General features: G+C 70.4%; 39 protein-coding genes and 6 pseudogenes (2 of these 45 cut by a window edge). 32 read left to right on the forward strand and 13 right to left on the reverse strand.

Features of this window, described 5'->3' with window-relative positions:
- Positions 1-16197, forward strand: the 3' portion of a protein-coding gene (locus PH203_RS40260) for a hypothetical protein (protein WP_289926907.1). Its footprint begins 2412 nt before the window's first position; only the last 16197 of its 18609 coding nucleotides appear in the window; its start codon lies beyond the left edge, outside the window; it ends in the stop codon at positions 16195-16197.
- Positions 16198-17540: 1343 nt separating this feature from the next.
- Here the strand turns inward: PH203_RS40260 and PH203_RS40270 are convergent.
- Together PH203_RS40270 and PH203_RS40275 are read right to left on the reverse strand one after the other, a co-directional pair.
- Positions 17541-17716, reverse strand: a pseudogene (locus PH203_RS40270) (NADP oxidoreductase); the annotation flags it as partial.
- A gap of 72 nt (positions 17717-17788) precedes the next feature.
- The gene (locus PH203_RS40275) at positions 17789-19273 is read right to left on the reverse strand and encodes an alpha/beta hydrolase (protein ID WP_289926909.1); all 1485 of its coding nucleotides are present in this window, start codon (positions 19271-19273) and stop codon (positions 17789-17791) included.
- Between the two features lie 201 nt (positions 19274-19474).
- Here PH203_RS40275 and PH203_RS40280 point away from each other — a divergent pair.
- Both PH203_RS40280 and PH203_RS40285 read left to right on the forward strand, forming a co-directional pair.
- Positions 19475-19660: pseudogene (locus PH203_RS40280) on the forward strand (hypothetical protein); the annotation flags it as partial.
- A 90-nt stretch (positions 19661-19750) separates the two neighbouring features.
- Positions 19751-19884, forward strand: a pseudogene (locus PH203_RS40285) (IS5/IS1182 family transposase); the annotation flags it as partial.
- Between the two features lie 190 nt (positions 19885-20074).
- On the opposite strand, the pseudogene PH203_RS49790 reads toward PH203_RS40285, so the two are convergent.
- Positions 20075-20380 (reverse strand): annotated as a pseudogene (locus PH203_RS49790) (helix-turn-helix domain-containing protein); the annotation flags it as partial.
- 291 nt (positions 20381-20671) lie between these two features.
- Here PH203_RS49790 and PH203_RS40290 point away from each other — a divergent pair.
- The 3 genes from PH203_RS40290 to PH203_RS40300 all read left to right on the forward strand — a co-directional run bounded on the left by PH203_RS40290 (position 20672) and on the right by PH203_RS40300 (position 23561).
- Complete coding sequence (locus PH203_RS40290; protein WP_289926913.1) at positions 20672-21787, forward strand: DUF5937 family protein; 1116 nt, start codon at positions 20672-20674, stop codon at positions 21785-21787.
- Between the two features lie 52 nt (positions 21788-21839).
- The gene (locus PH203_RS40295) at positions 21840-23108 is read left to right on the forward strand and encodes an MFS transporter (protein ID WP_289926916.1); all 1269 of its coding nucleotides are present in this window, start codon (positions 21840-21842) and stop codon (positions 23106-23108) included.
- A gap of 234 nt (positions 23109-23342) precedes the next feature.
- Positions 23343-23561 (forward strand): hypothetical protein, encoded by a 219-nt coding sequence (locus PH203_RS40300; RefSeq protein ID WP_289926917.1) that lies wholly within the window; start codon positions 23343-23345, stop codon positions 23559-23561.
- Positions 23562-23640: 79 nt separating this feature from the next.
- Here PH203_RS40300 and PH203_RS40305 read toward each other — a convergent pair whose 3' ends face one another.
- Positions 23641-23973, reverse strand: coding sequence for a hypothetical protein (locus tag PH203_RS40305; protein WP_289927022.1), 333 nt, complete (start codon positions 23971-23973; stop codon positions 23641-23643).
- Between PH203_RS40305 and PH203_RS40310 the strand changes: the two genes are divergently transcribed.
- From PH203_RS40310 to PH203_RS40345, 8 genes are all read left to right on the forward strand, one after another.
- Positions 23857-24162 carry a hypothetical protein gene (locus tag PH203_RS40310; protein WP_289926918.1) on the forward strand — a complete coding sequence of 102 codons (306 nt, stop codon included), beginning with the start codon at positions 23857-23859 and terminating at the stop codon, positions 24160-24162. The two genes, PH203_RS40305 and PH203_RS40310, sit on opposite strands and share 117 nt — an antisense overlap.
- A gap of 416 nt (positions 24163-24578) precedes the next feature.
- Positions 24579-25577 (forward strand): LacI family DNA-binding transcriptional regulator, encoded by a 999-nt coding sequence (locus PH203_RS40315; protein WP_289926920.1) that lies wholly within the window; start codon positions 24579-24581, stop codon positions 25575-25577.
- A gap of 301 nt (positions 25578-25878) precedes the next feature.
- Complete coding sequence (locus tag PH203_RS40320) at positions 25879-27180, forward strand: extracellular solute-binding protein (protein ID WP_289926922.1); 1302 nt, start codon at positions 25879-25881, stop codon at positions 27178-27180.
- Positions 27181-27229: 49 nt separating this feature from the next.
- Positions 27230-28114, forward strand: coding sequence for a sugar ABC transporter permease (locus tag PH203_RS40325; protein ID WP_289926924.1), 885 nt, complete (start codon positions 27230-27232; stop codon positions 28112-28114).
- A 6-nt stretch (positions 28115-28120) separates the two neighbouring features.
- Positions 28121-29017 carry a carbohydrate ABC transporter permease gene (locus PH203_RS40330; RefSeq protein ID WP_289926926.1) on the forward strand — a complete coding sequence of 299 codons (897 nt, stop codon included), beginning with the start codon at positions 28121-28123 and terminating at the stop codon, positions 29015-29017.
- Positions 29014-31623, forward strand: coding sequence for an alpha-L-rhamnosidase (locus tag PH203_RS40335; RefSeq protein ID WP_289926927.1), 2610 nt, complete (start codon positions 29014-29016; stop codon positions 31621-31623). Before PH203_RS40330 ends, PH203_RS40335 begins: the two co-directional genes overlap by 4 nt.
- Before the next feature lie 215 nt (positions 31624-31838).
- Positions 31839-33185, forward strand: coding sequence for a family 43 glycosylhydrolase (locus PH203_RS40340; protein WP_289926929.1), 1347 nt, complete (start codon positions 31839-31841; stop codon positions 33183-33185).
- Between the two features lie 51 nt (positions 33186-33236).
- A complete protein-coding gene (locus tag PH203_RS40345) occupies positions 33237-33443 on the forward strand; it encodes a hypothetical protein (protein ID WP_289926930.1) in 207 nt (68 codons plus the stop codon).
- Positions 33444-33482: 39 nt separating this feature from the next.
- Here the strand turns inward: PH203_RS40345 and PH203_RS40350 are convergent, their stop codons facing one another.
- Positions 33483-34466, reverse strand: coding sequence for an expansin EXLX1 family cellulose-binding protein (locus PH203_RS40350; RefSeq protein ID WP_289926932.1), 984 nt, complete (start codon positions 34464-34466; stop codon positions 33483-33485).
- A 194-nt stretch (positions 34467-34660) separates the two neighbouring features.
- Positions 34661-35270 (reverse strand): annotated as a pseudogene (locus tag PH203_RS40355) (substrate-binding domain-containing protein); the annotation flags it as partial.
- 12 nt (positions 35271-35282) lie between these two features.
- On the opposite strand from PH203_RS40355, the pseudogene PH203_RS40360 reads away from it, so the two are divergent.
- A pseudogene (locus PH203_RS40360) lies at positions 35283-36495 on the forward strand (transposase); the annotation flags it as partial.
- Positions 36496-36513: 18 nt separating this feature from the next.
- On the opposite strand, the gene PH203_RS40365 reads toward PH203_RS40360, so the two are convergent.
- Both PH203_RS40365 and PH203_RS40370 read right to left on the reverse strand, forming a co-directional pair.
- The gene (locus PH203_RS40365) at positions 36514-37686 is read right to left on the reverse strand and encodes a 4-hydroxybenzoate 3-monooxygenase (RefSeq protein ID WP_289926935.1); all 1173 of its coding nucleotides are present in this window, start codon (positions 37684-37686) and stop codon (positions 36514-36516) included.
- A gap of 225 nt (positions 37687-37911) precedes the next feature.
- Positions 37912-38697 carry an AraC family transcriptional regulator gene (locus PH203_RS40370; protein ID WP_289926937.1) on the reverse strand — a complete coding sequence of 262 codons (786 nt, stop codon included), beginning with the start codon at positions 38695-38697 and terminating at the stop codon, positions 37912-37914.
- Between the two features lie 98 nt (positions 38698-38795).
- Between PH203_RS40370 and PH203_RS40375 the strand changes: the two genes are divergently transcribed.
- From PH203_RS40375 to PH203_RS40405, 8 genes are all read left to right on the forward strand, one after another.
- A complete protein-coding gene (locus tag PH203_RS40375) occupies positions 38796-39614 on the forward strand; it encodes a siderophore-interacting protein (RefSeq protein WP_289926939.1) in 819 nt (272 codons plus the stop codon).
- A gap of 197 nt (positions 39615-39811) precedes the next feature.
- A complete protein-coding gene (locus PH203_RS40380) occupies positions 39812-40729 on the forward strand; it encodes a recombinase family protein (protein ID WP_289926942.1) in 918 nt (305 codons plus the stop codon).
- 312 nt (positions 40730-41041) lie between these two features.
- A complete protein-coding gene (locus PH203_RS49795; RefSeq protein WP_354671300.1) occupies positions 41042-41209 on the forward strand; it encodes a hypothetical protein in 168 nt (55 codons plus the stop codon).
- A 26-nt stretch (positions 41210-41235) separates the two neighbouring features.
- On the forward strand, positions 41236-41427 hold the full coding sequence (locus PH203_RS49800) for an ATP-binding protein (RefSeq protein WP_354671301.1): 192 nt from the start codon (positions 41236-41238) through the stop codon (positions 41425-41427).
- 264 nt (positions 41428-41691) lie between these two features.
- Positions 41692-42876, forward strand: coding sequence for a cytochrome P450 (locus PH203_RS40390; protein WP_289926943.1), 1185 nt, complete (start codon positions 41692-41694; stop codon positions 42874-42876).
- A 42-nt stretch (positions 42877-42918) separates the two neighbouring features.
- Entirely contained in the window at positions 42919-43116 is a 198-nt protein-coding gene (locus PH203_RS40395; RefSeq protein WP_289926944.1) for a ferredoxin, read from the forward strand.
- Complete coding sequence (locus PH203_RS40400; protein ID WP_289926945.1) at positions 43113-44270, forward strand: FAD-dependent oxidoreductase; 1158 nt, start codon at positions 43113-43115, stop codon at positions 44268-44270. The genes PH203_RS40395 and PH203_RS40400 overlap by 4 nt, the downstream gene beginning before the upstream one ends.
- Entirely contained in the window at positions 44267-44575 is a 309-nt protein-coding gene (locus PH203_RS40405) for a hypothetical protein (protein ID WP_289926946.1), read from the forward strand. Before PH203_RS40400 ends, PH203_RS40405 begins: the two co-directional genes overlap by 4 nt.
- A 406-nt stretch (positions 44576-44981) precedes the next feature.
- Here PH203_RS40405 and PH203_RS40410 read toward each other — a convergent pair whose 3' ends face one another.
- Positions 44982-45107, reverse strand: a complete 126-nt coding sequence (locus PH203_RS40410) for a hypothetical protein (protein ID WP_289926947.1) — start codon at positions 45105-45107, stop codon at positions 44982-44984.
- A 34-nt stretch (positions 45108-45141) separates the two neighbouring features.
- On the opposite strand from PH203_RS40410, the gene PH203_RS40415 reads away from it, so the two are divergent.
- Positions 45142-45486 carry a carotenoid oxygenase family protein gene (locus PH203_RS40415; RefSeq protein ID WP_289926948.1) on the forward strand — a complete coding sequence of 115 codons (345 nt, stop codon included), beginning with the start codon at positions 45142-45144 and terminating at the stop codon, positions 45484-45486.
- Positions 45487-45724: 238 nt separating this feature from the next.
- Here the strand turns inward: PH203_RS40415 and npdG are convergent, their stop codons facing one another.
- From npdG to PH203_RS40435, 4 genes are all read right to left on the reverse strand, one after another.
- Positions 45725-46453: an NADPH-dependent F420 reductase gene (gene npdG, locus PH203_RS40420; RefSeq protein ID WP_289926949.1), complete on the reverse strand. Its 729-nt coding sequence runs from the start codon at positions 46451-46453 to the stop codon at positions 45725-45727.
- A gap of 100 nt (positions 46454-46553) precedes the next feature.
- Entirely contained in the window at positions 46554-47492 is a 939-nt protein-coding gene (locus tag PH203_RS40425; protein ID WP_289926950.1) for a TIGR03619 family F420-dependent LLM class oxidoreductase, read from the reverse strand.
- Between the two features lie 116 nt (positions 47493-47608).
- Positions 47609-48931 carry a cytochrome P450 gene (locus PH203_RS40430; protein ID WP_289926951.1) on the reverse strand — a complete coding sequence of 441 codons (1323 nt, stop codon included), beginning with the start codon at positions 48929-48931 and terminating at the stop codon, positions 47609-47611.
- A 35-nt stretch (positions 48932-48966) separates the two neighbouring features.
- A complete protein-coding gene (locus PH203_RS40435) occupies positions 48967-50322 on the reverse strand; it encodes a glutamine synthetase family protein (RefSeq protein WP_289926952.1) in 1356 nt (451 codons plus the stop codon).
- 356 nt (positions 50323-50678) lie between these two features.
- Between PH203_RS40435 and PH203_RS40440 the strand changes: the two genes are divergently transcribed.
- From PH203_RS40440 to PH203_RS40475, 8 genes are all read left to right on the forward strand, one after another.
- Positions 50679-50867, forward strand: a complete 189-nt coding sequence (locus PH203_RS40440; RefSeq protein ID WP_289926953.1) for a ferredoxin — start codon at positions 50679-50681, stop codon at positions 50865-50867.
- A gap of 5 nt (positions 50868-50872) precedes the next feature.
- Complete coding sequence (locus PH203_RS40445; protein ID WP_289926954.1) at positions 50873-52081, forward strand: FAD-dependent oxidoreductase; 1209 nt, start codon at positions 50873-50875, stop codon at positions 52079-52081.
- Positions 52082-52103: 22 nt separating this feature from the next.
- Positions 52104-52910, forward strand: coding sequence for an acetoacetate decarboxylase family protein (locus PH203_RS40450; protein WP_289926956.1), 807 nt, complete (start codon positions 52104-52106; stop codon positions 52908-52910).
- 31 nt (positions 52911-52941) lie between these two features.
- On the forward strand, positions 52942-54405 hold the full coding sequence (locus PH203_RS40455) for an aldehyde dehydrogenase (protein ID WP_289926958.1): 1464 nt from the start codon (positions 52942-52944) through the stop codon (positions 54403-54405).
- Positions 54398-55324 carry a 3,4-dihydroxyphenylacetate 2,3-dioxygenase gene (locus PH203_RS40460; RefSeq protein WP_289926959.1) on the forward strand — a complete coding sequence of 309 codons (927 nt, stop codon included), beginning with the start codon at positions 54398-54400 and terminating at the stop codon, positions 55322-55324. The genes PH203_RS40455 and PH203_RS40460 overlap by 8 nt, the downstream gene beginning before the upstream one ends.
- Positions 55325-55342: 18 nt before the next feature.
- Positions 55343-56188: a fumarylacetoacetate hydrolase family protein gene (locus PH203_RS40465; protein WP_289926961.1), complete on the forward strand. Its 846-nt coding sequence runs from the start codon at positions 55343-55345 to the stop codon at positions 56186-56188.
- Positions 56189-56331: 143 nt separating this feature from the next.
- Complete coding sequence (locus tag PH203_RS40470) at positions 56332-56970, forward strand: TetR family transcriptional regulator (protein ID WP_289926963.1); 639 nt, start codon at positions 56332-56334, stop codon at positions 56968-56970.
- Positions 56971-57254: 284 nt separating this feature from the next.
- Positions 57255-57671, forward strand: the start of a protein-coding gene (locus tag PH203_RS40475; RefSeq protein WP_289926964.1) for an APC family permease. 1044 nt of this gene lie beyond the right edge of the window; the window shows 417 of its 1461 coding nt (coding positions 1-417); it begins with the start codon at positions 57255-57257; its stop codon lies beyond the right edge, outside the window.

Here is a 57671-nt window from a genome sequence, read left to right on the forward strand (position 1 = left end):
CTGGACCGGGCCGGCACTGACCGGGCCGTCATACTGGGCCCGGCGGTCACGTCGGACGGGGCGGGGCGGCCGGTTCGCGCCGCCGTCGAGCTGACGCGGGAGGGACCGGGCGCGCCGATCCGCGTACGTCCGCTCACGGGCCCCGCGCCGACGCCGGACCACACCACGACGACCACGGTCACCACCGAGACGGCCGCCTTCCCCGGCGCGGACATCCTGCTGCCGCTCGCCGACGCTCTCGGCCCGGCACCCCGCCTGGCCACCCAGAGCACCACGACGACCGACGGCGACCCGGTGAGCACCACCACCGCTCCGCCGCCCGAGAAGGTGCTCACCGAATCCTCAACACCCGTGCGCGGCAATGGAATCGCCCTGGATTCCACGGTCCCCGCCGCGGCCAAGCTCGCCACCCTGTCCCGCCCCTGGACCGAGACGGCCACCGACCTGCACCTGGAGTCGGAACACACCGGCGGCACCGGCGGCAACGCGCCCGGCACCAGCGGCGGTCGCGGACCCGGCGACGACGGCACCCCGCCACCGCCGTCGCCCGAGACGCCGGACACCCGCACGCCCGCGCACCCCGTGGCCGCCCCGCCGCAGGGCCGCATCATCGTGCGGCCGGCGGACAGCGCGGACAACGAAGCCACCTCCGACGACGGCAACACCCCCACCCGTGAGCCCGCGGTCACCACTGTGGACGGCCACACGGTCCCGCTCACACAGCTGCGGCGCTGGGTGCCGGGGTCCGCCGTGAAACCGCGGCCGGGGCGGGCCGTCCAGACGCTGACCATCTCGCAGAGCGCCGCCGAGGACGGCACGTGGCGTGACGCGGGCCGTCGGGCGCTGCTCGGCCAGGACACCTTCCGCGGGGTACGCACCACTTCGGGCCCGACCCCGTCGGCACCGCCCCGCACGGTGTTCACCGGCCCGCCGACCGCCCTCCCCGGCGCCGGCTCCGACCAGGGCGCCGACTACTTCGTGGGGCACGGCACCCCCCGTACCGTCACGCTCGGCACCGACGACGCGGCACACCCCGCCGTCAAGGTCAGCGGTGTGCAGCTCGGCGAGGTGCTCAAGTCCTGGGCGCAGGACGGCGACCAGCAGCGGCCGCTCGTGCTGTTCTCCTGCGAGACCGGGCAGCAGCCGCTGGTGGCGGGGCTGCCGGTCGCCCAGCACGTGGCGAACCGCACCGGACGGTCCGTGTACGCCCCGACCACCGAGGTCGGCACGGCCCGGGACGGGGACGGAGATGTCCGCGCGGTACTCACCGAGGGCACGGACGGGCCGGGACGGTGGCGGCTGTTCACCCCGGAGCCCGGCGGCGCCGACCTGGACGCGCTTGCCCGCGACGCGGGTCTGCACACGGGTCCGGAGCCGGCCGACGCCTTCGCCCGGGCCCGTACCCTCCAGCAGATCCGCACCCTGCGCGACGCCCTCGGCCCGGACGCCGAACAGAAGCCGGAGAACCGGGAGTTGCTCGCCGGACTGGCGTACGTGGACGGGCTGCGCTGGCTCAGCCCGGACACCGCGGCCCGCTACGGCGACGGCCGGATGACGCCGGACCTGCTGCGCCGGATGGTCACCGACCGGCCCGGCGTCACGGTCGACCCGGCGACCGGACCGACGACGGAGCAGTACACCGAATTCCTGCGCGCCGCGGCCGAGCTGCGCTCCACCGCCGGACCCGGCACCACACTCGACGCCCTGCTGCCCCCGCCGCCGCCCGCGCTCCCGCCGGGCACCCTGGTCTCGCCGCAGGACGTGCGCGGGCTCACCTTCGCGCCGTCGGCGCAGATCACCTGGTCGCTCTCCAGTACCCCGCTGCCGCTGTCCGAGCTGGGTCTGAACGCCGAGGACACCGCCGAACTCGCCCGGCGCAGGCCCGATCTGGCGCCCGCGCCGAGCCGCCCGGAGAGCCTCGCCGAAGACCTGACACTGTTCAGCAAGGACGCCACTACCGCGGACAGCGTGCGGGCGGACGGCCGGGACTTCAGGCGGCTGGACACGCCCGGCGGCGGGAACTGCCTGTTCCGGGCGCTGCTCGACAGCGCGCGCAGCCAGGACGTACCGCCGGACTGGGCCACGCGCACCGTCGCCGGGCTGCGCGCACTGCTGCGTGATCGGATCACCGGATCCGAACTGGCCGCCGCGGCGGCCGAAGCCACCCCGGACCCGGTGCTCGCGGTGGTGGACGACCTGCGGATGACCGCGCTCGCAGGAGTGCGGAACGCCGACGCGCAGCGCAGGATCACCCAGCGCTGGAACGGCATCGCGCAGGCCGTCGTCAACGACGGCGACGCCCGGCGGTGGCGCCGCATCCTCCGCGACAGCGGCTATCCGCAACTCGCCGAGATCGCGCCCACCCCCATCGACGCACGACGGCTCGGCACCGACGGACTCATCGCCGCAGCGGCCGAACACGCCGGGCTGTGGGCCTCCCCGTTCGCCGACCTGCTGCCGCAGGCGCTGGCCCACACCCTCGACCTCGATCTGCGCCTCGTCCAGGCAGACCCGCACGCACCGGCCGGCACCCTCGTCACCCCCCTCCACCCCGGCGGCCGCGGCGGCACCCTGCACCTGGCCTACAACGGCACCGACCACTACGACGCCCTGGTCCCGGCCACCGCCCCGCTCACCCCCGTACCGGCCACGGTCACGGCCGGCGCGGACCCGGCGACCGACGAGCCGGAGGGCGACGACCCCTTCGGCGAGTGGCTGCGCGGCATGGGCGGGGTCACCGACCTGGACAGCCCCGACACCGAGACCCCCGACCGGGGCGACCCGGTCCCGCTGGAGACACAGCTCGAACGGTACCGCCCGGCCCGCCTGCTGACCGGGCCGGACGCCCGGCCACCGGGCTCGGCACCGCGCACCGTGACCTTCGAGGACGGCAGCCGGCTGCCCACCGTCCTCATCGACCCGGGCGCCGGTCCGGATCCGGACGGCGGCCCCGAGTCCCGCACCGACGGCACCCGCCGGAGCCGGCCGTCCGGTCTCTTCGCCGGCCCCGGCGTCCTCACCCTGCGCTCGCCCGAGCAGGTCGCCGCGGAGATCCTCGGGCAGCTGCCGAAGAAGCTGCGCGACCAGTTCGACGAGGCGGAACTGCTGCGCCTGCTGACCGACCAGCCCGGCGCCTTCACCGCCCCGCGCGGCGCACGCTTCGTGGGCCGGGAGAAGTCCGGCGTCGGCCACGAGATGACCGTCGAGGCCATCCCGTACCACCGCTGGGAGCGCTTCTCCGAACCGAACGGCGGCACCACCCGCCTGGACACCATGCGGCGCGGCCAGGCCGGCACGGGCGGCGGGCGCAGTGTCGGATCCGGACGCCGGATCGCCGCCGCGCTGGGCATGGGCCCACCGCTCAACTGGCTGCTGAAGATCGGCGTCTCGCTGGGCTGGACCCGCCGCACCGACTACTCCCTTGGTTCCCAGGCGTACCACCAGACCGAACATCGCGCCCACGAGGGCTCGCACCTGCACCTGGACGACGTCCACTACCGGGTGCGGGTGGAGCGCGTCACCGAGGCGCCGAAGACGACGGGCGCCGGCACCACGCCCGCCACGGGACCGAGTTGGCGGCGCAACCAGGTGCACACCGCGCAGTTCGCCATGCGGGACGGCCTGAGCTGGCGGCTGCCCGACGACCTCACCGTGCCGTTCACCGGACCCCGCCGGGCACCGCAGACCCTCACCTTCCCCAACGGGATCGAGCCGCGGATGACCGACACCACCGGACTGCACCTGGTCGACCCGCCGGAGGACATCGCCCTCGCCATCTCCGGCGCCCGGCCCGGCAGTTCGGCGCACCGCACACTGATCTCGTTCGTGCGTCCCGGGCGGCTGCTCGCCCTGTTCGGGCGGTTCTCCGGGCCGGTCAGCGGGCCCGAGCTGACGCGGGGGAGCGGACAGCATCCGCTGGGGCACCTCGTCGTGGAGCGGTCGATCCCGCACCGGGCCACCCTGGTCGCCGAGTCGGTCAAGGCGGAGCTGCGCGACCTCACGCAGACCACCTACCAGAACGAGCGCGGCCACGTCCGCGACACCCGCTTCGGCGTCCAGATCACCGCCGGGCCCAACCACACCCTCGTCGGCCCGGAGACCGACGTACGCCTCCAGGGCGGGCCGCTCGTCCGTGCGGACCTCAGCTCCGGGCGCGGCCACTACCTCGGCACCGACGCGGCCCGCAAGACCACCGGCCGACTGCGCAACCACCCGGTCGCGCTGTACCGGGTGGAGCGCACCCTCATGGTGCGCAAGGCGGGCGAACCGGCGTCCGCGGCCCGCCCGGTGCGGGTGGTCAGCCTGGACTGGATCTCCACCCAGGACGCGCGCCGACTGGCCGGCTGGGACAGCCGTACGCCCGGACGGACGGGCCCGAACCCGGACGCCGAGCCGCCGGTGCCGTGGTATCTCACCCGGGAGGACCCGGTACACCTCAGCGGCCAGGTGCGCGCCGAGGGCTTCCGGCCCGACCGCCCGCAGAACGCCGTACCGAGCGACGGACAGACCCAGCAGCCTGGTCCGCCTCAGAACCAGGACGGGCAACCCGCTCCCCAGGACCCCCTGCGCGCCTTCGCCGACTCCGTACTGGACACGCTGCACCGCTCGTACCCGTCGCTGTTCGTGCCGCCGCTGATGCTGCGCCACCCCCGGCTGGCGCGGTTCTGGTACGGCGACGGCCGGATGCGGACCGCGCTGCACAACGACCGTCAGGTCCGCGAGGCGCTCAACCGGCCCAGCCTGGCGCAGAGTCTGGACGACCTGACCACCACCGGCGTGCCGGTCACCCTCACCGAGGACGGCAAGGTGCGCCGCGGCCACCACACGCTGATCCTGCGGGCGAGGCTCACCGACCGCCGGTTCGAGACCACCATGAGCGAACGCTCCCTGCGCAACGCGGTGATCGGCACCGAGGTCTCCGGCCAGGGGCAGCAGGCGTCCATCACCCTGTCCGGCGGTGTCGAGCTGGGCGTCTCTCCGCGCGACCACGACAAGGTGCCCGAGGCAGGGGTACCGCGCCAGACCGGCAACGTGTCCGTGGGCGCCCGGTACGCCAGGACCGACCAGAAGGCCACCCGCAGCACGGCCACGGTCACCCACGACCACCTGATGTTCCAGAACGGCGCCGACCTCTACAGCTACCAGGTGGAACTGGGCGCCTCGTTCGAGGGACACCGCCGCCCGCGCGGCTGGGCCCGGCTCGCCTCGGTCGGCCTCCTCGGCGCCGGCGTCTTCGTCAGCAAGGTCGAGGAGCGGCCGCTGTTCAACCGGGGCAGCGAGACCGTGGGCCGCGTGGAGCTGGCCGTGCCCGCGGCGCACGGCTCCGACCGGCACGCCCCCGCCGATCCGCCGCCCACCGGACCGGCACCGGCCCCCGCACCGGTGCGCCTCTCCGCCGTCGAGGCGGACCAACTCCTCGACGGCACCCGGCCGTTGCCGAGGACGGACTCGGCCAGTCAGCGTCTCGTCCGCCGGCTGCTGCGCGCCCCGCACGTGGTGCTCAGCACCGAGGGCGGCGCGCAGCGACAGCAGCTGGTGCAGGACACCGCCGACCGCGCCTCCGGCACCTCCTGGCACGTCAGCGCGCCCGGCGCCCCGGTGCGCAGCGCACTGCGCCGGGCGATGGCCAACCTCCACGTGGCCGGTCAACTCGGGCAGTACCTGGGCCCGTTCGGCTCCCGCATCACTGGACTCAACGGCGCCGGACCGCTCCAGACCCACTACCTGAAGGCCGCGGTCCGCGGCGAGCTGGACAACCTGCGGGTCAAGAGCGACCCGAAGGCGGCCAGCCTCGAAGCGACCATCGGTAACGAGCATCGCGTCGCCGGCAGCGCGAGCACCGTGTCGCGCACCACCCTCGGCGTCCAGGGCGCCGACATGCCGCTCCAGCAGGCCCCCGGCGGACCGGCGGTGGTGGGCTCCTACTCGACCGCCCTCCAGTACGCCTGGGGCAAGGGCCGCAGCGTCGCGCAGACCCTCACCCGGGGACGCAACACGACCCTCACCTACGCCGGCCGGATGTACCTGGTGGTCGCCGACGCCGCCGAGACCGTCGCCGTACGGGACCGCTGGACGGCTGCCATGGGCACCGTGGGCACCCGCGTCGGCTCCGGGATCAGCTCCGCCGCCGGACGGCTGTCCGAGGGCCTCGGCCGCGCACTCGCCCCGCGCCGGGCGGCCGCTGCGCTCCAACGGGTCCGCGACGCGGTGATGTTCCACCTGCCCATGCAGGACGTCATCGAGGCCGGGCTCGCCCCCGACGGCCTCGGTACCGACACCCCGCGCAACCTTGGCCGCGGCTACCGCGTGCCGCCCTTCCTGCGTGGCCGCCGCTTCCCGAGCCACCCGAGCGGCCAGCTCGACGCGAGCCATGCCGCCCAGCAGCTCATGGAGCAGATGACGAAGATCGGCGTGCCCTCGCACGACCGGGAACAGGTCCTCCAGCGGCTCTCCCCGGACTTCCTGCGCGCCCATCTGCACGAGCTGACGACCGACGGAATGACCCTGCCGGTGCGCTACCGCACCTGGCGCAGCCCGAGCCGGCTGCCGGTCGGCGGCAGCCCCGGACAGGTCCGGTTCAAACTGACCCCGGTCTCCACCACCGTGGAACGGCTGCGCACCGGCTTCGAGTTGGAGGACTACCGCACCACCGCCCGCGACAACTCCGGCAGTTCCTCCCAGGACCGCGGCGCCGACGTCACGCTCGCGACCGGTCAGCGTGCGGCGGAGAGCGGAATCCTCCTCGCCAACCCCTCGCTCCAGGGCACCGCTGCCAAGCAGCGTTCCAGCACCCGGACCGAGACCACCGGCAACACCTCGATGCCGAACATCGCCACCACCCAGGCGCACGCGGAGATCGCCACCAGCTACCGCCTGACCGTCACCATGACCGACGCCTCGGGCGAAGCGTTGTCTCCCCGGGCCGGGACGTCGGTCGGCACCCTCAACGAGATCGTTCCGGCCGGCCTGCTCACCCCGACCCGTGACGGCACCGACGGCATGCTCACCGAGGAGGACGTGCCCGAACCGGAGCGCGCGGTGCAGATGCTGACCGCCGACCAGGCACGCCCGCAGGGCATCGCCGCCTGGCGGAGCGGTGACGACGGCACCGGCAACGCCGACCCGGACGTGCTGCCCTTCGACGACCGCATCGGCTCCGGCATCCTCGCCGTCGACATCCGGGGCGCGGCCAACGTGCAGGACGCCCTGACCCTCGCCACCGCCCGCGCCGACGGCATGGGTGACAGCGACCTCGGACGCCGCCACACCGGCAACGTCCTCTCCGAACGCGTGCGCATGGCCCGCCTCACCCCGCTCACCGGCCTCGGCACCGCCCCCGCACAGGCCCAGCAGGAGGCCACCACACAGGTCGGCCTCACCGCCGGCTTCCGCGAGGCGCTCGGCACGAACGGCTCACAGCTCCCCGCCCAAGCCTCCGCCCGTCTCTTCGGCCAGTCCCACACCGCGGACTCCCGCCTCTACGCGAAGATGCACCGCACCGGCGCCCGGCTGCTCGCCGTCGAGAGCAAGCCCCGTATGGAAGCCATGCAGCGCTCGAAGACCTCCGACGCGCTGGAGGCCGGCATCACCGACAACGTCGAGGGTGTGGTCGGCACCTCGCCACTCGCGGGCAACAGCAACGCGGGCGTCACCAATCCGGGCGCCTCGGTCCCGATCGGCGGCGCGAACGACGGAACCGGCCTCAAGAGCACCGTCGACACCACCCTCGGCACCCACCTCAAGGTCGTCACCGACCGCAGCATGCTCTTCGCGATCCCGGTGAGCTGGCTGTCCGTGGCCGAAGTGGACCACCACCTCACCGACAGCCGCCCGCTGCACGCGCTCGGCAAAGCCAAGCGCGGCCCGCGCGCCGCCGAGGCCGAGACCACCGCCCTGGTCTGGCTGCGCGAGGACATCGCCCGCGACTACGGCCTCCTGGACGACACCACGTTCCCCGACGAGGTCGGCGCGGCCTGGGACGCCATGGCCAAGGCGGCCGGCGACCTCGCCGCCGCCGAGAAGGGCTACTACGACGCCAGGGCCCGGGCCCGCGAGACCTGGCTGGACCTGACCGCCGAAGAACAGACCGCACTCGGCGACGACCAGCCCGACCAGCCGACGGTCCTGCCGCAATCCATGGCCCAGTCCCCGGCGGTCGCCGCCTGGCAGGCCGCCCGCGAGGAGGTCCGCCGCTGGCAGGGACACACCGACTCCGCCGCCGCGGACCACCACCGGCTGCACCTCGCGGCATCCCGCCTCACCGCCCACCACCAGGGCCGGGCGACGGTCCCGGTGCCCGACCGGGCGCAGGAGTACACCGAACCGGCCTGGCGCTCCGAGGCGCCCGAGCCGTACCGGATCACCGACGCCACCGACTCCGCCTCGCGCACCCTCACCTCGCCCGACGGCACCACGGTGCGCGAGGTGCACGACATGCCGCACGACGGCGCCTCCTTCTTCCACGCGCTCATCGCCGTCGCCCAGGACCGCGGCCGGCTGCCCCACCTCCTCGGCACCGACCTCGCGGCCCGGTTCACCGCCGCCCCCGGCGACCCGGCCGTCACCGAACGGGCCGTCCGGGCCGCCCGCAACCGCCTCGCCTGGGAACTGGGCGAGAACCGCAACGAGGACCTGCTCGACACCCTCGCCCTCGATGCCGCGGACACCTTCACCCAGGACGAACTCGACTTCGCGCAGGTGCGGCTGACCCCCGCCCAGCAGGCCGAGTTCGACGCGTTCGGCCGTCTCCCGCAGACGCTCTGGCCGACCCCCGAGCAGCGGGTGGCGCTGGCCACCGCCGCCATGCTCCGCCCGTTCACGAGCGAGCCGCCGCAGGGCGACACCGAGCCCGCCCCGCCGGAGCGCCGCGCCGGCGACCACGGCGGCGCCGACCTGCTGCCCGCCCTCGCCGCCCGGCTCCTCGGCACCCCGGTCACCGTCGTCACAGGCGAGGGCCGCGAGCAGCGCTTCCTCCCACACGGCACCGACCCGGCCGCCGTCGACCCGGCCACCGACCCCGTCCTCTTCGCCGCCGACGGCTACTTCCACGCCGCGCTCCCGCCCGGCACCCCGCCCCCGGTCGCCACCCCGCTGCCGGCGAGGGGGACCACGTCCGGCACCGGCACGGACACCGGAACCCCGGACACCGGCCGCACGGACACCAGCCCCGCGCACCGCAGCCACGCCACCCCGCCCTGGCATCCGCCCGCCGAGAGCACCGGCCCGCGCTACCGTCTCGCCCGTGACGGCGTCCTCACCGCACCGGACGGCGCCACCTACACCCAGGGCACCCCCACCGGCCGCGGCAACGGCTTCTTCGCTGCGCTCTCCACCGCCCTGCACCACGCGGCACAACAGCCCGGTCTGGACCGACACGAGGCGACACGACTGCGCCTGCGCGCCGGCACACCGCCCGCCCGGCTGATGCGCCTGAACGGCCTGCCCGGCGCCCGGGCCGAACACGACTCGCTGTTCACGCCACCGCCCCTCACCGTCCGCCCGGGCGCACCCGCACCGAGCCAGGACGCCCGCGACGGACACCTGCGCCGCCATCTCGCCGAGGCCCCCTGGGGTCCCGGGGCCGACCGCGCCGTGGCCGAGTGGGCCGCCGCCGCGACGGGCACCACCGTCACCCTCGTCGAGGAGAACGGCACCGCCCACACCTACCCCGGCCCGTCCGGTGCATCCGGTCCGCACCTTCGACTCCGCCGCCGCGGCGGCGACTTCGTCCCCCTGATCCAGCGCACCCCGGCACCTGCCCCGACGCCGCCGGCCTCCGAGAGCGTCCCGGCGCTGTCGGACCAGGACCCGGCATCCGTCCCCCTGCCCGTGTCGCCGACCGGCAGCGACCTCCCGGGCATGCCCGGCGAGGAGGAGGCGTACGACCTCAGTACGCTGTCGGGGGCGGGTGAGACGACGGACGCGGGCGCTGCCTCGGACGTCGAGATGGACCTCGACTCCGGTGCCGACAGCGAGCGGGCGGCCGTCGAGGCGGGCCCGGAACACGCATTCGCGGTCGAGTTCGCCGACCTGCTGGACGAGACCGAGCTGCGGGCCGACGCCCTGCTGGACGTGGTGCGACGGCGTCACGCACAGCTCGGAGGCTTCCCGGATGTGGCGTTCGACAGCGCCTTCACCGAGCACACCGGGATCGGCGTGCCCGAGGCCCTGGACCAGGTGGAGCAGGCCGGCCGGCTGTCGTCCGAGGAGTACGAAGCGCTGCGGGAGGCGCTCGGCCTGGGGATCGGCGTCCCCTTCACACAGACGACCCCGCCAGGCACCTCCCAGCGGGACCGCGAGGTGACGCTGCGGATGCTGGACCGGGTGGCCCGCCTGGTGAAGGAAGCGCTCCGCAAGCCGGACCGCCGGGCCGACGCCCAGGTCACTCCGCACATCGCCGTCACGGTGCTGCCGGACGGATCACTCGGCATCGCCGGCAACACCGGCGCGAAGGCACTCACCGCCGACGAGGCCGCCTTGGTGGAGCAGGAACTGCGCTGGTTCGTCTCCGGACAGGAGCCGGGCGGTACGCAGCGGGTGCGGGAACTGGAGCAGTGGTCGAGGGACGAGGAGTCCCACCGGCAGTGGTCTGCTCGGCTGGACCAGGAGGAGCGGGAACTCGCCGACCGGTCGGCCGAACAGGCGCAACTGCGGACACAGCTGGAGGAGCAGTACGAGACGGGGGAGTGGGACGACGGGCTTCAGCAGCAGTGGGACACCCTGCTGGAGGACGAGAGGGCCGCCGGGCAGGAGGAGCGGCGTCTGACGGGGGAGCGGCAGCAGTGGCGAAGCGACGAGCGGTGGCTGGCGCGCAGGCGACCCGGTGTCGCACGGGACGTGCGGGACCGTACGAAGCTCCGGGCGCTGGCCACCGGCTGGTACCGGCTCTACCACCCGGACTCACCCGAACTCGACCTCGTCAAGAGGGCGTTGGCCAATCCGCGCATCCTCAACGTGGCGGGCCAGGATGGCACCCCGGCACCCGGAACACACGGCTCCGAGCACGGCGAGCTGACCCTGCTCGGGCACTGGGTCGCGCACTGGGAGAACAACCCCGGAGACCCGAACGCGCCCCAGACGCTGCCGCTGGGCGGGTTCAAGATGGCCTGCGCCTCCTGTGACCTCGCCTACCAGGCCGTCAACGAGCACATCGGAAGCACGCTCGGCTACCGGGTGCAGGCGTCCGGCACCCACGGAATGTTCTTCCCCGGCTGGCGCATGCCGCAGTGGATGCGGCAACGGCCCCAACTGGTGCAGCACATCAGGGACAACGCCGAGAGCATCGGCGCCTACCTTGACCAGGGCGGCGTACTCCAGGGCGAGCGGACCGAGGGCACGCACGAGCAGAATCCCGACGGGTCCTCGTCCGAGTACGAGTCCGGCGACGAGGCCATGGACACGGACGCCATGCCCGACTCCCCGGCGCCGGGCACATCCCCGCGGCTGCCGCGGACCCTGTCTCCCGGCCCGGTGGAGCCCGCCGCCACCCCGCCGGCCCCACGAGGCCCGCGCGACAACCGGCCCCGCTTCGTGGTGCGTTCCGGCTTCGACGCCCGCCGGTTCTCGTACGGCGGCCAGGCGGTCACCGACCTCACGGTGCGCCTGGCGATCCGGGGGCCGGAGAGCCAGGCCGCACAGGTACGCCGCCAACTTGCGGCGGGCGTGCGTCAGTTGCTCAACGACCCCGCCCACCGCCTGCCCAACGGCGACCGGCTGCACGTGACCGTGGAGCATGTGGACCTCGCCGAGTCGCCCCACCTGACCGTGGACCTGGTGGGCCGGGACCGGGCGATGGACCAGACGACGTGGTGGGCGGACGCGTCACCGGCCCACCTCGTCCACGAACTCACCCACCAACTCGGCCTGCGCGACGAGTACCGGGACGCCGACTCCCCGCACCGCCCCCACATCCCGGGCAGCCTCCTCGGCGCCTTGGAGGAGCAGCCGGAGGACGCCTCGCTCACGGCCGCCGGTCTCCGCGGGCGGCACCTGGCCCTGATGAGCGCCCTGATCGGGGACGTGACGCCACAGCCGCAGCAGGAAGCCCAGACCTGGGACGCAGCCCGTACGGCCGCCACGCCCGTCCCACGCGAGTCGGTCTGGGTCGACCCGGTCTCGCTGCCCAGAACCGGGTCGGCCGAGACCGGGACCGATGTCCCGGCCCGCATGCCGCAGGACGCGACCATCACCCCTTTCAGGTCGGGCAACTACGAGTTCACCAACCTGAAGCACACCAACGAGACGTACCGCGACAAGGCCGTCCGCATCATCGACCTGCTGCGCAAACACGACACGATCCGGGACTACATCGGCGGCCGCCCCTGCCGCATCACCCTGCATCTGCGCACGACGGAGACCCCGGCCGACGTCACCGACCGAGGCGAGGCCGGGGTCGACATCAACCTCGCGAGCTACTACTTCGAGAAGTACGACATCGGCTACATCATGGGCATGCTGGCCCACGAGATCGGCCTGCACCCCCTCGCCTCCCGGAACACGAACATCCCCGACGAGGAGTCGATGTTCGAAGGAGTCCCGCTCGCCGTACCCGGACTGACCGACCTGAAGACGCCGCGCACCATGAGCACCGAGGGCGCGGGCCAGGCCGACCACATCATGGCCGCCTTCCCCAGCAGCACCCGGCACGGGATCTACCGCGACATCGTCGTGAGGATGGCCGGCGTGCTGGCCGAGGACGCGCTGGCGCGGGAAGAGGGCGCCAAGGCCAAGGACGTCACGGACCTGATCGACACCTACCTCATGGACCTGGCGACCATCGCGGTCACCAACGACCGACGCAAGGACGCTGCCTGGGAGCCCCGCTACACGGCGAAGGTCTACAACGCCTACAAGGAGATGTTCGCCGCGCAACTGGCCGACGACAGCCCCGTCCGCCCGCTGCTGCCGGCCGACAAGAGCTGGTACAACGTCACCCGCAACTTCCTCGGCCTGGGCACCAGCTTCACGTTCAGCAACCAGGGCGACAGCATCCAGACCGGCACCGGCCCCGACGAAGCCCGCCCACGCCTTCCCCGTCCTGCCACCGGCACGGCACCGCGGCCAACCGATGCGCCGCAGCGCCCCCGCGACAACCGGCCCCGCTTCGTGGTGCGTTCCGGCTTCGACGCCCGCCGGTTCTCGTACGACGGCGAGCCCGTCACCGACCTCACCGTCCGGGTCACCCTGCGCGGCGCAGACGCACATGCGGCCCAGGTGTACGACCGACTCACCGCGGGAGTGCACGAGTTCCTGAACAACCCCGGCCACCGGCTCCCCAACGGGGACCGTCTGCACGTCACCGTGGAGCTGGTCCGGCCGTCGGACTCCCCGCACCTGACCGTGAACCTCGCCGGACGTGACCGGGCGATGGACCAGACGACATGGTGGACGGACGCGTCACCGGCCCACCTCGTCCACGAACTCACCCACCAGCTGGGCCTGCGCGACGAGTACCGCGACGCCGACTCCCCGCACCGCCCCCACATCCCCGGCAGCCTCCTCGGTGCGCTGGACGAGCAGCCCGAGGACGCGTCCCTGATGCCCGCCGGCCTCCGGGGCCGGCACCTGGCCCTGCTCGGCGCACTCATCGGCCCCGTGGCCCCCCACGCTCAGCACGAGGACCAGACCTGGGAGGCGGCCCGCACGAGCACCGCACCGGTCCCGCGTCAGTCCGTCTGGGTCGACCCGGTCTCCCTGCCCAGAACCGGGTCGGCAGAGGCCGAGGCCGGGACCGACGTCCCGGCCCGCATGCCGCAGGACGGAACGCTCACTCCCTTCAAGTCGGGCAACTTCGAGTTCACCAACCTGAAGCACACGAACGAGCGGTACCGCGACAAGGCCGTCCGCGTCATCGAGCTGCTCGGGGACCACCCGACGATCCGGGACTACATCGGCGGCCGCCCCTGCCGCATCACTTTGCACCTGCGGACCACGCAGACCCCGGCCGACGTACGTGACCTGGGCGACGAGGGCGTGCAGATCAACCTCGCGAGCTACTACTTCGAGAAGTACGAGATCGGCTACATCATGGGCATGCTGGCCCACGAGATCGGCCTGCACCCGCTCGCCTCCCGGAACACGAACATCCCCGACGAGGAAGCGATGTTCGAAGGAGTCCCGCTCCCAGTGCCGGGGCTCGCCGACCTGAAGACACCCCGCACCATGAACACCGACAGCGCGGGCCAGGCCGACCACATCATGGCCGCCTTCCCCAGCAGCACCCGGCACGGGATCTACCGCGACATCGTCCTGAAGATGGCCGAACTGCTGGCCCAGGCCGCGCGGGCCGGTGTGGAGGGCGCCAGGGCCAAGGACGTCACGGACCTCATCGACTGCTACCTCATGGACGTCGCCTCCATCGCGATCACCAGCGACTACCGCATGAACGCGGCCAAGGAGCCCGGCAACACCGCCAAGGTCTACAACGCCTACAAGGCCCTGCTCGCCCAGCACATGGCCGAGGACAGCCCCGCCCGTCCCCTGCTGCCCGCCGACAAGGGACTGTTCGGTGTCGTGAGGGATTTCGCCCAGCTCGCCACCAGCCTCGCGACGAACAACCGCGGCGACAGCATCCAGCAGCCCATCGCGACGGACGAGGCCCGACCCCGGCTGCCGCAGGGCACGCAGACGCCTCCGCAGCAAACCCCGGCCGCAACACGGCCGTTGAACGGCACACGCGACCAACGCCGCCGCTTCGTGGTGCGGGCCGGCTTCGATGCACGGCGGTTCTCGTACGAGGGCGGGCCGGTCACCGACCTCACCGTGCGCCTCGCGATCCGGGGCCCGCAGGACCAGGTCGCACAGGTGCGCGACCGGCTCGAGGCGGGAGTGCGTGAGTTCCTGAACGCACCCGAGTACCGCCTGCCGAACGGGGACCGTCTGCACGTCACCGTGGAGCTGGTCCGGCCGTCGGACTCCCCGCACCTGACCGTGAACCTCGCCGGACGTGACCGGGCGATGGACCAGACGACATGGTGGACGGACGCCGACCCGGTCCAGCTCGTCCACGAACTCACCCACCAGCTGGGCCTGCGCGACGAGTACCGCGACGCCGACTCCCCGCACCGCCCCCACATCCCCGGCAGCCTGCTGGGCGCTCTGAGCGAGTCCCCCGAGGACTCCTCACTCGCCGCCGGCGGCCTCCGAGGCCGACACCTGGCCCTGCTCGGCGCACTCATCGGGGACGTCACCGCTGCCCCCGCTCAGGAGACCGCGCAGACCTGGGACGCGGCCCGTACCGCAGCCGTACCCGTCCCGCACAAGTCGGTGTGGGTGGACCCGGTCTCCCTGCCCGAGCAGGCCGACGGCACGGCGGCCGACGGAGTCCCGGCGCGCGTGCAGCAGGACCAGAACACCCAACCGGCGCCCGCCTACGTGCCGTTCTCCTCGGAGAACTTCGAGTTCACCAATCTCAAGTTCACGGACGACAGATACCTCGCCAAGGCCGTCCGCATCATGGAGCTGCTGCGTAAGCACGACACGATCCGGGACTACGTCGGCGGCCGCCCCTGCCGAATCACCCTCCGCGTGCGCACGACCGAGACCCCGGCTGACGTGATCGACCGTGGTGCGGACGGCGTGGACATCAACCTGGCCAGCTACTACTTCGAGAAGTACGAGATCGGCTACATCATGGGCATGCTGGCCCACGAGATCGGCCTGCACCCGCTCGCCTCCCGGAACACGAACATCCCCGACGAGGAAGCGATGTTCGAGGGAGTCCCGCTCGCCGTGCCGGGCCTGACGGACCTCAGGACACCCCGCACCATGAACACCGAGGGCGCGGGCCAGGCCGACCACATCATGGCCGCCTTCCCCAGCAGCACCCGGCACGGGATCTACCGCGACATCGTCGTGTCGATGGCCCGGATCCTGGCGCAGGACGCGGTGAACGGGGCAGAGAACGCGCAGTCCAGAGACGTAACGGACCTGATCGACTGCTACCTGATGGACCTCGCCTCGATCGCGGTGACCAACGACCACCGGATGCAAGCGGCGACGGAGCCCAGCTACACGGCGAAGGTCTTCAACGCCTACAAGCAGGCACTCGTCGCCCAGTTGCCGGCCAACTCCCCGCTCAGGGCCCTCCTTCCGTCGGACAAGAGCATGTTCGGGGTGATGAACGACTTCCGTCGCATTGGCACTTACATCGCGATCAACAACCGCGGCGACAGCATCCAGCGGACCGACCCGACCTGATCCCGCCGGGCCATGTCAGCCCCTTCGGTGGCTTGGCCCAGCGGCAGTGACAGAGTGGTGTTGGCCGACGGGCCGACGTCCGTCTGGCGTACACGGGTGAGATCGCGTCGGGCAGAGCCCTGTTCCGGACTCGGACCTCGTCGATGCGACCGGTGAAGAACGCCCGGCTGTACGCAGTTCGTACTCCACCGGGCTGCGCATGCCCAGGGGAGTACCTGCGTTGCCGGCGAACGAACAGGGCAAGCGGCTGAAGTGGGTTCACCGGTTTCCCGATGCTGTCGAGCACTTTCAATTCTCCGCGGTCGATGAACGAGGACCTGCCGCTGCTTGCCCGCGAGCTCGAGTTCACCGTTGAGGAGAATGCGGTCTACGACGCGCGGGTCGCCCACCAGTGGGCACCTCGGCCGCGGATCACCGTGCACGGCACAGGTCCCGCGGCGCGCAATGACCTCGCGTGGTTCGAGGCCGTCTCAACCGCCACGGGCATGTGGGCGACCGCTCCCGGCGTCACGATCACCCTCACGAACGGGGCTATTCTCGCGCCCCCGCAAGAAGTATCTGCTCAGCGGCTTGCCCGTACGACTGTCGAGTTCGAACGCGTCCCCGTCGTGGAGCACAATCGCCCGAAACCGGTCCCGCTTCGGCTCGCAGTGCATGCCCTGCGGCATTTGTTCCAGGGACTTGGCGAGTACGGGGTTCACGGGCGGCGGCACAGACAGATCCATGCTCCGGCTCCTGAGCGGTCCGCGGCATGGCTTGGGACGGGCACAACGGGCAGGTCAAGGAAGCGGGATCGAGCGCAGGGCGTGATGGGTCCTCGGCTCGACGACGGCATGGCCAGAGCGGTCTTCGGGCGCGATGAGCGCGGGGTGTTCGCCGCCCCTGGAGTGTGGGTACGGCGGCGACATGCGCGGCACGGCGGCTCCGGTTGCGTCCGGGCCGGCGTGCAGGTCGACCGTGAGCACGCGTCCCCTGATGCCGTTGTTCCCGGGGTGAAGGTCACGAACCGCCCACCGGTCAGCTCGGCTTCCTCCGTGGCGGTGTCGCAGCTCCACAGCCTGCGGGGGTGGTTGAGATCGTAGGCGTTCCAGGTACCGGTGCCCGGGTCCTCCGGGGTGTCGAACAGCACCAGCACACCGTCCAACGAGATCACACCGCGTTCGGGCTTCAGGCCCGGGGCGTCGGCGACGGTCCTTCGCGGCTCGAGCGTGACCGGGTCGAGACGGCGGAGGGGCGGGAGGGCGTCCCCGGCAGTATCCGAGCTGCCTGCGCACACCAGGTAGCCGCCGCTGGAGATCAGGCGACAACCTCACCACCCTGTCCTTGCCGGCGACTCGGTCAACGGCCGCATAGGCGAGCGGAGGGGCGATCGCCTGGACATCTGCCCCCTCTCCGACCCAGAACCCGACAAACAGCGGCGGCGGTCACCTCCAGCAGTCCCGCTCGTTCGAGACCACCGCCAGAAAACGGGCTCACACCCCACCAACTCACGCACGCGTGCCAGGGCTTCCAGGTCGTCGGTGAGTTGCCTGCGCGTCACGATCGTCTTCCTACCGCCTCCGCCCCAAGGCGGATCCGGGTCGGCAAGCGGTCAGGACGGCACGGCGGGGCAGCGGGTGCCCCGGGGTGGGACTGCCAGGTCGGTGAGGTAGCTGTCCACGGCGTTCTCCATACACGGGCCGCTGGTGACGCTGCCGTGGCCGTGGCCCTCATAGGTGAGGAGCACACCGCTGCGGCCGAGCTGCCGGGCCACCGAGACCGCCCACGGGTAGCCGGTGGCGGGGTCATGCAGCGCGTTGGAGACCAGGATCGGCGGGGCACCGTGTGCATCCAGGCGGTGCTGCGGGTTGGCAGTCGGCGCGCCCAGACACGCCGCTGCCATGTGGATCGGCAGCAGGTAAGGCAGGTCAGGCGCGGTCCTGTTCATCATGGCGACGAGCAAGGCGTACTCCCGGTAGTCGCGCACCGGCAGGTGCCAGTCCGAGCAGAAGACCGGGGTGGCCAAAGGCAGCGGTGCTATCGAGGTGGGCGACGCGGGCAGTGGCTTGCTCACGTCCATCCCCGCGATCGTCGTGGCCAGGCCTGCGTAGTCGGCCCCGTAGAACTTCCGGAACGCGATCTTGTTCACCAGGTCCGAAGTCGACAGCGAGGTACCCGGCTTCGTCGGGTCCTCCAGCTCGCCGCGCCCGGCCCGGGCCAACAGGCTCTGCCAGACGGCGCCGACGTCGCGGCCGTGCAGCGCGCAGCCTGAGGCACCGTTGCACCACTTCACGAACTCCCGGAATGAATCCTCTGCCGTGGCCGCCTCGGCCTGGAGGAAGTCTCGGGTGGTCGGGACGCTGTGGTCTATGACGCTCTCCAGCACCATCGCGCGCACGCGACGCGGGTAGGTCTCGGCGTACTGCGCCCCGAGCAGCGTGCCGTACGAGCTGCCGTGGAAGGTCAGTTTCCGCTCGCCGAGGGCGGCCCGGAGGGCGTCCAAGTCCCGGACCGTCTGGGCGGTGTCAAGGTGGTCGAACACCGGGCCGGTACGGGCCCGGCAGTCGGCACGGAGCCGCCTGTTGTAGGCCATGGTGGCGTCGAAGTCCGCCTGGCTCTTCAGCTCCGGTGACGGCCGCTCGGCAAGCAGGTCGCCGGAGCAGGTCACGGGGTTGCTGCCGCCCACGCCGCGCGGGTCGAAGCTGACGATGTCGAAGCTGCGGCGGACCTCGGGGCTGAACCGGCTGATACGGCGCACCACCATCTCCACACCCGAGTCGCCCGGCCCGCCGGGGCCGAACACCATCGAGCCGACGCGTGCGCCGGGGTCGGTGGCCTTGCGGCGGGCCACGGCCAGGTCGAGCCTCGGCCCGTCCGGGTGGGCCCAGTCGACCGGCACCGAAAGAGTGGCGCACTCGGCTCCCGGCTTCTCCGGGTCGTCACACGGCGTCCACCGCAGGGCCCCGGTGGCCGACGGCGACGCGTGGACCGCGGGAGCGGCGGCGAAGCCGGTGGTGACGGCCATGATGCCTCCCACCACCATGGCCGTGCTCCACGCGGCGATGCGCCGCAGTGTGGGTCTATCCCTTAACGCCATGGATCCTCCTCGTGAAGAGAACGGTTGTGTCGGCGTGCGGACCGGGCCCGGGGCACCGTCGTCACGTTAGGTGCACTGGCGGCCATGTGGTGCCCTTGCCAGGGGCTATTCCGGGTTGGGTCAGGGACTGCTCAGGGGTGAGCGGGGCCCAGGGCGAAAAACGTCAGGGTCGGGTCAGGGAAGGGACTTCGTCGCAGTTTCGGTCGGCACGTGAGCCACGACACCGACCTCCACTAGGAGGGAAGCACCGTCGATATGCTGATCAACAAGCTCAAGGCCGCGGCATCGCAACCCCGCTACGGCAAGACGCCAGGCAGCTACCTCGCCGGCCTGCTCCTACGCGCCTTGATGATCTGGACCAAGATCCTCACCCCGACCGCCCATTGATCACGACGCGATACGCGCCCTAACGAGTTGGTGCGTGATAGATGGTGAGGTGTCGTGCCTGGCCGATGGCATGATCCGGTTATGGCGATCATGGTCAATCGAGCAGTGCTGGCGCATCGGCTGTTCACGGGATCTCCCCGCGCCATCTTGCGTGCCTGGTCGAGGAGTTGGCGGTGCTGTGGCAGGCCGGGATCGAGGGCCGTCGCCACGCTGCACGGGCCGGCGTGTCTTGAGATGGGCGGCGATCTGCTCCGGGCTCCACTCCAGGTCGAGCTTGGACTGCACCTCGGCCTTGAGCTCGGGGTCCGCGGACAGCTTGGAACGTCTGGGACGTCCGGCGCGCTCGCGGCCGCGGTGGTGGACCAGGTCGGCGTCGTATCTGCCGTAGTCGCGCGGGCGGCTGTTGCGCCGCAGCTCCCGGCTGACCGTCGACGGTGCCCGCCCGAGCAGGCCGGCTATCTCCCGGATCCTCAGGCCGCGACCACGCAACGAGGCGGTCCTTCGACGCTCCAACAGCGACAAGTACCGGCCCGAACGCGAGGCTCCCGGGAGATAGTCCGGTTGCAGACCACCGTTCTCCCTCCGCCACCGGTAGCCCGTCTTACGCCCGATCCCGAGTTGCCTGCATGCCTCTACGCTGCCCACCCCGGACGCCAGAAGGCGCCAGTACTCGGCCTCGAGCTCCAGTCTGCGTTTGCGTCCCCGCCTCGCCACCAACACTCCACAATGATCAAGGAATGTTGCGGCAAGCGTTTAGGACCCAAGAACTTGGCTGAGGGTCACTTCTCAGAGACTGGCGACCGTACTCTTTCGCCGCCGTCCTGCACACGCTCACGAAATCGGGGTAGGCCGAGGGCCGAGAACGAGGAAGTACTCAAGCTGGCGGACGTCCATGCGGCGATTCTCACTCGCCGCCGGGCCGCCCGGCGCGCGCAGGTCAGCGGTGCAGAAGGCGTCCGGCGGCGCGGCGCGGCTCCCGTCGTGGACGCCGTGCGGCAAGGATGACGGGTCATGACGATCGTGTTCCGGGTCCCGGCCGACGGTGCTGAGCGGGTGGGGTTCGCCTACTCGCCGGCGATGGAAGCCGTACTGAGTCTCCATGTGCTGGTGGAGCCCAAGCACCACCCCGTCCAGCACGGCTGGGTGCGTGCGATGCGCAAGCTGTCCCCGGCGCTGAAGCGGGAGATCGAGGCGTTCTCCTACGCGGTGCGCTCGTACTTCCCCGAGTTCCTCTTTCCGCAGCCGACCGGCGGACTGGCGGACTTCGAAGACGAACTGGCCGGCTTGCGCGGGGCGGATCCGGAGCTGATCCGCCTGGAGTTCGCCGTCCCCCTGCTCACGCCCTGGCCGGGCAGCGGCGAGGGCAGGGATCCGCACGTGCTGGACGCACCGGAGGTACGCGGCCTGTTGCGGGAGCGCCTCGTACGGGAAAGCGACGAAGCGATGGCTGCGATGCTCCTCGACGACCCTCGCGCGTTGCTCGAACGGTTCTTGAGCATGCTGGAGCGCTACTGGCGGGAGGCGTTCGAGGAGGAATGGGGACGGCTCGAACCCGAACTCGCCGCCGGCGTCAGCGAGGCCGGACACCAGATCGAGCAGCGCGGCCTGTACGGGATGCTCCGTGGCCTGTGGCCGGAGGTGCGCAGCGACCGGCAGGCCGAACGCTTCTGGCTGGAGCGGCCGCACGACCACGAGGTCGCCATCGGCCCGGACGACACACTCGTCCTCGCCCCCAGCGCCTATGTGTGGCCGCACGTACGCGTCAACTGCGACGGTCCGTGGCCCCTCGGGCTCGTCTTCCCCGTCTCCTCGATCGTCCGGGAAGCCCGCCCGAGGATTCCGCCGACCAGGCTCGTCGGCACACTCCGCGCGCTCGCCGACGACACCCGGCTGCGCGCCCTGCGACTGCTCGCCGAACGCCCTCGCAGCACGCAGGAGTTGGCCCCGCTCGTCGGCGTCAGCGAGGCCGCCCTGTCCAAGCACCTGCGTGTCTTGACGGACGCGGGCCTGCTGGAGCGCCGCCGCGAGGGCTATTACGTCCTGTACCGGCTTGCGCCCGGACAGGTGGCGGGCCTGACCCCCAGCCTGGAAAGCTTCCTGCACGGCGACGGCGAGGCGACTGATTAGCCATCTGCCTAATAAGTGGATCAGACCTAAGACGGGATCCCACAGTGGCCGCATGTCACTGCTGAGGGACCGCAACTTCCTGCTTCTCTTCGCCGGCCAGGGCATCTCACGCTTCGGCGACGGCCTGTACACCGCCGCGACCGCCTGGCTGGCCTGGTCACTGACGAAGGACCCCACGGCCGTTGCTGTGGTGAGCTTCTCCGCGTTCGCGCCCGCGTTCGTGGCCACCTTCGTCGCCGCCTCGTACGCCGACCGCCGCGACCGCCGGAAGCTGATGATCGCCACCGACCTGGCCCGGGTCGCCGTGGTGGCCGTGGCGTCGGTCCTGCTCTCCCTCAACCTGCTGAACCTGCCCCTGCTCGTGGCGACCACGGCGCTGCTGGCGCTGATCGGCGCCCCGTTCGCCCCGGCCCGCAACGCCATCGTCACGCAGATCGTGCCGGACGACCGCCTCCAGCAGGCCAACGGACTGCTGCAAGTCGCCTTCCGGGCCGCCTTCTTCGTCGGCCCGCTCGTGCTCGCGCCGCTGCTGGCCTTCGGTTCACTGCAGTCGGCGCTGGTAGTGAACGGACTCACCTTCTTGGGCTCGGCGGCAGCCGTGGCCGCCATCCGCGTGTCCCGCTCCGCCCCGACCAGCGGTCAGACGGGGCTGTGGTCCGATCTCGGCGCCGGGCTCAGGGCCGTGCGGGCCGCTCCCGATGTACTCGTGGTCATCGTGACCTTCGTGCTTGCCCTCGCCCTCACCAACGGTTTCCTGACCGTCGGGCTGGTCGCGGTCGTGGGGCAGGGGGGTCAGTACGGCCTGCTGCTCGGCGTCGCCGGAGTCGCCGAAGTGGTGGGCGCCCTGCTGCTGGCCGGCCTGCGCATCCGCAGACTCGCACTGGCCGCGGTGCTGGCGTGGGCCCTGCTCGGGATCTTCCGGGCTCCGCTGGGATCGGTCGCCTCAACGACCGTGGCGGCGGTCCTCCTGAGCGCCACGGGGCTGGCCTCCGCCCTCACGGACATTCCCTTGATCGCACTGGTGCAGCAGCGCATACCGAGCCATCATCTGGCGAAAGCGCTGGGCCTGTGGGAAGCCGGAGTGGCTGGAGCCCTGGCGATCTCCCCCTTCGTGGCCTCGACCGCCATATCCTTCGCCGGAGTCGAGAACGCCTTCCTGCTCTCGGGAGCCGCCGTTGTCGTCCTGGCCGTGACCGCCACGCTCGCCCTCGCATGCGTCGGCGCACGGCAGCCCGGTCGGGAGCCCGTCGTCACGGCCGACGGCACGCCAAGCGTCGCGGCGCCGGAAGAGACAGCGGTGATCACGGCCAAACCGGAGTGACGACGCGTGCAGATGCTGCTGTGCCGCTACGTTGCTGAGCGTCCCGTCTGGAGACTGCGCTGCGTGGCCCAGACCTCACCCTGTGGCTGATCTCGCGTTCGCCGCTGATGATGGGCGGTGACCTGCCCACCAGCCCTCGGGAGACCGTCGACCTCCTTACCAACGACGAGGCGCTGGGCTTCTCTGGCACAGCAGGGACAACCGCGAGGCCCTGCGCGAGCGGAACCTGATCCTGTGGACGGCCGTACCCGTTACGCGGCGGTGTTCACCCTGGCCGACACCCCGAGCGGGGTGGCCGTACCTCGCGGCTCGATCGGTGCGGTCACCGGCGACCGGGTGCGGGAGGTGTGGACGACAGGCATTCCGCACGACAGAACTGAACTGAGTGTCGAACTGCCCGTCTGCGGGGCGGCTTTGCTACGCCTGACCCCGCCCGGCACTCCCGTCGACTGAGCCGGGGGCGCCGGGCGGGAAGCATTGCGCGTCAGCTCCCTCCCGCATTCCGACCGGGGGCGGGGGGCACGCCCCGTTTTCAGTCCCTGGGGCCCCAGCCCTGCCGACCCGTGCTCAGCAGGTCGGGCAGCGGGTTGGTGAGGCCGCCGGTCAGTGACTGGCGACCGCCGGTCGGCCAGACCGCGGGGCACGCTCTCACCTTGCTGACCAAGGCCTGGGCCGCTGTGTACGGACCGTGCGGCGTACGGGTCAACGCCGTCAGCCCGGCCCGACACGCACCGAGGGCACCGCTGGAATGGAAGAGGAACTCAAGGCGCTGGCCGCTGTCGGTCCGGCCGGCCGCCCCGGTACCGCGGACGAGATCGCTTCGGCCGTCGCCTACCTCGCCACGGATGCCGCCAGCTTCGTCCACGGCGCCATCCCTCCCCGTCGACGGCGGTCGCGCCGCCGTCTGACAAGCCCCGGCCGCACCCGAGCCCTCCCGCCAGGCAGGCCGGGATCCAGCCCAACGCGGCAGTACGGCCGTGACCAGGGGTGGGTACAAATAGACGCAGGTCAGAAGCGATGCACGGTGCAAGTTACCGGGCGGCGTGGCGTCTGAGGGGCAGTGCCACACGCGCAAGATCCAGAATTGATGCGCTTCAATCAGGTCGGTGCCGAGAGCGTTGCACTCTTCTGGTGAGCAGTCAAGGACAGAGCGGCGATCTGTGCTTCCTTCCGCCCTTGCCTCTGGCCCGGCCATCGTCATCGATTGCCTGTATCCGAGGGGGTGGCCTGCTTGAACGCATGCTCGCATTAGGTTGTGGCCAGCTGCTACACGTTGCGGCGCTTCGCGCTCGGGGGAGTGAACTCGTGTCGATCTTGGAGCGCTTCAACGCGCGTCATGTATTCTGCCGATTGTCCGCGACGGCCTGATCGCTGGGGGCTGTGCGGTCCCGGGACGGAACGAAACCGAGGTCGAGGAGCGCTGTGGCAACCGCCCGTCCGCGAGCAGTACAGGGGCATGCCGGCCCGAGCATGCAGGACGTTGCCGATGCCGCAGGGGTATCGCTGGGAACCGTCTCCAACGTGCTGAACCATCCGGCGAAGGTGAGCCCGGCGACGGCGGAGCGTGTCCGGGAAGCGATCAGCCGGCTAGGATTCGTGCGTAACGACGCTGCCCGGTCGTTGGTGTCCGGCTCGACCAATACTGTCGGCATGGTCCTCGCCGATATCGAGAACTCACTGTTCATCGATATGGCGCACGGCTCGCAGGAGGCCGCCCGCGCAGCCGGTCAGCACCTGCTGCTGGCCAACACGGCATGCGACATGAAACTTCAGGACGACTACCTGGATCTGTTCGACGAGTCCAGGGTCACCGGCGTGCTGCTGGCTCCGATGGAGGACTCCACGGCAGGCATTGCCCGGATCCGTTCACACGGGCGCCAAGTTGTATTGCTCAACTATGCTCCCAAGCCGGGTACCTGCTGCTCCGTGCTGGTCAACAACGAGCATGTGGGATATCTGGCGGCTCGCCATCTCATCGACACCGGCCGCACCCGGCTGGCCTATGTGGTCGCACACGACGAATACCAGCCCGTACGTGACCGGCGCCGGGGAGTGCGTGCGGCGGTCGAGGAGGCGGGTGGCGGCGTCACCCTGGAGGAGATCGACAGCGTCGGCCTGACTGCCTCGCACGGACATGTGGTAGGTCGGGAACTCGTCCGGCGGACCTCCGGTGATCTGCCGGACGGCCTGATCGTCGTCACCGACGAGCTGGCCAATGCCATCATCCATGAATTGCACACCGTGGCCGGGATCCGGGTGCCCGAGCAGGTCGCGGTTGTCGGCTGCGAGAACAACCGCGCAGCCGCCGCCGGGGCCGTGCCGCTGACCGCGGTGGACATGCCGGGCCGGATGATGGGTCAGGAGGCGATCCGGCTGCTCATGGACGAGGTGTCCGCGGGCGGACAGCACCGTCATGTCACTGTCGTGCTGGAGCCAGAGCTGATCGTCCGCGCCAGCGCGCCGCTCTGATCCAGCCCTGCTCGCCGGAGGGCCCCGCATGCCCGCCGGTCGCCGTGGCCTTCTGTGTACCTCTGGTTCCGGGGTCTTCCGGATCCGCCTCCTTCACACGGCCTTATGCATCGAAACCCTGCGCTAGCTGGCTGTTTCTCGTCTCGCACCAGGAGCGCTGCCTCCAGGTGAGCCTTCCGGAACGCTCAAACACGGTTCGGAAACATCCATGACAGCTCCTTGACACATGGAGAGGGGGGTCGTAGGTTCCCGGCAACTCCCTATTGAAGCGTTTCAACGCCCTGTGCGCCGAGGAGCACCTGTGCACAAGATCCTCAGAACCCGCCGTATCGCCCTCCTGGCGACTGTCGCCACCTCGAGCCTGCTCCTGAGCGCCTGCGGCGGCGGGGGCGCAGCCGGGGGCGGCAACGCCAAGGCGTTCAGCCTGACCATCAACGACGACAACCACATCGTGCAGGAGGAGCTCACCGCCCTGAGCAAGGGCGCGTGCGCGGCCCAGAACAAGGCGCTGCCACTGAAGATCCAGACGCTCCCGATCGGCAACGTCGACCAGAAGGTCCAGCTGCTCGCTGGGCAGAACGCCCTGCCGGTGCAGTTCGCGGCAGGCGGCACCCCGCAGCTCACCAAGACCCTGGACAAGGCCGGCCAGGTTCTGGACCTGGAGAAGACGCTCAAGGACCTCGGCGTGTGGGACGACCTCCAGCCCGCGGCGATCAAGACCGTGGAGAACCTGTACGGCAAGTTCAACGTCATGCCCTACCAGTTCAACATCGAGGGCATCTGGTACAACAAGAAGCTCTTCGCTGACCAGCGCGTCACCACCCCGAAGACCTACGCCCAACTGGTTGCCGCGGCAGCCAAGTTCAAGGACGCCGGCATCACCCCGTTCGCCGCGGACGGCAAGGACGGCTGGCCCCTGACCCGCCTCATCAGCGGCTACCTCTACCGTGAACTGGGCCCGGACGCCCTGCAGGCGGTGGCGGACGGCAAGGCCAAACTGACCGACCCTCCCTACGTGAAGGCCGCGCAGGCCATCGCCGACCTGGGTGAAGCCGGCTACTTCGGCAAGGGCGTCGGTTCGATCGACTACGACACCGCGACCCAGCAGTTCCTCACTGGCAAGGCCGCCATGTTCTACATGGGTAGTTGGGCGCTCGGCGACTTCAACGACAAGACCAAGAACAAGATCGGTGCGGACAACGTCGGCTTCATGCCGTTCCCGACCGTCGCCGGGGGCAAGGGAAGCGCGGACCAGATCCCGGCCAACGTCGGTCTCCCCGTGGCCGTATCCGCCAAGTCCTACGACGCCAAGGTCGGTGACTGGCTGTCCTGCATCACCAAGAACTACGGCGCCGCCTCCCTGAAGGACCAGGGCACGGTCTCCGGGTTCAAGCCCCACGGCGACACCGGCACCCTTCCGCCGCTCACTAAGACGGTCCAGGACACCATCAGCAACACCAAGACCAGCACCCTGTGGTTCGAGGCACTGTTCAACACGAAGGCCACGGAGACCAGCCAGACCAACGCCGCGCCCCTCGTCACCGGCTCCCTCTCGGCCAAGGACTTTATGCAGAAGATCCAGACCGACCTCGACAACGGCTGAGCCCGCGCGCCGCCGCCATCCGCACCGAACCCTTCGTGAGAGAGCCGTCATGCGTTCAGTTCTGGGAGACCGCCGTGCCATTGCCGTCCTGCTGGGCCCGGCACTTCTGGTGTACACACTGGTGATGCTGGTGCCGATGGGCTGGTCCCTCGGCTACACCCTCTTCAAGGGCAACGTCATCGAAGGCTTCACCTTCGGGGGGTTCGGCAACTTCGAGAAGCTGTGGCACGACCCGCAGGCGCACTCGGCCCTGTGGTTCACCTTCAAGTACGCGATCGCCGTCAGCATCGGGCAGGTTCTCTGCGGATACCTGCTCGCACTGCTCTACGTGTTCGTCCTGCGCAGGTCCTCCGCCTTGGTGCGCACGCTGGTGTTCTTCCCGGTCATCCTGCCGACGGTCGCCGTGGCCCTGATGTTCCAGAAGCTGTTCGCCGTCGCACCGCAGAACGGCCTCGCCAACGCCACCATCGAGGCGCTCGGCCTGCACCACGGGGACTGGTTCGCGAGCGCCGGCGGCTCCTTCGTCGTCCTCGTCGTGATGGACGTATGGCGCTCCATGGGCTTCTACGGCGTCCTGATCTTCGCCGGACTGGTCGACATCCCCGACGAGACGATCGAGTCGGCTCGGCTGGACGGCGCCACCGGTTGGCGGCTGATCCGGCACATCGTGCTCCCACTCTCCGCGCCGGTGCTGCTGTCGTCGGTCGTGTTCAGCGTCAACGGCACGCTCAAGGTGTTCGACTCGGTTCTCGCCCTGACCAACGGCGGACCGGGCAGCGACACGACGCCGCTGACGCTCTACATGTTCCGTACCGCGTTCTCCTACGGTGACTACGGCTACGGCAGCACCATCGCCTCGCTGCTCACCGTCGTCTGCCTCGGCGTCACCCTCGTCATCTTCCGCTTCTCGCGCCGCGACCTGACCAAGGGCTGAACCTCCATGACCGACACCATGACGGCACCGCCGCGGAAACTCCTGCCCAGCCCGCCGTCGGCCACCGTTCGAAAGCCCCGGTATGCCCGGCGGCTGATCCGCAACCTGCTCGTCGCCCTGCTGGTCGTCATCGAGCTGGCGCCTCTGGCGTGGTTGTTGCTCAGCTCCTTCAAGACCCAGTCGGAGTTCGTCAACGACCCCGCCTGGGCCCTGCCGGAGAAGTGGGACCTGCACAACTACGCCGACGCCTGGACGACCGGCCACGTCGGCTTGTACATCCGCAACAGCCTCCTGGCCACCGCCCCTTCCCTGGCGCTCATCATCGTGCTCGGCACCGCAGCGGGCTTCGCGCTGGAAGTCATGATCTGGCGTGGCCGCCACCAGGTCCTCCTGGTCTTCCTGGTGGGGATCATGGTGCCGAGCCAGATGATCCTGCTGCCCCTGTTCCGGGGGTACTTCCAGTCCGGGCTGTCCGGAACGATCTGGCCGCTGATCATCACCTACACCGCGGTCGGCCTGCCCCTCACCGTCTTCATGATGGCCACCTACTTCCGGGCGGTGCCGCGCGAGTTGTTCGAGGCCGCCACCCTCGACGGGGCCGGCATGCTCACGGCCTTCTGGCGGATCGGGTTCCCGGTCGTGCGCAACGCGGTCCTCACGGTCGCGCTGGTGCAGTTCTTCTTCATCTGGAACGACCTGCTCGTTTCGCTGACCTTCACCACGGATGACGACCTTCGGACCATTCAGGTGGGGTTGCTCAACTTCACCGGCCAGTACGGGGAGACGGCCTACGGACCGCTGTTCGCCGCGATCAGCATTAACGTCGTTGGCGCTCTGGTGCTGTACCTGCTGATCAACCAGCGCATCATCAAGGGCCTGACCGCCGGGGCGGTGAAGGGATGACCCGGATACCGACGGTGGCCGATCCGACGGCGGAGCACCATCGAGAACCCTTCGGCATCGGTGAAGCCGCACCCCGGATCTCGTGGAAGACCACAGCGGCCACCGGCTGGACACAGCACGCCTACCAGATTGAAGCCACCCGCTCCGACGGGACGCACCGCTCGGACTGGGTGACCTCCCAGGACTCCGTACTCGTCCCCTGGCCGCTGCATCCACTGACATCCCGGGAGGCTTGCGAGATACGGGTGCGGGTGCGGGGAGCCGACCAGGTCACCAGCGAGTGGAGCCCGCTCCTCTCCATCGAGACGGGACTGCTCGCCCCAACGGACTGGACGGCCCGCGCTATCGCGCCGCACGACCCGCACGGATCGCAGCCGTCGGGCGCAGAGCGCCGTCCACCCCTGCTGCGCAAGGAGTTCACCATCGGCGCGGACGTGGTGCGCGCCCGTCTGTACGTCACCGCCCACGGCCTGTACGAGATCGAGATCAACGGCCGCCGGGTCGGCGACCACGCGCTCGCACCCGGATGGACCAGCTACCACCACCGGCTGCGCTACCAGACCCACGACGTCACCGACCACCTGCACGCCGGGGCCAACGCCATCGGAGCCTGGCTGGCCGACGGCTGGTACCGGGGACGCCTCGGCTTCGGCGGCGGCCACGCCGACCTCTACGGCGACCGGGTCGCGCTCCTCGCCCAATTGGAAGTCGTCCACCGCGACGGGACTGTCACCGTCGTCGGAACCGACACGTCCTGGCGGGCCGGCCGGGGACCGATCCTCTCCTCCGGACTGCTCGACGGCGAAGCGTTCGACGCCCGGCAAGAACGGCCCGGCTGGTCGAGGCCTGGATTCGACGACGGCGACTGGTCGCCGGTGGACGTCGTCCCGCGGGCCCCGGCGACCCTCGTCGCGCCCACCGGCCCGCCGGTGCGCTGCACCGAGGAGATCGCGCCGGTGCTGGTGACCGCCCTGGACGCCGACCGGCTCCTGGTGGACTTCGGGCAGAATCTCGTCGGCCGGGTCCGCGTCACGGTCTCCGGCCCGGCGGGGCACACGCTCGTCATCCGCCACGCAGAAGTGCTCCAGGACGGCGAACTGTGCGTCCGCCCCCTCCGCGGTGCCGCGTCCACCGACCGGTACACCCTGCGTGGCGGCGGCCCCGAGACCTGGGAGCCGCGTTTCACCCTCCACGGATTCCGGTACGCGGAGATCACCGGCTGGCGCGGAGGCGGTTTCCCGGGGCGCGCCATCGTCGCCCGCGTGTATCACACCGACATGGCCCGGACCGGCTGGTTCGAGTGCTCCAACGACCAGGTCAACCGCCTGCACCAGAACGTGGTGTGGAGCCTGCGCGGCAACTTCGTGGACATCCCCACCGACTGCCCGCAGCGTGACGAGCGGCTTGGTTGGACCGGCGACATCCAGATCTTCGCCCCCACCGCGGCGTTCCTGTACGACTGCCACGGCATGCTCACTTCCTGGCTGCGCGACGTCGCCGTGGAACAGCACGACGACGGGATCGTCCCCTGGTACGTGCCCGAGATACCGGGCGGCGAGCAGTGGACGCCGGCCCGGCCTGGCGCCGGCTGGGGCGACGTCGTGGCACTCACCCCGTGGGACCTGTACCGGGCTTGCGGCGACACAGGTCTCCTCGCCGCCCAGTACGACAGTGCACGGCGATGGGTCGACCTCGTCACCGGCCTCGCCGACGAGTCGGGCCTGTGGAGCCACGGGTACCAACTCGGCGACTGGCTCGACCCGTTCGCGCCCCCGGACGACCCCGGCGCCGGGCGCACCGACCGGCACCTCATCGCCACGGCGTACTACGCGTGGTCGCTGCGGCATGTTGCCTGGATGGCCGGTGTCCTGGGGCGTGAGGACGAACGCCGCCGCTACGAGGAGCTCGCGGATCGTGTCCGGCAGGCCTTCGCCGACGCGTACGTCCGCCCCGGCGGCCTGATGACCAGCGATACGCAGACCGCTTATGCCGTCGCCCTCCAGTTCGACCTCCTTCCGGATGCGGAGGCCCGGGACTTTGCCGGTCGACGTCTGGCCGAACTGGTCGCCGCAGGCGGGCACACCATCCAGACCGGTTTTGTCGGAACCCCGTTGGTGGCACCCGCGCTGAGCGCGACCGGTCACCAGGACAGCGCGTACGCCATGCTCCTCCAGCAGGAGTGCCCCTCATGGCTCTACGCGCTCAAGCACGACGCCACCACCATCTGGGAGCGCTGGGACAGCATGCTCCCCGACGGCACCGTCAACCCGGGCGAGATGACCTCGTTCAACCACTACGCCCTCGGCGCCGTCGCCCAGTGGCTGCACACCACGGTCGCAGGGCTCGACGCGAGCGCGCCCGGCTATCGCGAGGTCGTCTTCCGTCCACGGCCTGGTGGCGGCATCACCTGGGCGAGCGCCACCCACGAGTCGCCGTACGGCCGCGTGGCGATCCGATGGGAGCTCGCAGAGACGGAGCTCACCGTGGAGACGACGGTGCCCACCGGCGCGACCGGGCGCATCGAGTGGCCTGACGGAGGAGTGACCGACCTGCCGGCCGGAACCACCACAACTTCGCGACCGGCGGCCGGCTCCACCAGCGGGTGAGTGTCAGCCGGGCCTGCACCGGACCGGCTCTCTTGGGCAAAGGGGTGCACCCGGTCCATCGCGTGCCAAAAGCGCAGACGCAGGCTGCACGTCGGTGCCATCACTACAGCGACACAAAGGAGTATCGCGTGACCGACCATCACACAGGAGAGCACTGCCCAGGAATGCGCAGAGGGCACGGGCGCCCCGTCCTCGCCACGATAGTGGTGGCACTCATGACCGTTCTGGGCCTGGTCACCGCATCGCCGGCGCAAGCCCTCAGCGGCGACATCCGTATGCACGACCCGAGCGTCATCAAAGCAGGCAGCTGCTACTACGGCTTCTCCACCGGCTTCGAGAACGACCCGCTCAACCCCAGCGGTTCCATCACCATCCGCAAGACCTGTACCGGCACGGCGGCCACCGGCTGGACCAAGGTCGGCAACGTGTGGTCGTCGACCCCCTCCTGGATCACCGCCAAGCTCGGCTCGACCCCGCCGAACATCTGGGCCCCGGACATCAAGTACTTCAATGGGAGGTACCACCTGTACTACGCCGGTTCTCTCTGGGGTACGAACTACGCGGTCATGGGCCTCGCCACAGCCACGAACATCGAGGGCCCCTGGACCGATCAGGGCATGGTCACGGACGTCAACTACCCGATCGACCCCAACGTCGACTGGGGCCCCGACGGCCGGCTCTACATCTCCTGGGGCTCCTGGACCGGCAGCGGCACCTACATGCACGTGCTTGACCAGTCCACCGGCAAGCTGTCCACCACGGACAACAACCTGTGGCACATCGCCGTCGGAATCGAAAACCCCACGATCATCCTCAACGGCGGCTACTACTACCTCTTCGGCTCCAAGGGCCTGTGCTGCAGCGGAGTGAACAGCACCTATTACACAGTGGTCGGCCGCTCCACCAGCATCACAGGGCCCTACCTCGACCAGAACGGCACGGACATGGCCTCCGGCGGCGGGACCACCGTCCTGACCGGCGCCTACCCCAAGGTGGCCGCAGGCGGTGCCGATGCCTACGACGACGGCACCTCCAAGTTCCTCGCTTACCACTACTACGACGGAGACAACTCCGGGCAGGAAACCCTCGACATCCGCCAGGTGACCTTCGCGAACGGCTGGCCCGTCATCGCCAGTCCACTCGGCGCTCCGAACAACCATCTGATGAACCGCAACAGCGCCAAGTGCGCCGACGTCTGGTACCTCAGCACGGCAGACGGGGCGGCGGTCAACTCCGGCTACTGCAACTCCGGAACCAATCAACAGTGGGTGCCTACCGCCGTCGGCTCCAACTACGAATTGGTCAACGTCAACAGCGGCAAATGCCTGCAGATCTCCGGAGCCTCCACCGCGGACGGCGCGCTCGCCGTCCAGTCCACCTGCACCGCGTCAGCGAACCAGCTGTGGACGAGACAGGCCGTGATCGGCGGCTACGTCACCTTTTCCAACGTCAACAGTGGCAAGTGCCTTGAGGTCGCCGGAGCATCGACCACCAACGGCGCCGCCCTGGACCAGTCGACCTGCGTCGCCAGTGACATCAACCAGCAGTGGATGGTCGTCTGAGATGCCGGCGAGCTGAAGTCTCCGCATCAGGGTCAGAACAAGGCGGCATACATGCTGCTTGCAGACTCCACCTGGTCGTTGGGGCGGCAACTGCCGTTACCGCTCCAACGACTGCGCCTGGCCGAACTCCACGACGAATGGCAGGCCTTCGACCGCCGCTACCTCTCCGAAGCGTCCATGGCCGTATTCCTGATTGCTCAGCCAACCCCGCCCGAACCGCAGATCACCCCGCAACCGGAATCCAAATGGCTGCCGTGACTACACCATCCGGCGGGACATGACCGGGACTTGCACGGGTCAGTGCCGGGAGAACTGGACGCGCGTCGGCTGTACGACGTTCGGCAGCACCGCGAGTCCGCTGATGGTCAGCTGTTCCCCGTAGATGTCGGTGACTCTGATCGCCTTGCCGCAACCACTGCCGTTGTCGGAGATGAAGTAGTTGTAGCTGGTGCGGGGCAATGACCGCCAGCCGCTTCCGGTGCTCACTTCCAGTCGTGCGACCGGGTTGCGGTGTCCGATGGCCTGGATGCCGCACCAGTAGGCGCTGGATCCGGTCTTGTACCGGATCGACATCGTGCCGATGGAGCTGGGGCTCACCAGGCTCCAGGTGATGGAGAGCCGGCCGACCTTGAGGTCGGCGAGCTTGGCGAAGGCCTGCTGGCTGAGGTCGATCTGCCCGGGTGCGCAGGGCAGCGGGCACTCGTTGGTGATCCGTACCGTGATCGACTTGCCGTTGGCCGCGCGGACGAGCACGTACGCGCCGCAGGCCCTGGAGGTCTCGTAGTCGGTGGTGTTCATCGCCGCGATCATCATGTCCGGGCTCGGGCCGAACAGGCAGGCCCCGTCCCCGACACCGGCCTCATAGGCGGTCGCGACGCCCTTGTACGAGGTGTTGGGCCGGATCCGCCCTGCCGACGGGGGCGTGGTGGAACCGCGCGAGGTCTTCTGGGTGCCCTCGGACGAGGACTTCGTCGCCTTGGCGCTCGCCGTGGCCTTCGGGCTGGCCGAGCCGCTCGCACTCGGGCTCGACGACGGGCTTGACGACGGGCTGGGCGTCGCGCTGGGCGTCGCGCTGGGAGATGCTGTGCCGGCCGTGTCAGCGGCCTTTGGCTGGGAGGTCACGAGGGGGGTGGCCGCGGCCGGCCCCGCGTCGACCTTGTGGCCGGGGAGCAACGCCGTGCTCAGGTAGGCGAGAACGCCCGCGGCGGCCACCGCCACCGTGGTGCCCAGCATGAGTCTGCGTCTGGCCCTGCGCTGCCGCGCGGCTTGCCTCGTTGTCATAATGACCTGTCCGTTCCGGATCGAGCCGATGGTGCACAGGTCAGTGGTCGCCCACGGCGAAAAGGTTGCCGACGATTTTGTTGCGGGCCGACAGGGGCGGGGCGGGTGGGCAGCGCGCACGAGCGGGCCTGCGAGTTGGGAGCGCTCCCGAACTCCGGACGGGCCCGTCCGGTGGAGTGTGCGGTGGGTGTTCCTCAGGTCGACTCGCGGACGACCAGCGCGGTACGGAGGAGGACATGGCAGTAGGCCACGGACGGCTGCTCCATGTCCTCCAGGAGCAGTCGGACCATGGCCCGGCCCATCTTCTCCAGCGGTTGACGCACAGTGGTGAGCCGTGGCTTTGTGCGCTGGGCCAGCGGGAAGTCGTCGAAGCCGATCACGGCGACGTCCTGCGGCACGCGTCGCCCTGCCGCACGCAAGGCCTGCAGAGCCCCTGCGGCCGTTGTGTCGGACGCGGCGAGAACGCCGTCGATGTCCGGGCGCCGTTCGAGCAGTTCGGCCATGGCGCGGCGCCCGCTGTCCTGCGTGAAGTCGCTCTCGGCGACCAGGGGACTTCTCGTTGTCCAGGCCGGCCAGTGCCAGAGCGTCCTGATAGCCGCGCAGTCGGCCCTGGGAGGCGTCCATGTCCAGTGGTCCGGTGATGGTGGCGATCTCCCTGCGGCCCCGTGACACGAGGTGGAAGACGGCGCTTCGGGCGCCCCCCACGTTGTCCGCGTCCACATAGCTGACGTACTCGTCGCTCGAGCGGCGCCCCAGCAGCACGGTCGGCAACCGTGCCTCGGTGAGCATGTCCGGCAGCCGGTCGGCGACGGCACGACCCGGATGAAGGACCTGCCCACCTCCATGGTCGCGCTGCTGGTCTCCGAGGCGTGCAACATCGGCCTGACCCCGGTGGTCAACCCCGGCTACGAAGCGCTGACCCGGTCCCGGCTCGTGCACGTCGACCAGTACTACCTGCGGGCCGACACCATCGCCGCGGCGAACGCCGCGCTGATCGCCGCCCAGGCCGGCATCCCGATCGTGCAGTTCTGGGGAGAGGGGCTGCTGGCTTCGGTGGACGGGTTGCGCTTTCAGGTGCCGGTGCGCACCATCAACGCCGCCCCGTCGCCGAAGTACTTCGGGTTCAAGCGCGGCATCACCTGGTCTCAACGCCGTCAACGACCAGGTCGCGGGCATCGGGCAGATGGTCGTCCCCGGCACCCCGCGCGACTCCCTGCACATCTTGGACGCCCTGCTGAACCTCGGCGGCGGGGTCAAGCCGGAGATGGTCGCCACCGACAACGCCTCGTACTCCGACATGGTGTTCGGCCTGTTCAAGATCCTCGGCTACAACTTCAGCCCCCGGTTCCGCGACCTGGACGACCAGCGGTTCTGGCGGGCCACGATGCCCGGTGTCGAGACCGGGCGCTACGGCGCGGTAGAGGACCTGGCCCGCAACCGCGTGAACCTGAACAAGGTGATCACGCACTGGCCGGACATGCTGAAAGTCGCCGGTTCCCTGGTCACCAACCAGGTCCGCGCCTACGACCTGCTGCGCATGTTCGGCCGCGACGGCCGCCCGACGCCGCTCGGGGCGGCGTTCGCGGAGTACGGGCGGATCGCGAAGACAGAGCACCTGCTGCGGGTCGTAGACCCGGTGGACGACACCTACCGCCGGCAGATGAACCGGCAGCTCACCGTGCAGGAGTCCCGCCACAAGCTGGCCCGGGACGTGTGCCACGGCAAGCGCGGCACCATCCACCAGGCGTACCGCGACGGAATGGAGGACCAGCTCGGCGCACTCGGTCTGGTCCTCAACGCCATCGTGCTCTGGAAGACGAAGTACATCGACGCCGCCGTCGCCCAGCTGAAAGCCGAGAGCCACGAGATCCGGGACGAGGACATCGCTCGGCTCTCCCCTCTCAAGCACAAGAACCTGAACCTGCTCGGCCGCTACAGCTTCACCGCCCAGGTCCCGGCCGCCGGTGCCTTGCGCCCGCTGCGCGACCCGGACGCGCCGGAACTGGACGAGGACGACGACGCAGCCTGACTCCAGAGGAGGTGGGGTCTAGTTGGTTCCGGCTGTGAGTTCGCTGAAGAGCTTGTTCGCCGACTCGGAGGCGAACTGGCGCTGGAGCTCGGCGCGGGCGATCTGCTTCTTGAACTCTCCCTCGTAGCCGATGAATCCGGCGTTGTGCATGGTGTCGGTGATCCAGGTGGCGAACGCCTGGTAGTTCCAGATGTGCGGCAGGCAGGTCTGCGAGTAGCTGTCGAGGAGGCTGGAGTCGCCCTCCTTGGCATGGTGGATCACTGCGCGGGCGAAGACCTCGGTGTCGTGCAGGGCGAGGTGGATGCCCTTGGCGCTCATCGGCGGCACGATGTGTGCGGCGTCGCCCAGAAGGTAGAGGTTGCCGTAGCTCATCGGGTCGAACACCACGCTGCGCAGCGGAACGATCTGCTTGGACAGGATCTCGCCGCGCGAGGGCGGGGTGCCGAAGCGGGCCTCCAGTTCGCTCCAGATGCGCTCGTCCGGCCACTGCTCGGGGGTGTCGTCGACTGCACACTGCAGGTAGATGCGGCTGGCCTTGGGGCCGCGGGGGATCATCCCGGCCAGGCCCCGTTCGTGGATCGCCATGCCCGAGGGCTTGGTCTCGGTGGCGGCCAGGACGCTGAGCCAGGAGTAGCCGTACGCGTGGGAGTACTCGGTCAGCGCGGAGGCGGGGATGGAGCGGCGGGAGATGCCGTGGAAGCCGTCGCAGCCGGCGACGAAGCCGCACTCGATGGCTCGTGCCGCCCCGTCGGCGTTCCGGTAGCGCACCACGGGGCGGCCCTGGGTGAGGTTTTCCAGGGCGACGTCCGCGGCCTCGTAGCGCAGATCACCTCCGTCGCGGAGGAAGACCTCGGTGAGGTTGCGCACCAGGATCTGCTGCGGGCAGTACAGGCTCTCGTTGTTGTCCTCGTCCATATCGATCGGCATCGCGTGGCCGTCGATGTAGAAGCCGCCCTCGCTGTGTGGGATGGGGTCGCCGGCGAGGACTTCCTCCAGGCCCCATTCGCGGAACAGGCGCACCCCGAAGGTGTCGATCGTTCCGGCTCGCTGGCGCTTCTCGACGTAGGCGCGGGGGTGCTTCTCCAGCACGATGCAGTCGACGCCGTTGCGCAGCAGGAAGTTGCCGAGGGTCAGACCGGCGACGCCGGCCCCGATGATGACGACGGCCGTGTCGTCGCGTGTCTCAGTCATGCGTGCGGGCCTTTCATGATCCGTACAGTGGTCGTACGCGCCGAGCGCGTACACCACGGCGCCGAACATGGAGGTCGGCGTCGCTCGATATCCACTGTGGAAGACCCGACAGGCTGCGAACCACTGGTAAGTCGACACCCGATACCGGAAACCCGCCAGAGCGGTTCGGACACTGCGCACTACCTGCCTGACCAGCGCAAACAGGGTCAGCAGGCTGGGAGGCGGCTATCGCGCGTGGAAGCGCAGCCCGGCCTGGTAGCGGCCGGGGGTCTGACCGACGACCTCGGTGAAGGCGTCGATGAAGGTGGAGGGGTTGGACCAGCCGCATGCGACTGCGGTCTCTGTCACCGTCATCCCGTCGGTCAGGTGTGCCAAGGCGTGGTGGATGCGCAGGGTGGTCCGCCAGCGGTGGAAGCTCATGCTCAGCTCGGTGTGGAACAGGCGGCTGAGCGTGCGCTCGCTGGCTCCCACAGCCCGGCCCAGCTCGGCCAGGGTGGAAGGCCGGGCGGGATCAGCGCGCAGCAGGTCGGTGGCGCCGCGCAGCCGGTCGTCGCTCGCCTCGGGAAGGTGCAGGGAGGTCTCGGCCGCATCGGCCAACTCGTCCACGATCACGGCGAGCAGGCGCCGGTGGGCACCGGCCCGCCGTTCCGGCACGTCGGTGAGTGCCAGGAGGGCCTCGCGCAGCAGCGGGCTCACGGCGAAGACGCTGGGGTGATCGATGAGCTCGGCGCACAGATCGAGCGGGACGGACACCAGCCGGACGTCGGTCGGGCCGTAGAAGCGGTGCGAGTGGGCGAAGCGCGGGGGCGTCCAGGTGATCCGGTCCGCGGGGGCGACCCAGGTGCCGCGCTCGGTCGCCGTGGCCAGGGCGCCGGCGGCGGCATAGACCAGCTGGCCCTGGACGTGGCTGTGGGGGTCGAGCTGGAAGCCGTGCGGCAGCCAGGCACCGCCTTGCAGGATCTCGTCGTCTGCATCGGCGGGCGGCGGTGAAGGATGGCGGGTTGTCGGCATCAGGCGTCAGTTTACCGGTGGTCTCGGACAGAACGCCGCGCCGAAAGTGGTCGCATGACCACGACGAAGCCCAAGTCCTGTCCTCAGCGGAGGTAGCGGTGGCCTCCCGGATCCAGCGCCCGCGCAAGCGGCGCATGCTGTCGTTGACCGTACAGGGGACGGAGCAGCCCAGTCCGCACTTCATGACCGTCACGCTCGGCGGCAAGGACGTCCAGCACCTCCAACGCTCCGGCTTCGACCAGGCCGGACGTCTGTTCTTCGCCGATCCTGACGACGACGCTGCGGAGGTGTTACTGCCCACCAGCGAGCGGTGGATACTCCAGCTCACGCTTCGGGGCGGCAAGCAGCGTCCGCGGGTCAGGACATACTCGATCCGGCGCTTTCGGCCCGACGCGCCGGCGTTCGACATCGAGATCTCGCTCCACGCCGACGATGGCCCCGGAGCGGCCGGCCCGGGCACCCGATGGGCGCGGGCCGCCGAGCCCGGCACCAGGGTCGCGTTCCTCGACGAAGGACACAGCTACGCGCCCGCCCCCGGCATGGCCTGGCAACTCCTCGTCGGTGACGAGAGCGCTCTTCCGGCGATCGCCGCCATCCTGGAACAGTCCTCGGCGGACCTGCCCGCCGAGGTCTTCCTGGAAGTCCCGTCGTCCGAGGACATCCGCAACGACATCACCGCGCCGCCCGGCAGCATCGTCCACTGGCTGCCCCGCACTGACGCCGGCGCGAAACCCGGCACCCTCGCCCTGGACGCGGTGAAGCAGGCCCGTCTTCCCGACGGCCCCTTCTACGCCTGGACGGCCGGCGAGTCCTCGCTGGCCACGGGGATCCGCCGCCACCTGGTCGGCGAACGCGGCGTGGCGAAGTCCGATATCTCCTTCCGTGGCTACTTCAGTTACGGGCGCGCCAGCCTCTAACCACCCCACCGCGAAACCACACCTCATGGACCTTGCCTGTCGTTAAACGATCGTTTGACGACAGGAGGTCGGGGCGTCCAATGAACCCGTGCAATCCGGGGGTTCGAGGCGGCGCGAATCCAATCAGATCCGATGGTCATTGCTGACAGGGTTTGATGACAGATAGGGTCCGATCCTCCGTACGGAAGGGGCCCTCGGTGGCGAACCTGGTCTACAAGCGGGTCTCGACCGACCAGCAGTCCACCGCCCGGCAGGACCTCGTCCTGGGCGAGGCCGGGATCGAGGACCCGGTCTTCTTCGAAGAGGACCCGGGCACCTCCAGCCAGCTCCACCCGCTCCAGCGCCCGAAGTTCGGCGAACTGCTCACCTACGCACGGCCGGGCGACACCGTGCACATCTCCGAAATGTTCCGCCTCGTGCGCGGCAACCAGCACATCCTCGACGTGCTCGACGTCCTGCACCGCGACCGCCTCGCCCTGCGCATCCACGACGGCGCGTTTTCCGCAATGGACCTCACCGCCCGCCACCCGCGCACCGGCGAGCTGCTGTCCACCGTGAAGTTCATGGTGCAGACCCTCGCCGCCGCCGGCGAACTCCAGCGCGACCTCCAGCGCGAGCTGACCTACGACGGACTACGTGCTGCCGAGGCCAAGGGAGCGAAGGGCGGGCGCCGCCCCGCCGTCGCGACCGCGACGGCCGCCGACGTACGCACCGCGTACCTCGAAGGCCGCTCCATCGCCGCCCTCGCCCGCGACCGCGGCGTCAGCCGCGGCGCGATCCGGACCGCCGTCGCAGACCTCCTGCCCGACCACACCGCCAGCAAGGAGGACACGCCCGCCCCGGAAGTGCCGGTCACCCTCGACATGCCCGGCAAGGTCGCCGACTACCTCCGCACCACCGAGCTGGAGCCCGCCGAGCGCGCCGCGCTCAACCAGGGGACGACCGTACGGCGCGGCCAGGGCTACACCCTGCGCGTCAGCGCCGTCGCCGCCGTACACCGAGGGCTCCTCGCTCGCTGCCAGCCGCTCGACGGCGGCCAGGGCCTCCCCGCGGTCCCGGCCCAGCGCAAGGCCCGCCGCGAGTACGAGACCCGAGTCACGGCGCTCACGCCCTGACCATGATCAATCTCAGCGCCAACCGCTGTACCGATGTTCCCCGAGGCCGGTCACCGACGGCGGTGCCGGTCACGCCGTGACCGACCTGGTCCACCTCGGTGCCGGCCACGCAACGGCTGTTGAGTACTGCCGTCGTCGTGCGGACGAGCGGTCACCGCTGCCTACAGCACATTGCCGCCGGGGGCCCGTCGGACGGCCCGGACAGCAGCCTGCCACCGTGCTCCAAGCCTTGCTGCCCGCAGGCCGACCCCACGCGACGCCGCTCTGCTGCTCGCCCGCACCCGCACCCTAGGGGACCACCAGGTCGCCGCCTTGGACGTGGACGCCGACCCGGCAGCCGTCGCCCGGGCTCGTTCGGGCGCCATCCGGCAGCTGTCGTCCTGGAGACTGGGGGACCTCGACTTCATCACCGAACTGGTGGTCAGTGAACTGGTCACCAACGCCATCCGCTACGACCGCCCCCCATCCGCCTGCGCCTGATCCGTGACCGTTCCCTCCTGTGCGAGGTGTCCGACGCCGGCAGCACCACCCCCCACCTGCGCCGAACCCGCACCTTCGACGAGGACGGACGCGGCCTGCTCCTCCTCGCCCAGCTCGCCGAGCGCTGGGGAATGCGCCACGCCCGGCAGGGCAAGACGGTCTGGGCCGAGCTGGGCGAGGAGAAGCACGCCGGGCCATGGGAGCCAGCCGTCCTTTAGCTTGCGCCAGCGCATGTAGGGAGAATCCGCAGTTCTGATGAGTTCATCGTTTTCATTGCCGTAACTCTTGACGTGGCATTCCATCAAGCTTGAGTATTTCGTCATTAGGGCGTTGTTGCGCTGACGGCGCCCGCCCGTGCACGGAATGGAGCGGGAACTCGCCGGGGCCGAGCTCTCGTCAGCTGAACGCGGACCGCTCGCCCGCCCCCCCACACACACCCGTCATCCCCCCGCCCGCTCACCGTCCCTTCAGGAGGGCCGTTCATGCCCACGCGTACAGAGACTCCCGTCTACCACCCCGACTTGTACTCGGCATCGGCCATCCGCGACACGTATCCGCACTACGCCGCGCTGCGTGAGCTCGGCCCCGTGGTCTGGCTGAGCAAGCACAAGGTCCACGCCCTGCCGCGCTACGCCGAGTGCAAACAGGTGCTGCTGGACGACGACACCTTCGTCTCCTCGGGCGGCGTCGGCCTCAACCCCGTCGCCAACCGCGTGGGCCAGGGCACCACGCTGTTCAGCGACGGCGAGGAGCACGCCCGCCGCCGCTCCCTGCTCGCGCACCGCCTCACTCCCAGGGCGCTGCGCACGATGCAGGACACGGTCGACCAGCAGGCGGCCGCCGTGGTCGAGGCAGCTGCAGCCCGCCGAACGGTGGATGCGGTGGAGGTCGCCACGGCGCTGCCGATGTCGGTCGTCCCCGACCTGGTCGGCTGGCCCCAGCAGGGCCGCGAGGATCTGCTGCGCTGGGCCGGCGCCACCTTCGACGCGCTGGGCCCGCTCAACCGCCAGGCGGTACGCACCCTCCCCGCGTCCCTCGGCATGCTGCGCTACGCGCGCGGTGTCGTCCGCGACCGGTCCGTGCTGGACGGCAGCATGGGCCACGACCTGCTGCGCGCCGCCGACGAGGGCCGGATCATGCCCGCCGAGTGCGTCACCATGATGATCGACTACCTGGCACCCTCCCTGGACACCACCATCAGCGCCATCTCCAGCGCGCTGTACCTGTTCGCCACCCACCCCGAACAGTGGCGCCTGCTGAAGGCGGACCCGGACCTCGTCCCGAAAGCGGTCAACGAGATCGTCCGCTACGAATCCCCGATCCGCGCCTTCTCCCGCACCGCCGCCCGCGACACGGAACTGGCGGGCGTCGCCTTCCCCAAGGGCTCCCGGGTGCTGGTCCTCTACGGCTCCGCCAACCGCGACCCGCTGGAGTGGGACGACCCGGACACCTTCGACATCCGCCGCGACTCCGCCCGCCAACTCGGCTTCGGGCAGGGCACCCACGGCTGCGCCGGCCAGGGCCTGGCCCGCCTGGAGACCTCCGCGATACTCCGCGCCCTGGTCGAACGCGTCGACCGCATCGAGGTGACCGGCCCGCCCGAGTGGGCCCTGAACAACGTCATCCACCGCCTCGAGCGCCTGCCGCTCGAACTCATCCCCGCCTGAGCCCCGCCGCTCGCCCGTTCGAGGACAGCTGAGGACAGCACCATGAAGATCTCCGTCGACCATCCCCGCTGCGAAGGCCACGGCCTGTGCGCCGACCAGGCACCCGATATCTTCAGCCTGGACGACGACGCCGAACTCACCTACCGCTTCGAGGGGACCGACGTCCCCGACGAGCAGCAGCCCGCCGCCCGAGCGGCCGTCAACGCCTGCCCGGTCGCCGCCCTGCGAGTCCTGTCGTGACCACACCGCGCTCGGTGCTCATCGTCGGCGAGTCTCTCGCCGGCACCACCGCCGCCCGCCACCTGCGCACCCTCGGCCACACCGGACCCCTCACGATCATCGGCGCAGAGGAACACGGCGCCTGCTCGCGCCCGCCCCTGTCCAAAGCCGTTTTGAAAGACCCGGCCGCCGACGACACTCTCGGCCTGGCCCTCGATGGATTGGACGCCGACGTCATCCGCTCGCCCGCCGTCACCGCCGACACCTGGCACCGCACCGTCACAACTGCCGACGGCCGCCAGGTCGGCTACGACGCGCTGATCATCGCCACCGGCGCCAGCGCCCACCGCCTCGCCGCCTCCGGGCAGCGGGGCGAACTCGTCCTGCGCACCCTCGACGACGCCCGCCAGCTCCGCGCCCGCCTGGCCAACGCCGGCTCGGCGATCGTGGTCGGCGCCGGCTTCCTCGGCATGGAGGTGGCCAGCGCCTGCGCCGCTCGCGGCATCCCGGTGACCGTCGTGGACACCGACCGGCCACTGGAACGCATCCTCGGCGACCACCTGTCCGCCGCGATCACCACACGAGCCTCAGCACACGGCATCCGCTTCGTACAGGCCACCGGCTTCGCCATTCTGACCGGCGACCCCGTGAGTGGGGTGGCCCTCCCCGACGGCACTGAGCTCACCGCGGACCTGGTGGTCACCTGCGCCGGAGAAGCACCTTGCGTCGGCTGGCTGGCAGGGACGGGCCTCGCCGACCGCCTCGGTGTCGGTATCGACGATGCCTGCGCCACCACCGTGCCCGGCGTGTTCGCCGCCGGCGACGTCACCTACCTCCGCGGCGACGGCACACGGCCCGACCGGCGTGCGCCCTTCTGGTCCAACGCCGTCGCCCAGGGCAGGGCCGCAGCGGCCTCCGCCCTCGGTCTCCCACTGCCGGGACCAGCGCAGGACGACTACTTCTGGACTGAGGTCGCCGGTCTCAGCGTCAAGATCGTCGGCCGTCTGCCGCTCCTCGGCGAACCGACCACGGTGCAGGGCAACATGACCGACGGACGCGCACTGCTGACCTGGAGCCATGCCGACGGCACGTCGACGGCGGTCGCCTACGGACTGCGCAAACCGGTCGCCGCGCTACGGGCCTTGGCCGCAACGTCTTTGCCGCCGCCACCGTGACGGCGGCAGATGAGCGTCGCGACGTAAGGAAGCCACGGGCGTGGATATGGCCGGGGTGCTCTTCCGCGGCGCACCCGGCCGATCAACCGGGTCCCTGGGGACAAGCCCACCTTGATCCAGTACTACGCCTGCCGCGGCGGCTCAGGGAACTGGGCGAGAACCGCAACGAGGACCTGCTCGAAACCCTCGCCCTCGACGCCGCGGACACCTTCACCCAGGACGAACTCGACTTCGCGCAAGTGCGGTTCCCCCCTGCCCAGCAGGCCGACTTCGACGCGCTCGGCCGGCTTCCGCAGACGCTCTGACCCATCCCCGAGCAGCGGGTGGCGCTGGCCACCGCGGCCATGCTCCGCCCGTTCACCAGCGAGCTCCCGCAGGACGCGCCGGGCGACCGGATGGCGAACCGGCCCCGCCCGAGCGTCGCGTCGGCGACCACGGCGGCGCCGACCCGCTGCCCGCCCTCGCCGCCCCATTCTGCCGGCGAGAGCCGCACTCGGGCTGCCCTGTTCGGCTCAACACCAAGGACGCCTGTTCGCGGGCCTGGGCGCGAGCACCCTGCTGCTGGAGCAGATCAGAGTGACGTGCGGCGCCATATGACGGCCAGGATCGTCCGGCCTCTCCGTGCGCTGGGCGACCTCGACGTGGCCTGGCTGGTGCGGCGGCATCGTCCTGGACCGCGGTGTGGCCGAGTACCTGTCGGAATGAGCGGAGTCACCCCGCGACGACGGTCATCCGCTCGCTGATCTCGCGTGCCGTCCGCTGTACCTTCTGCGCGATCTCCGCCTCCGCCTCCGGGTACACCCGGGAGGCGAGGGCGGCCACGCTCACCGCTGCCACCACTTGCTCCTTCTCGTTGCGGACGGGTGCCGCGATGTCCGACGGACTGGCCCGCCACGACTACCTCCTCGACCACACCACCGTCGTCGAAGGACCGGACGGCCTCACCAGCCCCGGTGAACCGGTCTTCGTCGCCCGCGAGGACCCCCGCGGCGAGGACGACGGCTACTTGCTCTCGCTGTGGTGGAACCGGGCCACCGGCCTCAGCGAACTCCTGATCCACGACGCCGCAGACCTGCGCCGCGTCCCGCTGTGCCGGGTCAAGCTCCCCAGCCGGGTCCCGTTCGGCTTCCACGGAAGCTGGGCCGACCACCAGACCCTGGACAGGGCTGTCGCCGCGTGCCGGAATGGTCAGTGGCTGCCCCCAGCGGTCACGTGACCTCCGTACCGGCCCCGCAGGTCGGCAGGGAAACGCAGCCCTGACACCGGCATCCGCGGCGTGATCTGCCTCCGGACGCGGCCGGGTGGCCGCCACCGTCGTCGCCTGGTCCCGCGTTCGTAGGAAATGGTGACGGATTTCCCGACCGACCGCACGTACTGGGACGGTGCCGATGACAGCACGGTTGCGTCCCATGGCCATACAGATCGGGGACGAACGTGAGGGCGGAGCTGTCGCCTCAGACGTCGCTGAGGCGCAGGCCGGCGTGGGCCTTGTAGCGGCGGTTCACCGAGATCAGGTTGGCGACCAGCGACTCCACTTGGTGGGCGTTGCGCAGTCTCCCGCCGTACACGCCGCGTGCGCCCGGGAGGCGTGAGGCGAGTGCCTGAACGGTGTCGGTGGCGGCGCGCTCATCGCCCAGGACGAGTACGTCGGTGTCGATTTTCTCGATCTGCCGGTCTTCCAGAGTGACGGCGGACAGGTGGTGAAATGCGGCGGTCACCCGGGAGTCGGGCAACAGTACGGCAGCCTGTTGGGCGGCGCTGCCCTCCTCAGGCCTGAGCGCGTAGGCGCCCCTCTTGTCGAAGCCGAGGGGGTTGACACAGTCGATCACGATCTTGCCGACGAGTTCTGCGCGGAGCGTGGTCAGCAGCTCGGCATGCCCCTCCCAGGGGGTGGCGACGATCACCAGATCACTGTCGCGCGCGGTCGTGGCGTTGTCGGCGCCGCGGATGTCATTGCCGATGGCTGCTGCCGTGGAGGCGGCCCGGGCAGCGTTTCGCGAGCCGATGATGACCTGTTGGCCCGCGTCGGCGAGCCGGTAGGCGAGGCCGCGCCCCTGTGGGCCGGTTCCGCCGAGGATGCCGACGACCAGGCCGGACACGTCGGGGAGGCGATGGGGATCGTTTCGAGTGGCTTCAGCGAGGGTGGGGGGACGGGTGCCGGCGGCTTCGTCGGGAGTCGTCATGCTGTGGTCCTTGGCTCGTTCGGTTCGTTCTTCTGCGGCCCGGTGCCGTTCGTCGCCGGCGGGCTGCTCGGGCCGCGATGCGGGACATCGGCCGGCGCCGTCAGGCGGTCAGGGACTCCACGCGGCGCATCACCTCGCGGCAGAACGCGCCCACCCCGTTGGGGTCGTCGGTGAACTGCGAGGGCTTGACGCAGAAGGTGGTGAATCCCTGGGTCATCTGCTCGGGGATGGCCTCGAGGGCCTGTGCAAGGTCGGCGCAGGAGTTGTCGTCGGGGAACACGGCACGGGTGCTGCCGATCATCTCCAGGTCGGCGATGTCGCGGCCCGCGGCGGCCATCGTGGTCTTCAGCGTCTGCATCTGCTCGGGCGTCACCTTGCCCAGCGGGTTGAAGGCATGGCCGTACCGGACGATCCTGCGGACCATCGCGTCGTGCATGCCCGCGCCACCGAAGCACAGTCGAGGGCCGTCCGGGCGGTAGGCCTTGGGCTCGAAGTAGACGTCCTGGAAGGTGTAGTACTCGCTCTCGTGAGACACGGGGGAGGGGCCCCACAGCTTCGCCCAGATGTCCAGGTGCTCGTCGAGGAGCTTCCCGCGCCGGGAGAACGGGACGCCTAGTGCCGCGTACTCGTCGCGGCTCCAGCTGACGTTGGGCAGCACCATCAGACGGCCCTGGGAGAGAAGGTCGAGGGTGCCGAGCTCGCGGGCCAGGAGCAAGGGGTGGCGCAAGGGAGCGATGACCGCCGACGCGGCCAGGCGCACCCGATTGGTGACAGCGGCGATCGCGCTGAGCAGCATGAGCGAGTTGGGCCATGGAGTGTGGGGGTCCTGGTTGCCGGGCAGGGCGTAGTCGCGGGGGTTGCCCATCACGCCGCCTGCTCCGGCGTCGGGGCCGAGCACGATGTGTTCGCTGATCATGACGGAGTCGAATCCGGCGTCCTCGGCCTCGCGGGCCCAGCGGATCACGGTCGGCAGGTCCGCGCGACCTGCGGTCATGGTCCAGTTCTCGCTCAGGACGAGCTGCATGCGGGGAGTGGTCATCGTGGCGATCCTTCAGGCGAAGTGTGTGTGGGCAGACCTGAGGCCCGGCCGCTCGATCGGGTCGGCGGCGCGCCGGCGGTCGCATCCGTCTGGACGGCTCGTCAGGCGGTCAGCGGTCAGGCGAGGGTGACCTCGACGGGCAGCTTCTTGATGCCGTTGACGAAGTTGGACCGGACGCGGGGGATGTCACCGGCCAGGCGGATGGCGGCCAGGCGCGGGATAAGTTCCTCGAACATGATGCGGATCTCGGTGCGGGCGAGGAGGTTGCCGAGGCAGAGGTGGGGACCGCCCTTGCCGAAGGTGACGTGGTCGTTGTCGCGTCGGGTGACGTCGAAGTCGTAGGGGTTGCCGAAGACCTCCTCGTCGCGGTTGCCGGATGCGAACCACATGACGACCTTGTCGCCCTCCCTGATCTCCTTGCCGCCGAGCTCGACATCCCGGGTCGCGGTGCGCCGGAAGTGGTACACCGGTGACGCCCAGCGCAGGAACTCCTCCACCGCCGTGGGGATGAGGGACGGGTCCTGCTGGAGGCGGGCCAGCTGCTCCGGGTGCTGGAGCAGGGCCAGCATCGAGTGAGTGATGGTGTGGCGGGTCGTCTCGTTGCCGGCGACGACCAGGAGCAGGAAGTAGTTGTCGAAGTCCTGCGCGGACAGCGGGACGCCGTCGCGGGGGGCTTCGTTGACGAGACGGGAGACGAGGTCGGTGCCGCCTGCGCCGCGCCGTTGCCGGGCCAGTTCCCGTCCGTATGCGAACACCTCCAGGGAGGCGGGGGAACGGAAGGGCAGGTCGCGGTACTTCTCGCTCTCCTCGCTGTGCAGGAGGACGTCGGCGTAGTCGGGATCAGTGTTGCCGATGATGCGGTTGCCCCAGTCGATGAGCTGCTGGTTGTCCTCCGGGGGCACGTCGAGGAGGCGGGCGAGGACGTTGATCGGGAAGTCGGCGGACACTTCCTTGACGAAGTCGAAGGTGCCTTTGGACAGGGCCGCGTCCAATGTGGTCGCGGTCAGGCCGCGCAGGAAGTCGGCGTAGCTGTTGATGACGGAGGCGCCGAACTGGCGCTGGAGCAGCCTGCGCAGGGCGCGGTGGCGGACGCCGTCCAGTTCGAGGATGGAGGCGCGCTTCTTGATCTGGTCGTCGTCGACTTCTTCGAGGTTGACGAACTTCGTGGAGGTGAAGGTCTCCGGGTCGCGGTCGACGGTGGCGATGTCGGAGTGCCGGGTCACCGCCCAGAAGCCGGAGTTGGGCGCCTCCTCGGGCGTCCAGTGGACCGGGTCCTCGTGGCGCAGGGTGTGGAACATGCGCCAGGGTTTGGCCGGGTCGGTGAAGTTGTCGAGGTCGGCGAGGTTCACCTCGTCCAGCGGGAGGGGCTCGGCGAGGCGCTCGCGCAGCTCGGCAGCGGTGGTGGGGGTGGGGGCGGCGGGCACGGCGGGGCTGGTCATAGTGGTGGATCTCCTGGTCGAGGGCTTCGCAGGGCTCACAGGTGGTAGGCGTACTCGGTGAACTCCCAGTCGGTGACATGCCGTGCGAAGCGTTCGATCTCGTCCCGTTTGTAGGTGAGGAACGAGGTGGTGAAGCCCTTGCCGAGCAGGTCGGTCAGGGCGGTGTCCGCTTCCAGGGCGTCCAGTGCGGCCGCGAGGCTCGTCGGCAGAACGGCGGAGCGGGCGGTGTCGTAGCCGTAGCCCTCCAGCGGGGCGGGCGGCTCCTCGCCGGCCCGGATGCCGAGCAGGGCGGCGGCGATGGTGCCGGCGATCAGCAGGTACGGATTGGCGCTGGCGTCCCCGAGCCGCAGTTCGAGGCGGGCGCCCGAGCCGCGCTCGGGTGGGATGCGGACCATGGCGCTGCGGTTGTCGAGCCCCCAGTCGATCAGCCAGGGCGCGAGGGTGTCCGGGCCGAAGCGCTTGTAGGAGTTGACCGTCGGGTTGGCCAGGGCGGCCAGGGCGGGGGCATGGGTGAGGATGCCGGCGAGGGCGTGCCGGGCGGTTGCCGAGAGGCCGTGGTCGCCGGACGGGTCGTCGAAGGCGTTGCCGCCCTCGGCGTCCTCGCAGGAGAAGTGCAGGTGGAAGCCGGAGCCGCCGGCGTCCGCGAAGGGCTTGGCCATGAAGGTGGCGAGGTTGCCCTCGGCGCGGGCCAGTTCCTTGACGGCGGCCTTGAAACGGAAGGCGCGGTCGGCCGCGTCCAGAGCGGCGGAGTGGGTCAGGTTGATCTCGTACTGGCCACCGTCGAACTCGTGGTTGCCGGTGACCACTCCGAGCCCCAGGTCCCGCAGCGAGCGCAGGGTGCGCAGCAGGTGGTTGCCGGGGTCGGCGCGCAGCCCGGCGGTGTAGACGGCGCCGGTGGTCTCCGGGGCGCGCCGCCAGCCTGTGGAGGTGCCGGGGGCGGGCTCCAGCAGGAAGTACTCCAGCTCGGGTCCGACGACCGGGCACAGCCCTTGGTCCTGACATCGGGTCAGGACGGCGCGCAGCAGGTCGCGCGGTGACTCGGCAGCCGGCTGCCCTGTGGCGGGCTCGGTGACCTCGCCGAGGCACGTGGCGACTCCCGGCTCCCAGGGCAGCGTCGACAGTGTGTCGAGGTCCGGCCGTACGGCGATGTCGGGCAGCCCCGCGTCCAGGCCGCCCGCGACCGGCACGACGTCGCCCTGCGGGGTGGTGTGGTAGACGGCCTTGCAGAAGGCAAGGCCGTGTGCGGCGGCCGCGGGCAGGTGGTCGAGCAGGACGTCGCGGGCGCGATCGGTGCCGATGAGGTCGGGATAGACGACCCGGACCACGTCGATGCCTTCGGCGGCGAGCCGTTCCATGTGCCGGCGGACGTCTGGGGTGTCGGAAGTGCTCACCGGGATCTCCTTGGGCCGAAGGGTGGGGACATCCCGCTCCCGTGCACTGCGGCCCCGGGGGGGGCGGGGGCGAAGGACGGGAGCCGGGGTGCGGAGGGGAGAGCTGCCCCCGGGGTAGTCGTTTGGGGTCGAACGATATGGACGGCCGTTGTCGTTCCGCAAGGGGGTGGTCGTAAAAAATTATCCACTCGGACAGGTATTGACCCCGGATGAGGCCGCTCCTATCTTGTTTGGAGCCAAACGAGTAAGGGGTGCGGATCCCGTAACCCTTTGGCCGGGGCCCGGCCCGACAGTGGTCGGGCCCCTCTCCTTCTCCCTTCCCCTGCTCCGACCCCACGCCTTCGGGAGGACCGGCCATGAAGGTCGTCGTCGACATGAACAAGTGCCAGGACCACGGCCAGTGCGTCTTCGCCGCCCCCGATGTCTTCTCGATGGACGGCGACGGGCACCTGGTGTACATCTCCGACCCGGACGACACGCTGCGCGACGAGGTAGAGGAAGCCGCGGACGTGTGTCCGCTGCAGGCGATCCGGATCGAGGGCTGAGCCCCGTGAGCGGGCGCATCCTCGTTGCGGGCGCTTCGATGGGCGGCCTGCGAGCCGCCGAGCAACTGCGCGCGGCGGGCTGGACCGGCGCGATCGCGGTCGTCGGTGACGAGCCGCACATGCCGTACAACCGGCCTCCGCTGTCCAAGGAGGTCCTGGCCGGCAAAGCCCCGTTCGAGTCACTGGCCTTCACGCCGAAGGCAGCCGCAGCCGACGTCGAGTGGCGCCTCGGGACGAAGGCCGTCGCGGCCCGGCTCGACGAGCGGACGGTCGAACTCGACGACGGCTCGTCGCTGTCGTACGACGGCCTGGTGGCCGCCACCGGCATGCGGCCCCGGCGCCTGAGCTGCCCCGGCCCGCTCACCGGCCGCCACACGGTCCGGACGCTGGCCGACGCCCAGGGCCTGCGGGACGAACTGACCCGGCCCGGTGCGCGCGTGGTCGTCGTCGGTGCCGGGTTCATCGGCTGCGAGGTGGCCGCCACCGCCGTAGGACTCGGCGTGCGCGAGGTCACCGTCGTCGATCCGCTGCCGCTGCCCATGGTGGGCCCGCTGGGTGACCTGCTGGGGCGTGCGCTGCTCAAGCGGCACGAGGAGCGCGGGGTCCGCTTCGCGCTCGGCACGGGAGTCGCCGGGTTCGAGGGCGGGGACCGTGTCACCGGTGTCGTCCTCGACGACGGCACGGTCCTTCCGGCCGATGTGGTCGTGGAGTCGGTCGGTTCGATCGCCAACGTCGAGTGGCTCGACGGCAACGGCCTCGACCTGTCCGACGGTGTGCTCACCGACGCGCAGCTGCGGGCCGGCGGACGACCGGAGGTCGTCGCGGTCGGCGATGTCGCCCGCTTCCCCAACGCCCGTTACGACGGCGTACCCCGCCGCGTCGAACACTGGTCCATCCCCACCGACACCGCCAAGCACGCGGCGAAGGTGCTCGTCGCCCATCTCGCCCGCGCGGGCGCCGAGTTGGCGCCCTTCGCGCCGCTGCCCACCTTCTGGAGCGACCAGCACGACTTCCGGCTGCAGTCCTTCGGCTCGCCCGTGCTCGGCAAGGACGACGTGCGCATCCTGGACGGCGACCCGGAGGGTGACGTCCTGGTCGGCTACCACACCGGCGGTCGACTGGTCGGCGTCGTGGCCCTGGGCGGCCAGGCCGCCGCCCTGAGCGCCGCCCGCTACCGCTCCCAGCTGATCAAGCAGCCCGCCCTCACAGCGTGACGAAGCGTTAGGAACCCCCGCCATGCCCCCTGTCCGTGGTTACTTCCACCCCAAGACGGCGAGCGGCGCCTCGTCGCTCATCCCCTCCCCGCCGTGGCGCTACTCCGGAGACCTGCTCACCGTCGAGTACCGCACCGACCCCGACCGCGTGCGCGAACTGCTCCCGGAGCCGCTGGAGTTGGCGGACGAGGACCCCGGCGCGGTCGCGCTCATCTGGGCCGACTGGCAGTCCTGCTCCGCCTCGGGCGAAGAACTGCTCGACCCCGTACTGGCCCAGTACAAGGAGGCGTTCGCGGTCGTCCGCTGCAAGTACCGGGGACAGACCTACACCCGCTGCGTGTACATCTGGGTCGACAAGGACTTCGCGATCGCCCGTGGACTGCACCAGGGTTATCCGAAGAAGCTCGGCTCGATCCACCAGACCCGCCCGCACCCGTACGGCCCCGCCCCGCGCATCGAGGCGGGTGCCCGGTTCGGGGCGACCCTGGCCGCCGCGGACCGGCGCCTCGCCCAGACCGTGGTCACCCTGCGCGAGCCGTCCCGGACCAACGGCTTCGTCAACGGCCACCCCATGGCCCACCACCGCTGGCTGCCGTCGATCGAGAAGGGCAAGGGCCTGGCGCTGGACGAGCTGATCGAGTCCGGCGCGGCCTCCTTCGAGGGCGGACAACCCTGGCGCGGCGACGCCGAGCTGGAGTTGTTCGAGGCGCCCACGGAGGAACTGGCCCGTCTGGAGATCCGCGAACCGATCGCCGCCTACTACCGCCAGGTCGGTGTCGTCTGGGACGGCGGCCGGCTGCTTGAGTCCGGCACCTCGGGCGCCGAGTAACCGTAGCCACCACAGGACTTGGAGACCGGACATGACCGCACACACCATCACGGTGGCCGGGGTCGCCGTCGACACCCGGCACTGGATCGGCGGCGAGCGCGTCGCCTCCACCGAAACCTTCACCAATGCCTCGCCGATCGACTCAAGCGTCCTCGGAGAGATCTCCCGGGGCACCGCGACGGAGGCGGCGGCGGCCGTGGCCGCCGCCCGCGACGCCTTCCCCGCCTGGGCCGCCACAGCCCGCGCCGAACGCGCCCGCATCCTGAGCGCCATCGCCGACGGTGTCGAGAAGCGGATCGAGGAACTCGCGATCGTCGAGACCATGGACAACGGGGCCCTGCTGCGCTCACACCGCCGTGGCGTGATGCCTCGGGTGGCGCACAACTTCCGCTTCTTCGCGGACTGGTTGCTGAAGCTGGATCACGAGGACTTCGAGACGCGCGGCCACACCAACCACGTCAGCTGGGATCCGGCAGGACCCTGTGTGCTGATCACGCCGTGGAATGCCCCGCTGATGCTGGCCACGTGGAAGGTCGCCCCGGCGCTCGCCGCCGGCGACACGGTGGTGCTGAAGCCCGCCGAGTGGTCGCCGCTGACGGCCTCGCTGCTGGCCGACATCGCCGCCGAGGCCGGGCTGCCGGCCGGGGTGCTGAACGTCGTGCAGGGGTACGGGTCCGAGATCGGGGACGCGCTCACCTCGCATCCGGACGTACGCCGGATCAGCTTTACCGGCTCGGTGCCCACAGCTCGCCGTATCGCCGCGTCGGCCGCCGAGAACCTGACGCCGCTCAGCCTCGAACTCGGCGGCAAGTCGCCCCTGTTGGTGTTCGCCGACGCTGACCTGGACCTTGCCGTCGATCTGGCCGTGGAGCAGTACGACAACGCCGGGCAGGTCTGTCTCGCCGCCACCCGGCTCCTTGTCGAGGAGTCGATCGCCGAGGAGTTCACACGACGCTTTGCCGAAAAGGCGACCGCTCTCGTGCAGGGTGACCCCCGCGACGAGACCACCGACATCGGGCCCAACATCCATCCCCGCCAGCTGGAGAAGATCGACGGGTTCGTGCAGCGGGCACTGGCGGCCGGAGCCCGCGCGATCATGGGCGGGCACCCCAACCAGGGCCAGTACTACGCGCCGACCCTGCTCACGTATGTCGCCCAGGACTCGGAGATCGTGCAGGAGGAGGTCTTCGGGCCCGTCCTCACCCTCCAGACCTTCACCAGTGAGGAAGAAGCGGTCCGGCTCGCCAACGACACCCGGTTCGGGCTCGCCGCAACCGTCGCCACCGGGGACCGGGAGCGTGCCGAGCGGGTCACCGCGGGGCTGGTGGCCGGCACGGTCTGGGTCAACTGCTTCTTCGTACGGGACCTCCAGGCGCCCTTCGGCGGCTCCCGTCAGTCCGGTGTCGGCCGCGAGGGCGGCACCTGGAGCTTCGACTTCTACTGCGACCTGAAGAACACGGTCACCGCGCCGAACGGATGGAACAACCATGGGTGAGATCGTCGGGGCGGGCCTGCTCGCCCATGTCCCCACCATCGTGCTGCCGGAGGAGGACCGGCTGGAGCTGAACGAGGGTAAGGAGATCACCCTCGTCACCGGCCTGAAGCAGCTCCGTGAGGACGTCTTCGAGCGGGACGACTACGACACCGTCGTGGTCCTCGACTCGCACTGGGCGACCACGGTCGAGTTCGTGGTCACCGCGCAAGCGCGGCGGGCGGGGCTGTTCACCTCCGAGGAGCTGCCGCGCGGCATGTGCCGGATGCCGTACGACTTTCCCGGTGACCCCGAACTCGCGTACAACGTCGAGAAGTTCGCCGAGCGGCACGGCACCTGGATCACCGCGATCGAGGACGAGTTCCTGCCGATCTACTACGCCACCATCAACCTGTGGAAGTTCCTCGGAGAGGGACTGCCGGACAAGCGGTGGGTGACCATCGGGGTCTGCCAGACCGGCGACATGGAGGACCATCTGCGGCTCGGCCGGGCACTCGCCGACGGTATCGCCGCCACGCCCGGCCGCCGTGTGCTGCTGATCGCCTCCGGAGCTCTCTCGCACACGTTCTGGCCGCTGCGCGAGCTTCGCGACCACGAGGCCAGCGACCCGGTGCACATCCGCACCCCCGAGGCGCGGGAGGCCGACCACGAGCGCATCGACTGGTTCAAGGAGGGCCGTCACGACAAGGTCCTCGACACCATGGACGAGTTCTGGAAGTACAAGCCCGAGGCCAGGTTCTTCCACTACCTGATGATGGCCGGCGCCCTCGGTGAGCAGGCGTGCGTGGCGAAGGCCCGCCAGTACGGCGAGTACGAGAACTCCATCGGCACCGGTCAGGTCCATCTGTGGTTCGACCGCCCGGCCGACGGCTGGGCCGGTACCGGTCTGCCCACCCCGCGCACCCCTCACAGCCGTACCTAGTCGATTCCAGGAGTCCTCATGCCCGAATACCGCCGCATCCTGCTCGACGGCGCCGCCGTCCAGGTCACCGTCGACGGGGACGAACTCGTCGCCGGGGACGGCCGCCGCGTCAAGGTCGAGGAGGCCCAGCACCTGCCGCCGGTCGTGCCCTCCAAGGTGATCGCCGTCCACCTCAACCACCGCAGCCGCGTCGACGAGTTCCGCATCGACCTGCCCGACACGCCCACGTACTTCCACAAGCCGACCTCGGCTCTCAACTCCCACAAGGGCGCGATCGTACGGCCCGAGGGCTGCAAGTGGCTCAACTACGAGGGCGAGGTCGCCATCGTCATCGGGAAGACCGCGCGGAACATCTCCCCGGCGGAGGCGAGGGAGTTCATCGCCGGCTACACGATCGCCAACGACTACGGCCTGCACGACTTCCGCGACACCGATGCCGGCTCCATGCTCCGCGTCAAGGGCTCCGACACCCTCTGCCCGCTCGGGCCCGGACTGGTGACGGACTGGGACTTCCACGGCAAGAAGCTGCGGACGTATGTCAACGGCGAGGTCGTACAGGACGGTTCGACCGACGAGATGAAGTGGGACATGCACTACCTTCTCGCCGACATCGCCCGCACCATCACCCTCTACCCCGGTGACGTGCTGCTGTCCGGCACCCCGGCCAACTCCCGCCCCGTCCAGCCCGGTGACGTCGTCGAGGTCGAGGTCGAGGGCTTGGGCCGGCTGACCAACCACATCGTCACCGGCCCCACCCCCGTCCGCACCGACGTCGGCGCCCAGCCCACCGAGTCCGAGGAAGTGCTGTCCACCGCGCTCGGCGGCGACTGGGAGTTCCGTGGCATCCGCCCGCCGGGGCGCTGATGCCGCCCACGGGATGGCGCCGTACCGGACACGACGGGGGAGCCCGTCCGGTGCGGCGCTCGGGCGGACGGCGCCCCGAGCCCGACACCGGCCAGGTCCGCCGTACACCTGAACGGGGAAACACGTCGGGTAGGGTCGCGGCCGTGACCGAATCCGCCGAGACTCCTGAGGGCCGCAAGCGGCGCCGGCGCATGAACTACGGGGAGGGCCGCGAGGCCCTGCTCAACGCTGCGGTGCGGGTCGTGGCCCGGGGCGGACTGCGCAGGCTCACCTACCGGGCCGTCGCGGAGGAGGCGGGCACCACCCATGGTCTCGTCGTGCACCACTTCGGCTCGCGCGACGCCCTCATCGAGGAGGCCCTCGCGCACGCGATCCGTACCTCGCTGAACACCAGCGCGCTCGAACCGGGCACCGGCGAGAGCGCGGACTTCGCGGTGGGGGTCTCCGAGATGGTCACCGCCGACCCCGACATACAGGCCTTCCAGTACGAGCTGCTGCTGGAGGCCCGCCGCCGCCCGGAGCTGCTGACGCATCTGCGGGGCCTGTACGACGAGTACTTCGACGCCACGCATCGCGAGCTGTCCCGCATGCTGCCCGACGGCGCCGGCCGCCCGCTGACCCGGCTCGTCTTCGCCGCCCTGGACGGACTCGTCCTGCACCAGCTCGTCTTCGGCGGCCCCGAGACCACCGACGCCGCCATCGAGGAACTGCGCACCCTGCTCCGGCTGCTCGACGCCGACGGCCACACCGACGCGAAATCCGGCGACGAGCCGCGCGCATAAGCCCTCGGCCGAGCCCTCCGGTCCGGCACCTCCCGAGTTTGCGGGCGTCCCCGTCCAGGGCGTTGTCCGTGTGTATCCGGCCGTCCGCCATGCACCTTCTGTCCCGCAGGACACCCGCTGACGTCCTCTCCCCGGCATTTCGCCGCGGTTACAGCCGCGTAAGGAACCGCAAGGCGCCAGGGAATCCCTTCGTACCCCCTTGTCAAACGGATAGTTCCAGCCCACTATGGGGCAACTCGTTTGGCCTGAAACGAATCCCTCTTCCTCCCTGGCAGGTGATCCGAGTGGACAGTCAGACGGCGGTCGGAACCCAGACCGCGCCCGACGCCTCCACCGCAGGCAAGCTCAAGCCCAACTCGCTCGGCGTTCTGGGCATCCTCTTCTTCGTCCTGTCCGCCCAGGCGCCGCTGACCGGTGTCGCGGGCGCCGTCCCCATCGCCGTCGCTCTGGGCAACGGCCCGGGGGTGCCCGCCGCCTATGTGGCGGCAGGTGTGATCACCCTGCTCTTCTCGGTCGGGTTCGTGGCCATGGGGCGGCATGTCGTGGACGCCGGCGCCTTCTACATGTACATCCGCGCAGGGCTCGGCAGGCGCCTCGGTACCGGCAGCGCCGGAGTCGCGCTGTTCGCCTACTGTGCGATCCAGGCGGCCATGTACGGCCTCTACGGCGCGACCGTGAGCGGCCTGTTCGGGCACTACACC

The sequence above is a fragment of the Streptomyces sp. S.PB5 genome (assembly GCF_030403745.1).
GTDB lineage: Bacteria > Actinomycetota > Actinomycetes > Streptomycetales > Streptomycetaceae > Streptomyces.

Bases quoted from the DNA above. Each gene is read 5' to 3' on its own strand.
- PH203_RS40350 (WP_289926932.1), bottom strand. From the start codon at position 34,466: ATGACAACGAGGCAAGCCGCGCGGCAGCGCAGGGCCAGACGCAGACTC.
- PH203_RS40335 (WP_289926927.1), top strand. From the start codon at position 29,014: ATGACCCGGATACCGACGGTGGCCGATCCGACGGCGGAGCACCATCGA.
- PH203_RS40455 (WP_289926958.1), top strand. From the start codon at position 52,942: ATGACCGCACACACCATCACGGTGGCCGGGGTCGCCGTCGACACCCGG.
- PH203_RS40310 (WP_289926918.1), top strand. From the start codon at position 23,857: ATGGAAGAGGAACTCAAGGCGCTGGCCGCTGTCGGTCCGGCCGGCCGC.
- PH203_RS40330 (WP_289926926.1), top strand. From the start codon at position 28,121: ATGACCGACACCATGACGGCACCGCCGCGGAAACTCCTGCCCAGCCCG.
- PH203_RS40440 (WP_289926953.1), top strand. From the start codon at position 50,679: ATGAAGGTCGTCGTCGACATGAACAAGTGCCAGGACCACGGCCAGTGC.
- PH203_RS40340 (WP_289926929.1), top strand. From the start codon at position 31,839: ATGACCGTTCTGGGCCTGGTCACCGCATCGCCGGCGCAAGCCCTCAGC.
- PH203_RS40370 (WP_289926937.1), bottom strand. From the start codon at position 38,697: ATGCCGACAACCCGCCATCCTTCACCGCCGCCCGCCGATGCAGACGAC.
- PH203_RS40290 (WP_289926913.1), top strand. From the start codon at position 20,672: ATGACGATCGTGTTCCGGGTCCCGGCCGACGGTGCTGAGCGGGTGGGG.
- PH203_RS40325 (WP_289926924.1), top strand. From the start codon at position 27,230: ATGCGTTCAGTTCTGGGAGACCGCCGTGCCATTGCCGTCCTGCTGGGC.
- npdG (WP_289926949.1), bottom strand. From the start codon at position 46,453: ATGACGACTCCCGACGAAGCCGCCGGCACCCGTCCCCCCACCCTCGCT.
- PH203_RS40425 (WP_289926950.1), bottom strand. From the start codon at position 47,492: ATGACCACTCCCCGCATGCAGCTCGTCCTGAGCGAGAACTGGACCATG.
- PH203_RS40345 (WP_289926930.1), top strand. From the start codon at position 33,237: ATGCTGCTTGCAGACTCCACCTGGTCGTTGGGGCGGCAACTGCCGTTA.
- PH203_RS40395 (WP_289926944.1), top strand. From the start codon at position 42,919: ATGAAGATCTCCGTCGACCATCCCCGCTGCGAAGGCCACGGCCTGTGC.
- PH203_RS40430 (WP_289926951.1), bottom strand. From the start codon at position 48,931: ATGACCAGCCCCGCCGTGCCCGCCGCCCCCACCCCCACCACCGCTGCC.
- PH203_RS40315 (WP_289926920.1), top strand. From the start codon at position 24,579: ATGCAGGACGTTGCCGATGCCGCAGGGGTATCGCTGGGAACCGTCTCC.
- PH203_RS40460 (WP_289926959.1), top strand. From the start codon at position 54,398: ATGGGTGAGATCGTCGGGGCGGGCCTGCTCGCCCATGTCCCCACCATC.
- PH203_RS40295 (WP_289926916.1), top strand. From the start codon at position 21,840: ATGTCACTGCTGAGGGACCGCAACTTCCTGCTTCTCTTCGCCGGCCAG.
- PH203_RS40275 (WP_289926909.1), bottom strand. From the start codon at position 19,273: ATGGCGTTAAGGGATAGACCCACACTGCGGCGCATCGCCGCGTGGAGC.
- PH203_RS40365 (WP_289926935.1), bottom strand. From the start codon at position 37,686: ATGACTGAGACACGCGACGACACGGCCGTCGTCATCATCGGGGCCGGC.
- PH203_RS40390 (WP_289926943.1), top strand. From the start codon at position 41,692: ATGCCCACGCGTACAGAGACTCCCGTCTACCACCCCGACTTGTACTCG.
- PH203_RS40465 (WP_289926961.1), top strand. From the start codon at position 55,343: ATGCCCGAATACCGCCGCATCCTGCTCGACGGCGCCGCCGTCCAGGTC.
- PH203_RS40415 (WP_289926948.1), top strand. From the start codon at position 45,142: ATGTCCGACGGACTGGCCCGCCACGACTACCTCCTCGACCACACCACC.
- PH203_RS40450 (WP_289926956.1), top strand. From the start codon at position 52,104: ATGCCCCCTGTCCGTGGTTACTTCCACCCCAAGACGGCGAGCGGCGCC.